We start from the raw sequence: 48,787 nt of genomic DNA, 5'->3' as shown, positions 1-48,787 counted from the left end.
AAGCTTGCTGACGCGGTCTTTATATTCTTTCTCTAAAGCTAGCCCCTAGTTACTTTTACTACCGTAGGAACTGGCTTTAGCCGTGATTATCTTAAAATCACTTTTACCACCGAGGGCACTGAGGCACTTCGCTGCACGGAGAAGATAAAAAGTGCTTCGAGCGACGGTCTGCGGAATACACCCTAGCACCTAGTTACTTTTACTACCGTAGGCGTTAAGCTTGCTGACGCGGTCTTTATTATTTATCACCAGCGCAGCGCCTCTTAACCTCTGTGGTGAATAAATCACTTAAAACCAATTTGCACAAAGAGAAGTGAATGAGGGTAAATGAGAAGATAACGGCTTCGAGTTACGAGCAGCGAGCTGTGAATACAGCTAGCACCTTTTACTTTCGTAGGAGAGCGCTTTAGCGCCGATTGGTTTTAACACATAACCTAAAACAGCATCACGGCTAAAGCCTGTTCCCACAAAAATATGTTTTTACACCGATAGTACCTAGCACCTTTAACCTATCACCTCTTTAGCGCAGCGTCTCTTAACCTCTGTGGTGAATACATCACTTAAAACCAATTTGCACAAAGAGCAGAGAATGAGGGGAAATGAGAAGATAACGGCTTCGAGTTACGAGCAGCGAGCTTGTGTAAACAGCCTAGCACCTTTTACTTTCGTAGGAGAGCGCTTTAGCGCCGATTGGTTTTAACACATAACCTAAAACAGCATCACGGCTAAAGCCTGTTTCCACAAAAATATGTTTTTACACCGATAGTACCTAGCACCTTTAACCTATCACCTCTTCAGCGCAGCGTCTCTTAACCTCTGTGGTGAATAAATCACTTAAAGGCATTTTGCACAAAAAGCAGTGAACGAGGGTAAATGAGAAGATAACGGCTTCGAGTTACGAGCAGCGAGCTTGTGCAAACAGCCTAGCACCTAGTTACTTCCCTAAAACCTAGCGCCTTTAGCCTCTTTGTGAATAAATTACTTAAAGATCGTTTGCACATGAACAGTGAATATTGGTCTACAAAATATTACCTTTAAGGTGCTTTTTTGTAGGCCTTAAAGTTAGCTCCCCATATCAAACTTATTATTTTTAATACCATTATTAAGGATTGAGAGTGACATAGTACTAATTTCTGATTGTACATATGGCCAATAATCAGGGTTATCGATTGTTCTTTCTTTGATTTGATTTGGAATGAAACGGCTCATTTCAATATTGAAGTCTTTACGAACTTCATCGTCATGCTGTAGCTTGTCTAATTGAATAGTCAGTGCCTCAATAAAGTCTTCGTTGGTTTTACCCCTGGCCGCAAGCTTTTTATTGATCAGTTGCTTAGATACTGCAACACCTCTTTGTTTTATCCATACTATATCCCATACATCGCGCGGTTTAATGCGCCTAGCACGGTAGGCTAATGCAATAAACTTGTCTGCAAGCGTTTCCGTTAATGATTGTACAGGGATCAGCAAACCTTCTGTTGGCGCGACAATATTATAGTGATTTATTAATGGCCTTTTTTCGATATCAAATGACGGGATAGCGCAAATATCTATATGCATTTTTTGGCGGGGAAGATCAGGACGATTACTTTCTTTTTCGATACTTATTTTCCAAGATGAAGTATTAGCTTGATTATCTTCAGCTGGTTTATTTACCCATACCTGCACCTCATATTTATTTTGTATGTATTTTTGGATTTCAACTTCTAAGCCACTGAAACTACTTGGCTTGAAGTCATACCCACCATTAAAATCTAAATCCTCAGATAATCTAGAACTGTTATGGCACAAACGAAGTGAGGTGCCACCAATAAAAGTAAGCGAAGGCATAACACCTTGTTTTACCATTGCAGCCATAATGTCGTGATGAAGAATTTCTTTTTCAATCACAGGCGTGACGCCAGCGTACTCTGGATTTGCAGCTATAATTTGGCGTATATATTCTGTTAGCATTTAGTTCTCCAGCATGTGTACGTTGCGATTGCAGGCTTTTAGATCTGCAATCGCTTGCAGCGGATTTGCTCGGTACATCTTGATGCTTTTATCGAAATATAGGTTGTTCGCAAATTTATCAATTGGTTTTTTTGTATGGGTCAGCTCAATAACCCCATACGGAGTTGAAAATGTGCCACTACGGCCTTTCGTTATTACCGTTAACCTATCCATTAATATTTGCGAAATATCGCCAGTGTAACTGAGCTGGCTTTCTAGGCTAATGTAATTTAAAACGTCGCCACGTAGTTTTTTAACTATTTTATAAATCGCGGTGGTGGGGTCAGGTGGCGTGAGCGTGCTTTCAAAAATACCATTGCAGACTCTTCTTAATAGCCCTTTATTAACATTGTCAGTCAGAAACTTAGTGAATGCAGGAGTGGGTTTTTCAGCCATCATAAAAGCCAATTCTGCACTGGTATGAATACCGCCACCTGCTTTAACAGAGCTAGCTAGTATTGCTAATAATCTTTCTGCTTTATTCATTTGGTCTACAATTACATACTTATAATGTTATTAATTGTAGACCTTAAGCTTAATTGAAGCAAACTAGAGTTTAGATTAACTCTAGTTTGACTTGTATTGTCATCTAGCCCTCGTACTTATATCACCCTATAAACCGGCTTCGGGCAATGAGCGGCGGGCTAATCCTAGCGCTTCCTTGTAGGTCGTCATTTATGGCGACAATGTCTAATGTTGAAAATTGACGCGCTAAAGCACGACCTACATTAGACTCTTTATGTTTTTCTCTAAAGCGCAGCGCCTCTTTATCTCTGTGGTGAATAAATCACTTAAAATTAATTTTACCACCGAGGGCACCGAGACGCTGCGCTACACAGAGAAGGTAACGAGTTGCGAGCAACGAGCTGCGCGCATACCTAGCTCCTAGTTAGTTTGCTAGAACCTAGCCATTTTTTTGCACAAAGAGAAGTGAATGAGAGTAAATGAGCAGACAAAAGACCGAGGGCAACGAGCTGCGAATATCGGGCTTCGAGCGACGAGTAACGAATACAGCCTAGAGTCTAGTCACTTTCCTAGAACCTAGTGCCTGTTACTCCCTAGAGCCTCGCAGCTTTTTCGATCTGTGATTGTTTTAAAAGCTATTTTACCACCGAGAACACCGAGGCGCTGCGCTACACAGAGAAGATAACGGGCGGCGGGTTAATCCTAGCACCTAGTCATTTCCTTAAAACCTAGCACCTTCGCTCAATAAATATGACCAAGACTAAATTCTTAATTTTTGCTAATTAGCAGCTATGTACTTGGTACTCATCGAATATTTCTATATTTTTAATACATTTTCATGTTAGGTTAGGGTTAAACTTAATGAAAACTTAACGCACTAGTAGTTAAGTATTATTAATTAACCATGGAGCGGTATATCAAGTGACCACTAAAACACTCAGTTACTACAACCAAAACGCACAAAGCTTTAGCGACTCAACGCTTCATGTTGATATGTCGGCGCTTTACGCTGAGTTTTTACCGCTTATCCCTAAACACGGCCATATTTTAGATGCAGGCTGTGGCAGTGCCCGCGATGCCATGTATTTTAAACAGCAAGGTTTTACTGTTAGTGCATTTGATGCAAGCGAAAATATTGCAAAGTTAGCCAGTAATTACTTACAACAAGCTGTAGAGGTTAAAACCTTTCAGCAGCTAAATTGTACCAATGTGTACGATGGCATTTGGTGTTGCGCGAGTTTATTGCACGTACCAAAAGTAGAGTTACCGCAGGTGTTTTTAAAGCTACAACATGCCCTAAAACCAAACGGGGTTTTGTATGTGTCGTTTAAATATGGCACGCAAGAACGCGTACATAACGGCCGCGAATTTACCGATTTAAATGAAGATGGCCTAACCGCGCTAATTACCCACCACACCGAGCTTAAAATACTAAAACAATGGCAAACGGTCGACCAACGACCAGAGCGCGAAAGCGAAGTGTGGCTTAATGCCCTAATTAAAGCAGTGCCTGTTTTATGATGAGCACAATGCAACAACAACTCGACTTTATTGCGTATATTCAACGCATGCTGGTTGAGGGCGATTTTAGTGCAACCTACAAATTTGCATTGCTGCATGCTTTGGCTGATGTTTGTGTTGAACAGCCACTTAAGTCAGAGCAAAGCGAACTAGTCATAGAACTGCCAACGCTTGCTGACAAACTCATTACCTTGTATTGGCATCATGCAATGCCGTTTCCCTCAGAACATACTGGTGAAAGTGCATTGCTTTTACAAAATACCGGTGCGCAATCAAAAGTAATTAGCGTATTGTTTGAATGCCAACAAAACAATATTCGTAACTTACGCCAGCTAAAGCAAAGTGGTTTTTACAAGTCGACTTTTAATGCTGCTATGGCCACATTAAAAAGTGGCCCACTTTGGCGCTTACAAATACTTGCCAAGCAAGAAGAGTGCTTTTTATATCCGCACACTAAAAGCTCTAAATACATTACTTTGAATGCAGGCATTGCTAGTTGTTTTAGGCGTTTTTACGATCTAGTAACGTATTTAGCTAAAAATGCGTGGCTACAAAAAATTCAAAGCATAAAGCACAACCAAACACTTATTGGCCCGCAAAGCCAACTGCATGATTTTTTATTTGGCTTTGACCGTAACGCACTCACCAAAGCAAAACCTGTTTTGGTAGAGCTGCAATCAAACACCTGTTTTTATTGCCAAAAGCCAATGAAAAACGATGTTGAAGTCGATCACTTTATACCGTTTGCTCGTTATGCTAACGACTTAGGCCATAACTTTGTGGCAGCACATCGCATATGTAATAACAATAAACGTGACTTTTTAGCTGCACAGCAGCACCGCGAGCGTTGGCAAAACCAAAATTTGGTTGTTAACAGCCAAGTTATTAGCAACGAGCTAAGTGCGTACTTTCACTGCGATGCAGATAAATCTCTCGCAGTAAGCAATTGGGCCTATCAGGTAGCACAAGCAAACAACGCAAAATTATGGCTTGGAAATAAAGACCATTTTGAACAAGCAAAACCAACTGCTGAGTTGTTTACGTTTCCAAATGCACCACAACCTGAATTAGATCAAGTCGCTGAGCCCGAAGTTAGCTTAAAATCAATTGATGATGTATTAAAGCTGCCGTACTTCCCCAATATAAAAATAGCCTGTGGGCATTTTAAAACAGGGGATGAAAGCGATATGGAATTGATGGACGCGCCACTTGGCGCAGGTAAGCTCGACCCGCAAGTGCATTTTTTAGCGCATGCATCGGGTAACTCAATGAATGGCGGTAAAAACCCAATACTTGATGGTGATTTACTGCTACTTGAGCTTATAACGTCCGATAAAGCAGGATCGTTACGCGGCCAAATAGTGGCGATAGAGCGAGATGATATAGGCGGGGAAGGGCAGTATTTACTGCGCAAAGTTAATAAATTACCTAATGGGCAATATGAGCTAATTGCTCAAAACCCAGATTACGAGGTAATGATTGCTGATGAAAGCATGCGAACCTTCGCACGGTTTAAACAAGTGGTTGTGTAATTTTAACTGTAGGCGGGAGTTTACCTCGCGCTTTTAAGTGTAGGAATTGGCTTTAGCCGTGAATTTTTAAGTGATTTAAAAAGGGAATTTATATGAGTTTAAGTGAGCAACTTAGAGCACTAGCAAATGGGTTCAACCCAGAAACAGGTGAAGTTTTAAATAAGAATTCAATTGTGAATACACCCGAGGTTATTAGAGCCTTATTTTCACTCGCAGATGAGTTGTCAGACAGTAAAAAGAATAAAAATAAAAAGAAAGTTAAACTAACCGCGGATGAAAAAATCGCGAAAAATTTACAAGAAGGTAAACCAGCAAGATCTCATTTCCCATGGGAAGAACGCGAAAAAGAGCTATTAACTTCATTTTTTAAAGCAAATAATAATATTAAAGAGGCAGCACAAAAAATGGAGCGCTCTGAACTTGCAGTAGCAGTTCAATTAGAAAAGTTAAGTTTAATAAAACCAGAGGATGTTGAGCGTTATCGTTAATGGTTTTGCTAGGTTGCAGGCATGCAAAGCGAAACTTTGAAAATGTAGATAAAATTATACAGCGCTTATAAATGATGCTTTTGTGTGTGAATTTAAGGGATTAAAACCTCTATTTGAGGTTTTATCGCGTTGGCGATGGCAACCAAAGAGAGGCTGCCGCCGACCTCTCTCTGGACTCTCTCGGCGCACCCGAGGATCACACTGTGTCCTCAAATTAAAAATTGATGTGAACGTAAGCGCCGTGTATTCGCGGTCCATGGCGAAGTCACGGCTTAACTTGCATCCATGCAAGTGATTACTCATCAATTTATAACTTTCGGGTGTGATCACGGGGAATTGGAGTGTGTTGGTAGATTGGTGATTATAAATGTAGACGGGAGTTTATATCCGGCTTTTGGCTTGCAGGCGCAGAGTTTGCTGAGATAAGAATACTTGTGCTTATAATTTGATAACAAGTAATTAGAAATAATAAAAAATTAAATGTAAATCAAAAGCTAATATTAAATAGATAATTTTCATGAACTTATTGTATGGATTAAAGTTATGACAACGCCTTTTTCGAATCAAGCAACACCTAAGTATTTAGGGTTCGTTTACCAAGTACTTATTGCTTTAGAACAATGCTTTATTGCAAAAAAAAATCAAACTATATGGCTCGAATGTTTTGGCGATATTTATGATGGAACCAAGTCGATAGAAGTAAAGCATCATTTGCCAGACGGTAACCTTACGAGTAACTCAGTTGATTTTTGGAAAACCCTAAAAAACATAGTTATTGAAGATACTAGTGACATGGGTGAGTTCATTCTTCATACAACACAAAAGATTCCAATAGATAGTATTTTTTATAATTGGAATTCATTAACTCCAACCAAAAAGTATACGTTACTGAAAAATCATAAGCCCTCAGATACCGCCTTAACTTATTACTCAGAAATCATGAAAGCAAAAAGGGGGGATTTACTTCCCATACTTAAGGTATTTGTAATCAATAGCTCTCAAACAAAAGTTGAAGACTTTTGGAGCGAGCTGTCTAGCCATCGCTACCTTCAGTCTATTCATCCAGACTATCGAGAGGATGCTGTTAAATGGCTACATGGATATATCAACTTAAAAGCTGTTGGGGACCCATATTGTTGGCATATAAATATAAACGACTTTGATGATGATTTTCGAATATATTGTCAAAAATTCAAGACAAATAAAATACCATTTCCAAATACGAACACAGAAAGTATCAATAAAGGTACGGCTGATTCATTTAGTTTTTTATCTGAGCTAAAAGATATCGGTGTGAAGAGTCGAGCAAGGACAGAAGCTGTTTCAGACTATCTAAGAGCAATATCCAGTGAACTTGAGTTATTACAGAAAAGACCGGCTCTGATGAAAGCTGCGATGACAAAGTTTGAAGAAGACGTAAAAAGACAGTGTTATCAACATAAAGATGCAGAAGTTGGGAGTTTAGAGGAGAACGACCTCGGCACTGAATCGGCGCATCTATCTTCACTTAATGCTTATAATTCATTTCAGAAGAGTAGTGTAATTAATATAGAGCATGTGGCTGATACTGAACATTATTTTATGACAGGAAAAGCAAGTCATAGTATCGAAATGGAACTTTTTACATGGAGATATACGAAGGAGGACGTTGAATGATAAATACCAGTAAACTAACAAACTTACTTTACTCCCCTGAATTTGTTGCTCGTTTACTTCACCGATTTATTTCAGGTTCTCAAGCGGTCAATAACAATGGGATAAAATACGAGTTAATGTACCTTTTGCTGCCAGTCATTATGAATGATACGTTGAGGAAGTCTCTAGAGAAAGCTAGTAAAGCAAGTACTTTTGATAATTTAATTCTGACTGAATCAAATAAATTTGAAATACATTACTTGGATGAGTTCGTTGAAAATATGCGAGATTTCACTAATGGTGGATTAATTTTTCTCTCCTCTTATACAAATATAAATATAGGATCTTACCTAAAGACGGATGAGTTAGTAGACTTTAAATCTGAAGATAAAATACTAAAAGAATTCTATCGGGCAGCTTACTATCTAGGGTTGTTATTATCAAAAGAAACGCACTTGAACGTGTTTTTGAAGACAAAGGTTAAGTACATATGAAAGCAATAATAAGTGACATTGTTCTATTCTCTGAATCAGGTGAAAAAAGGCATCTCACCTTTGATAATGGGCTTAATATCATAACAGGTGACTCAAAAACAGGTAAAAGTGCTTTAATAGAGATTGTTGATTTTTGTTTGTTCTCAAAGAGATCCACTATCCCTGTAGGAAAAGTAACTGACTGGACAAATATCTTTTCTGTTGTTTATAAAATAGGGCACAAACAGCTAATCATTGCTCGTCCAATTAAAGATTTAAATAAATGTTACTTTTCAGTCGAGACTAACTTCGATATAGAAAATAAACTTAATTTGGGTTACCTCAATTCGCTTACACTCAAAGATATTAAGCAAGCACAACTTAACTTTGAACAACACTTAGGTTTATCAGTTACAAGTACAAGAGAAACTGATGAACAACCTCGCCAAACAGGTTCAAAAGCCACCATTCGTGATGCGGCATCGATTATGTTTCAACATCAAAATTTAGTGGCAAACAAACACAGTATATTTTATCGGTTTGACGATTACTATAAACGAGCAAAGGCTGTATCAGATTTTCCAATACATTTAGGTTGGGCTGACGGTGAATATTTCGCATTAAAAAGAGAGCAAGAGCGACTTTTAAAAGACCTTAAAAAAAATAAAAAACAGAGCGTCAGCTTAAAAATCGATAGAGAGAATAAAATTCAGAAATTAGAAAAGCCAATTAAGCTTTATTTTAATTCTTTAGGTATGCAACTTCAAGAAACTGATATTAAGTTATCAAAGTTATCAAAGTTAACAAAGATAGCGAATAACTTACCCAAAGTCCCAGAAAATGCCCATGAAAATAGTGATTTAGGAAGGCAACTAGCCAAACTTAAAGTTGAACAAAAAAGTATAGAAAAAAAATTGTATGATACTAATAAATTAATTACCAAGGTTGGTGAAAATTCAGGAGATGCACAAGAATATAGTAATTCTATGCAGCAGCTTCTCGAACTCTCAAATATTGAAAACCAACCTGCAGAGGTAATTTCTTGCCCTTTGTGTAATACCGATTCCTTAGAGATAAACGCGATAGTTAAGGAAGTTCAATTATCTAGAAACACATTAATAGATGAACTTTCAAAAGTAGGGGTATTCAAACAAGATAATTCAGAGCTTTTATCAGACTTGATGAAACAACGTGATGAATTTAAAAAAGAAATAAGACTGTTAACTAGACAAATTAATGATATTAAAAAGTCAATTGGTATAAGTAATGATGACTCATTGAAGGCAAGATTATATACTTTAAAAGGACGAATTGAAGCAAGCTTAGAACAGATCTTAGAAGAAGAAACTCCAAAGAAGGAGAACAAACCAACAGACGACATTACAGCTAGGCTATCTGAAGTTGAAGATTTGATAGCTGGCTATGATTTAAAAAGTAAAATTGAAGAAGCAAATGTATTTATTAATAAGACAATGAATACGTTAAAAGGAAAACTCGACTTCGAAGAGGAGTTAAAGCAAGGTGAGATGAAGTTTGATCTTGCAACGTTCAACTTTTACTACCTTCATAAAAGCAAGAAAATACATTTATCAGAGATGGGCAGTGGGGCCAATTGGCTAGCTTGTCATTTATGTTTGTTTTTAGCGTTACTTAAACTCACTGTTCGAGAAAATGCCTCAATTCCGGCGGTTCTCTTTTTGGATCAACCTAGTCAAGTCTATTTCCCAAAAGTTCGAAGAGTCTTTTCGTCTTCAAATAAAGAAGAGCTACTTACTGATAATGATACAGATAAAGTTGATGAAAATATTATTCAAGTCATTAATATTTTTACTGTGATTAATGAATTCTTGAATGAGTTAACTGAGGATGAAAATATTAATTTTAAACCGCAAGTAATAGTTCTTGAGCATGCGGATGAGCCTGAACTGGATAAATTCATTCGTGAGCGCTGGGCTTCTAAAGGTAAAAAATTAATCTAATACCTCATTCTAAACAATAGATATTGGAATGTATGATCTGTAAATTAAAACCATTGAAATATTTTATATTCCAATGGTTTTAGATTAGTTAAATAATGAGGAATATGGCGTAAGGTATTATGATAATTTACTGATAGCCCTATTACGTTATATAGTTAACAACTATTTTTACTTATTAAGGCAGTATGCTTTTTCATTTGTTCATTTGTAAAACATGGTCTAATTAATTGTAAGTCGTCATTTGACATTGAGTAAATAGAATATTTATTGTCGTCAGAACGTAGGCTTATTTTGTAATTTTTGGGATCATAACTTATGTTTGATGAATCTAAAAATTTAAATAAGTTAAGTAACTCAATTGGCGTAAAAGCTGATTGTAGTTTGTAATTTCTAACGGCTCGTTCAATGAATAGTCGTTCGTCACTATTTCTGTCTCTTGCTTTCCAGAGCTTGCGTAACGGAGCTAGCATTTTATCTTCTAAGGCTTTTTTTAGCATACGATTTAGTTCTTTACTACGCGATGACTTATCAATAAGACGATTTCCATCTTCATCAAAAACACCAATTTCTTGAAAGCGTAATATGCAACTAGAGCCAACCCATAGAGAACTTTTTTTAATTTCATTCTGTATTTCAAAATGATAACGTAACTCTGGATGCTCACAGAGTTCACAATCTTCTGTTGCATCTCCGTAGTCTTGTACTTCACCTGTAAAAGTCCATTCTTTCAAAGCTTCTATAAATTCATCAGCTAAACTTAATGGAATAAGGTTTAGTTTTGACTTTTCTAGCCACGGGTTAGTTCTCATATTAAATTCCTTTTAACGCATTAAAAACAAATCATCACCCAACTGCCAATTTCCCCGCTTCATGCCACATTTTACTTGGCATGGGGCTGGTTAATTCCCACGTTATATTCATCGGCTGGCTGCCGTTGTGGCTTTGGTATTTAACCTCACCGTAATTTACAAATCCCATAGTTCGGCCGTTTTCGTCTTTGCCTTGTTCGCGCACAAATAACAGGATGGTTTTGCCTGTTTGCTGGTGCTCAATATAACTTAGGCCGCGGCCGTGTTCTGGGCGGGCGCTGTTTTGCGTTTGCCAATGAAACAGGGTAGGGCTGATTGCGTAGTCGTGATACAGCGTGGTGGGTGAATAAGTTTTTTCGCACTTATTGAGCGTGACGAAAAGCAGCTCTAGGTTTTGGTTTTTAAATTCTAAAACACCTTCGCGGGCGGTCGATTTTTTATCAAACGAGTGCGCCCCAAATGCTGCGAGTATTTGTTGGCGCGTGTAGCGGCTGTGTAATTTGATTGCGTGATTAGGTAAGCACGTTAAATCGCTTTCTTGCTGGTGAATGCGGTTTATTAATAGCGTGATCACTTGGGCAAGTTCCTGTTGTAACTCTTTGTGTTTAAGTGCCTGTAAGCTCTGTTTGAGGGTTTTAAACCCTAAACTTGTGCCTGTGTTATCCCAAAAGTTGTAGTGCGCCATAAGCGCGTACTGTTGATTTTGTGGCGTTGGGGTAAAGCTAAAATCTTTTTTACATAAATCACGTAAAAAGCATAAGTAACTGAGCGAGTCGCAGCCGAGTAATTGGGTGTTTATAGCGCGGTAATACGCGGCGTAAATATCGGCTTGGTCTGCGGGTATTTCATCACCTTTCAGCCAATGCCAGCCACCGAGCTTTTTATCTTTTGGTTTGTATATATCTTCCAGCGTGACTTGCGGGTTTATACGTAAAAAATTACTTAGCGTTAGCGTGTCATTGGTGTGTTGCGAATAGCTACTTATCAGCTGCTGTAAACGGCGTTTAGAATTTATGGCTTGCTGAATATTTTTTAATATTGTTTTTTGCGTGCGCGCTTGTAACTCAATGCGACAACCCAGCGGTAAATGTGGGAAGTTGTTTTCGATTTCAGTTTTTATCGGTTGGTTGCTTTTACCAATCAGCGCGCGGAATTTACTGGCAAAGTCGTATTCTGGGCGGGCATTTCCTACAAAGTCGAGTACGGTGCAGCACTGTTTTTGGCTGTTGTCGGGCAGGCGCAGGCCACGGCCGAGTTGCTGTAAAAACAGCGTTAGGCTTTCAGTTGGGCGTAAAAATAACAGGGTATCGACTTCTGGAATATCGACACCTTCGTTAAAAATATCTACCACACACAGTATTTGTATTTCACCTTGGCGAAGTGCTTGTTGTTTGGCCGCGCGCTCATTGGTGTTTTTGCTGATAAGCACATCGGCGCTTATGCCTGCTAAGTTAAACTTAGAGGCCATAAACTCTGCATGCTTTTGGCTTACGCAAAATGCCAACGCTTTAATAGCGTGAACATTGGTAACTATATCAGCCAAGCTCGATATAATTTTGTTTGCGCGGCTGTTCTCCTCTGTATAAAGGTTACTTAGCTCGCTTATATCGTAACGGCCGCCTCGCCATGTTATTTGGCTTAGGTCGGTATCGTCATCTAATCCAAAATATTGAAACGGGCATAAGTGGCGTTGATTTATTGCCTCTGGCAAGCGAATTTCAGCGGCTATTACGCCGCAAAAATCATCGAGTATATTGGCATCATCTTGTCGTTCTGGTGTGGCGGTTAAGCCAAGTAATATTGTGGGCGTAAAGTGATTTAATATAGCGCGATAACTTACAGCGCTTACGTGATGCACTTCATCTATAACTATGTAATCGTAATAGTCAGAAGTTAAATTAAGCGATTCAATTTGGCTGTTTAATGTTTGGATTGACGCAAATAATTGCTTGTATCGTTGTGGCTTGTAGTTACCCACCCACAGCTCACCAAAGTCGTTATTTTTAAGCACGCCACGGTAAGCGCTTTGCGCTTGTTTTAGTATTTCTTCTCGGTGGGCTACAAACAAAAAGTGTGCGTTTGGGTTTTTATCGTAAACGGTTTTAAAGTCGAACGCTGAGATTATTGTTTTACCAGTTCCCGTTGCTGCAACCACTAAGTTTTTAAAGCGATCATGAACGCTACGTTCAACGCTTAGTTTTTCTAAAATAGCGAGCTGGTGGGTTTTTGGTGTTATATCAAAATAAAACTGGCTGCTTGCTTGGCCAACACCACGTTGCTCGTTAAGTGAATTTATGAGCTTTTCTTTACATTCAACTTTGCCAGTAAATAGCTCGAAATCTGGCGATTGCCAGTAAGTTTCAAAGGTGCTTTTAGTTTTGGCTATAATGTGCGGGATCTCTTGGGCGGTAATTTTTAAGTTCCACTCAAGGCCGCTAGTAAGCGCCGAATGCGACAAATTAGACGAGCCAATATAACCGGTATGAAAACCCGTATTACGCATAAACAAGTATGACTTTGCGTGCAAGCGCTCTTGCTGATTGTTGTAGCTAAGCTTTACCTCAGTGTTTGGTAGGTTTGCTAAAAACTCAACCGCTTTAGCATCCGTTGCACCCATGTATGAGGTGGTAATAACTTTGAGCTTATTGCCGCTTTTGGTAAACGCTTCAAGCTCATTTTTAAATATGCGCAGCCCCGTCCATTTTATAAATGAAACAAGCCAGTAAATAGTGTCGGACGATTTTATCTCGCGTTTTAGCTCGGTTTCGAGCGATATACCCGCATTAGCACCGCTGAATAATTCGCTTTGGGTAAGCCCTGTTAGCGGAAAAATATTGTGAGAGTAATCTTTAAGATTGGCGGCAATGGGGTTTTGGGTATTAAACAGTGCGGTGAGAATACGCCCTTGGCTGTCGATAAGATTTTCATTGATCAGCTCGTCGTCGCGAATATGATCTTTAAGCCAAAGCACAAGGTTGTTTGCGAGGTTAATTTGTTCTTGCAAACGCTCGTTTGAATTAGGGATAGCATCGATTGCATGTTCAACAAGCTTACCTAAAAAGCGCGAAAGCCACGTAGCCGCCTCAGCCGATTCTAGTTGGCGTTCACCGACATAAAATTGATCGCGATTTAAATTTTGCTCAATTACTTGCGTAATTAACTGCTCGTAAATACCAATCTGTTGCATTAAATCGCTCCCTGTTTGCGAGCATTCAGTTTACTAAAAAATGCAATGTAAACAAGCATTAACTCACTATTGAATTAAAGGCTGTAGTTAAGAAAATTCCCCGTGGTCACACCCGAAATTAAATTAATGATGAGTAATAACAGCGCATGGATGCGCGTTAAGCTGTGACTTCGCCATGGACGGCAAATACACAGCATTTACGTTCATATCATTAATTTAAATTGAGGAAGCAGTGTGATCCTCGGGGCGCCGTGGGGTTCCAAGGGGCGTACGGCGTTATGCGCCCCTTGGTTGCCGTCGGCAACGCGACATTATCAATCAAATTTGAAAAGTGCTGTATTTTCACAATCACCACACACTAATGAGTAGAGCTCTTTGCGTTTGCTCACCTTGGTATTAGCGCTGTTACATTGCGGGCAAGACGTTTTCATTGGTGTATTGGTATCGCACTCAGCACATGTAACAAAATAGCCGTAGCGACCTGAGCGAGCTTTTAGCGTGGTTTGATTGTTGCACTGCCTACACTGTAAATTTACGTCATTGGCAACATTTGGTTGCTCTTGAGTTATTGGTGCAATTGAGGTTGGCGCAAGAGTAGGCGTTTCATTTTGATAAATTGGGCTTGGTTCGTTGAGACTTGATGCTATTGCATCAGTTTTTAGCTGTGTGGCAGGAGTAATATTTTGCTCTAAAAGAAACTCACAGATCCTTACTAAGCTTTCTTCACTAAACCATGGGCGAGTATTGGTTGAAAAAAAGTGCAGGGCATTTGGTATTGATGCCGGGAGCTTCATTATGTCTAAAAGTTTATCTGCTATAAACTCTGATTTTACAAGTCGCTCTTCAAGCGTTTTTGGCGTGTTATCTCGATTAATTATGGCATTACTCGATATTGCACAGATGCTATGCCATTCACGGCCACCAAAATTTTGTTGTATTTTACCAAACATCTTTGGCAGGAGTTGAGGAGCATTGTCTCTTACTAAACTTTTTAGTACTGCCAGTTGTAGCTCAACTTGTTTGATTGGTGACGGCATGCCTTGCCATTGCCCTCGGTAGCTGCGACTCCACTCTTGATGTTGGTTTATTGCAACTTCACCAGTAATACTTTTTGATTCAATAAGAATAAACCCGTAGGTGTAAACAATAAGGTGGTCTATCTGTGCGGTTTCACCGTTGTGTTTAAACTTTACATCATTAAACACAAATACTTGAGGGTGGTCTTTAAATGCGCGGCGTAAGTAAAATGCTACGTCGAGCTCTTGTTTTTGGCCTGCTTTTAATTTTGCTGAGTTGGTTGTGACGAGCGTTTTATCTTTTAAAATCATGAGGCATCCTTTCAGTCATGTATTTGTATAGAATAACATTGAAGTACCTAATAAAAATACTGCTCTGATTAATTTGATTTTAAATATTCAGCAAATTTAACACTGAAGATCACAGTATTCCTTTCACGTCAGTAAGCTGCATGCCTACGGCAAAATTACACACTGCTGTGAAGACAGTTCCCCCGTGATCACACCCGAAATTAAATTAATGATGAGTAATAACAGCGCATGGATGCGCGTTAAGCGATGCTTACACAAGGACGTGTTTCATCGCATTTACGTTCATATCATTAATTTAAATTGAGGAAATAGTGTGATCCTCTGGGCGCCGTGGGGTTCCAAGGGGCGTTCGGCGTTATGCGCTCCTTGGTTGCCGTCGCCAACGCGACATAACTAAAAATTTGCAATTAAAAACCAAAGCGCGAGGTAAACTCCCGCCTAAAATTTAAAAGCTGCGCTTTTCGCGTCAGCAAGCTTAACGCCTACGGTAGTAAAAGGAGCTAGGATTTGCTCGTAGCTCGTAGCTCGAAGCCCGTCGCTCGAAGCACTTTTTATCTTCTCTGTGTAGCGCCGCGCCTCGGTGAGCTCGGTGGTAAAATTGGTTTTAAAACAATCACAGGCAAGATAAAGGCGCTAGGTTTTAGGGAAGTGACTAGCCTCTAGGATTAATCCGTAGCCCGTTTTTCAACTTACCAGTTTTACGCTATAAACTAGTCAATTAAAATTTACTTATGGGTTTTAATTTAATTACAAGTATTCATAAGTTAAATGCATTTTACTTATGGTCTTGTTGATTAATTATTTAGTCTAAAAGTAAAGTATCGTTGACTTTTTCTTAAGGTATTCTAGAATTGGTTGTATAAGTAAACTATAGTTGACCATAAATGAGCGATTCCTCCGTCAAAAAAACACTCGGAAGAGTTGTTAAGCGTACTGAAATGCCTGAGCTTTCTAAGCCATTTTCACCCATGCAGCTGGCTAAAGCCATTACTGCAAAGCGAACTGGTATGAAGCTGACATTAGTGGATGTATCACAAGCGCTTGCTATTTCTAAGCCTACGCTAATAAAAATAGAAAAAGGTGATGTAACTGTGCAACTGCATAATGTACTAAAAGTTATGGAGTATTTAGGGTTGTCGTTCAGCCTTGTAAGTGATGATATAGCTCATAGCAATGATGAGGTGAGCGATGAACAGTGGTACTAACACCAATCGTTTAGATGTGTTTATCGGTCAATCGCAAAAGGTGGCTGAGATAACGCTGGCAATAGGCTCTGAAAATGAGATTTCATTTACTTATGAGGCTAAATGGATCAACGAGGGTTTTGCTGTTTCACCACATTTGCCACTCAATGGCGATTTTGACTCTCGTGCAGTACGTAATTATTTGCAAAACTTATTGCCTGAGGGGAAAGGCCTTGAGGAAATAATTAGCAGTACGACTATTTCAAAAAATAACACCTTCGGCTTAATTAAAGTGATTGGCGAGGAGACATCAGGTGCTTTATCGTTTAGAGCAAGTAATTGTGCAGTAAAGCAAACCTCCTTTCGTGAAGTAACTAAAGATGAGTTAAGTCAAAAGTTGAACCGTTTTAAGCAAGCTGGCGAGCCGATTACACTTTGGGATGGGCGAACCAGGCTCTCGGTTGCTGGGGTTCAAGATAAGCTTAACCTACTCGAAATAGATGGAAAACTAGGGTTTGGTGAAGGCCTGTTATGCTCTAATAAAATCTTTAAGTTTGAAACGGGGGCTGCGCCTTTTATTGCCGTAAATGAGTTATTTACTATGCTGCTGGCAAGAGGCGCAGGACTTGATGTGCCTGACGTTGAATTGCGTAGCTATGGTGAAATGCGGGCCTTTGTTATCGATCGTTTTGATAGGCGTGTTGTTAAAGAGCAAAACCGAGTGTTACGTCGTCATGTTATTGATGGGTGCCAAGCGACAAATTTGCCTCCTTCTTACAAATACGAGCGTCAGCACGGTGATCAGGGGGACGGTATTTATATTCGAGATGGTGTTTCTTTTCCTAAGCTCTTCAATATTGAAACAGTGAATCTGCAAGCGTATCAGGCGCAACTTATTCGCTGGATGACATTTAATATTCTAGTGCGTAATTATGATGCTCATGGTAAGAACATTAGTTTTTTTGTTGGCAAAAATGGTTTAGAGCTCACACCGTTTTACGATTTGGTAAACATAGAAGCGATTATTGAACAGGCGGGGATTGATTGTGTAAAAGGTGGTTCAAAGCTAGCTATTTCAAGGCATTATGCAATGTCGCTAGGTGACTATAATTCACAAGGCGCGGGTAATTTTAGTAATGAAATAACGGCTTATATGTTAGCTGATTTTGCTGATGAGTTTGATATTTCTCTTGCGCGTATGCAGCTACTGATGAGTCAAACAATTCAGTCAGTATTAGCTGCAATAACAATGGCTAAAGCGACTGCTATTGCAAATAATTTGTCTAATAGTGAACTAGAACACATCGGCTTATGTATTAACATTATCAATAAAGCAGCTGGCGAACTGAGTGAGCAGGTTGGGCTGTTACCAAGTATGAAAGCGTTTATTTAAGTTTCTTCGGTGTAGTGAAGTGAGGTAGTAAAAGGAGCTATGTTCTAGGATTTGCTCGTAGCTCGTAGCTCGTAGCTCGAAGCCCGTCGCTCGAAGCACTTTTTATCTTCTCTGTGTAGCGCAGCCTCGGTGGTAAAATTGGTTTTAAAACAATCACAGGCAAGATAAAGGCGCTAGGTTCTAGGGAAGTGACGAGGTTCTAGGGGATTGTATTCGTGCGTTGTATTCTTATTTACCCTCATTGTCTTCTCTTTGTGCAAATTGATTGTAAGTGATGTATTCACCACAGAGATTAAGAGGCGCTGCGCTTTAGAGAAAGAATATAAAGACCGCGTCAGCAAGCTTAACGCCTACGGTAGTAAAAGGAGCTAGGTGCTAGGATTTGCTCGTAGCTCGAAGCACTTTTTATCTTCTCTGTGTAGCGCAGCCTCGGTGAGCTCGGTGGTAAAATTGGTTTTAAAACAATCACAGCTAAAGCGGGTTCCTACAGGGAAGTGACTAGGCGCTAGGGTTTGCATCAGCTCGCTGAACGCAGCCCGTTGCGTTGTATTCTTATTTACCCTCATTGTCTTCTCTTTGTGCAAATTGATTGTAAGTGATGTATTCACCACAGAGATTAAGAGGCGCTGCGCTTTAGAGAACGAATATAAAGACCGCGTCAGCAAGCTAACGCCTACGGTAGTAACAGGAGCTAGGTTCTAGGGAAGTGACTAGGGGCTAGGGTTAATTCGTAGCTCGAAGCACTTTTTATCTTCTCTGTGTAGCGAAGCGCCTCAGTGCCCTCGGTGGTAAAAGTGGTTTTAAGATAATCACGGCTAAAGCCAGTTCCTACGACAGTAAAAGGAGCTAGCTAGGGTTAGCCCACAGCCCGTCGCTCGAAGCACTTTTTATCTTCTCTGTGCAGCGCCGCGCCTCGGTGAGCTCGGTGGTAAAATTGTTTTTAAGATAATCACGGCTAAAGCCAGTTCCTACGATTTCAATTCGCAAACTCACACAATGAGGCAATTAAGTTTGTTATTTGCCTCACTGTGTGAGGCGAATAAAGTGTGCACTTTTTTATATATCAAACGCAAAGGTTTGTTTTAATAAAGGTTGTATATTTGTTTTTATCGCAATGGGTTTGCCATCTGCAAAGCGCTTAGGGTTTACCGTAATAAATCCCCAAAACTCTAAAAACCGCTCTATAAAACGGGATCTGATTAAAACACCTAACAAATCTTGTGGATCTTTGTATTGCGTAGCTGGCACTTCATTTAGTAGGGCTGGGAATGCGGTGATGACTTCTTCAGTCAATTGCTCAACCGAACCGTGTATTTGGATTCGCCACACCATAAAGAGCCAAAAAGTGCGTAGATCGCAATTACTGACAAAGCTATCAAAATAGGCCCAATTATAGTGTGTGGTGGCAGCTTCAAGCATAGGTAAGAAGAATGCTTTAACTCCCTGTGATTGATACTGTTTTTGGGCGGTTTTTTTAACATGGAAACGGCCGCTCTTAAGGTAAATAATACCTGCAATATCTGCCAAAATTCGGGTGTAATGTAAGGCGTTAATTTTGTCTTCGTTACTACCTGCAAACTCACTGATACTGACTGGCTTTTCATACTCAGATACGGCAAACTCTGGGAGTAATTCACTTGCTTGCTTGGCTATTTTGGCTGGTAAATTACCTTTGGTTGTTGCTTTAAATGATCCTCCTTGTTGCATCGCTTCATCTAGTATTATCGCTAAGTAACGCATCACAGGACTTGTTGTTAGCTCATTAGGTATACTTATTGTTACCCTTGCCAACTCATTAAATGGTGCTCTTAGCCAATTATCCATTTGATTGGCTGACAGGCCGCAAAAATCATCTAATGAACTATTGTTGATGCCTGAAATTTTATGTTGAGCTATCAGATTCATTTCATCTAGGCTTAAATCAGGGTTAGCCGCAATAGTGTGTGCTATTTCGTCAAATACTTCGCTGTGCTGCTTTGATGCGCTATCCATACAACAACGCTTATATTTTTTACCGCTATTACACGAGCATGGATCGTTTCTGCCTAACTTCATATGAAATAACTCTTAGTTTCGAAACTTTGCGTAATTCTAATCAATTTACTGATGTTGGGTCAAAGTAAGGTTTGCAATGATTTGATATTAGCAAGCTTAAATAGCCGTTTCTACAATTGTAAAAGCGCTAGGATGTTTGCATAAACTCGCTAACTCACACAATGAGGCAATTAAGCAAGCTATTTGCCTCTGCTAAATATTAGAAGCATCCTGACACAGGGGGAGGAGAATAGTTGTCGGAAACTTCTAATTGAAAGTCTTGCTGCTAGCGTAAAAAATGCTACGCTATCCCTAATTTAACGACAGTGATGTATATATGATTAAAAGGATTTTATTGGCTATCTGCGTGATTTCAAGCAATAGCACATTGGCCGCAGAGCAGTATTCGCAATCACGGTGTGATGCTATTAAAGCCGAGCGAGAAAAAGTTCAGGATAGAATGAGGGCAGGGTATAAGGCAGCTGAAGGTGAGCGTTTACGCAGGCGCTCAACTGAGTTGTTTGAAATATTGGGTCGTCACTGCATAAGCCCAACTAATGGGAGGAGCTACAGTTCAGGTTCACGAACTTATACTCGCTCATCTGCGAATGATTTATTAACTAAAAAAGTTCATGATTCAACGGTCTATAGTAAAACATACGACAGTGATAGCAAGCGACTCGCGTGGAGTAGCTTTTACCAATACCCTGAGCGCTGCCGTGCTAAAGAAATGCAACAAACTGACTTTGTTTGGTGCAGTGAAAATCGAGCTGAGCAGCGTGCAAAATTTGAAGCCCAGTGGCAAGCACCAAGCAAAGCAAGCGCGAATGTTAAACAGCCAACGGTTGTTTTATCTCAACAAAATACTACTGCAATAGCCACAATTACACATTCGATGACGCTAACCCCAGTGTCAAAAGCTGATACCCGTTTGAATACAGTTGCTTTGGAAAATGAAGGCTATAACTACAAAGTTTGGCAATTAGTGGCTGTTGGTTGCCTTGCCTTTATGGGAGTTTTTGGCGTTTACCGCTGGTTTAAAGATTAAGTGCAAACAAGTCGCTCTAAGTAAACGCCGAGTTAGGTTAGGCTTATTGTCACGTAAAGCATGATCTAAGGGTTAACTCGTTACTGTAACTTGACTTGGGGAAGATAATCGCCTTGCTCTAACCCTTTAAAGTAAGCTTGGTAACGGCCGTTTTGCTTAAACTGTAATAAGTACTGATTAAAGGTGTTGAGTAGTTTTTCACTTTCGCTGCTATTTTTTGGAAATAGTAAGAAGCTTTTATTAATTAACAGGGGTTTGGGGTGATGGTTAATAACATTAACAAGCTCGGGTAGTTGATGTTTGAGGGTAAAGTAGCCAACACTTTGCTCTTCAGCAAAGGCGTCGATACGCCCTAGTGCTAAACGACGAAAATTTTGCTCGGTATTACCTACCCGGGACATTTCAAAAGAGCCTTCGGCAAGAGCTTTATCAAACTCTGGGCCATAACTATAGCCAAGTCCGCCCCCAAGTAATAGGCCTTTTAAATCTGCAATATTTTGCCAATCAAAATGCTGTTGCTTATGATAAAAAAACACAAAGCGTTCACTGAGCACTGGTTCGCTATATAAGTAAACAGTTGCTCTTTCGTCACTGAACATCCATACCGCAGTAGCGGCATATTTGTTATTTTCGGTATCGTGATATGCACGTGACCAAGGTAAAAATGTAAAGTTAACGGTAATGCCTGCTTCAGCAAATATATCGCGAATTAAATGCGCTACTACACCTTGGTATGGCAGCGATTCACTGAGAAAAGGCGGCCATTCACCTGCGCTAAGTTGAATTGTCGTTGAGTCAATACTTTGCGCTGTCGGTACTGCTTTACTGGCGTTACTTACACACAACAGTAGTAACAGACTAGCGTTGCATATATTACGTAATCGTTTAGCTGTTCGCATTGTGTAATTTAGCATTTATGATCATGGTAAAAAATCTGTATTGGTTATAAATTCTTCATTTATGATACTACAGTAGCGATCACGCAAAAGCGAATTAGTTAATAAACTTGTGTGCGGCTTATATGAGTTGTCTGATGAGTGAAACCTGGTTGTGGTGTGAAGCAAAGCAAACAACCTGACAGTGGCGATTTAATCGCAGAGTTTGGCTGCGCAAATTAATTACCGAGCGGTACAATTTCACCTTGTAAGCAGGGCTGCTCTGCGATTGCTTGCTGAATATTGGTGATCAGCTTATTGGCGGTGGCTGATGGCGTGCGAGTATGCGCCCACATGGCGTAAATAGGGCGAGCGGGTAGCGGTATGTTTTGCGCTACATAAGCAAACTGTTGCTTGGCGTTTAAGCTGGCAATTTCGCTCATCGGCAATAAGCCAGCTCCCACACCCGATTGCACTAGCTGGCGTGCAATGGTTATGTCGTAGCAATAGGTGATATGCTCAAAACAGCTCTTTAATTCGCTGAGCAGCGCTGCTGAAAGTTGTTTATCGGTGTAGGGCAAAATTAGGCGATTTTGCGGTGCCGTTTGTTTTTTAGTAATTACCGCAGTGGCAATTGAGCCGAGCCGCTTTTGATAAAAGCTTGAATCTTGTTGTTCGCCAATTCGTATCGCTAAATTAAAGCGCTGTTGGCTAAGCTGACTGTTTAAGTTATTTGGATAAATATGCAAATTGAGCTGAGCGTGTGATGTTTGAAACGCACTAATTGCGCTCATTAGTGGCCCGGCAATCAGGTTTTGTGGGCATAGTAGATAAAATTCTTCGTTGATACTTTGTTTACTTATTACCTGCTCAACCTGACTCGAAAGTGTTAAAACAGTGTTCGCGAGCGAGTCATAAATATGTTGCCCCGCGCTGGTGAGTAAAATTCCTCTTGCACTGCGCTGTAATAGTGGCGTGCCTAACTTTTGTTCAAATGCTTGGATGCGTCGCGATAAGGTCGATAAATTTAAATTAAGCGCTGTTGCTGTTTGGCTCATACTTTTGCGCCGCGCAACTTCGGTAAATAAATACAGGTCGTCTAGCATGTTATTTTCTCAATCTTAGTTTGCATTTTGGTCACTATTTTAACGACTGCTATCAAAATATAGTAGTAGGGCATAGACGCAACTATGAAAATTCATTTTACATTAATCAAGTTGATATGGCTTTTTATGTTGTTTTTGTTCGGAGTATGGGCAACTTATTTAAATTTAGCTTTAACCCTAACGTTTTATGATTGCCGGTTCAATGCATTGAATGCATTTCTTTGAAAGTAGTGAGATTTTATGATTAATATAGTAGCTAAAATTACCCCAAAGACAGCGTTGTTCGCTGAGTGTAAACGTAAATTACAAGCGATTGTGGCACCCACTTTAGCTGAAGTGGGCTGTATTCGCTTTGAGTTATACACGGGTGATAATCAAACATGCTTATTTTTGGTTGAGCGGTTTATATCGCAACAAGCACTTGATGAGCATTATCAACAAGCTTATACAAAACAGGTTTTTACATTTTATGAGAGTGCATTAGCGAAAGCCGTGGAAATAAATAACTTAGCTGAAATCTAAAAAATAGGCGCTTTATGTTGCTGGGAGTAACGACATAAAGCTCCCATCGCTTATAACATATTTAGTATCTGCTTGGCTTTTATACGAGTTAAGCATGCCGCCATTGGTTGCTTTTTAAATTGCTTAGCTGAAACGGTTTGCTCTTTCCCCATATATTGATTATGCAGGGTTTGCACACTGACTTTACAGGTCACTTGATGATCATTTTCAACATAACGTAATTCGACTCTTTGCGCTTTATTGATTAAGTTTTTGTATGGGTAGCCTTCATCGGTATCAAGTTTTATTGTGGTGTTAGCTTGCGCTTGGTTGCTAAAGCTAATTAATGTAATAACTAATATAATTAAATATTTCATTGTGTTAACTCTTCATTTTGCTTGGTTGGTAATATAAGTATTGCCTGATGTAGAAAAGCTGACAAACGATTAAAAATTGCTTATGCTTTAGTTTTTCTTAATTGTGAATGGCTATGACTCTACCCCCATTAAAAAGTCTCTGGTATTTCAAGCATGCGGCTGAATTGGGTAGCTTTAAGTTGGCTGCGGAACAATTATTTGTTAGCCAAGCAGCTGTGAGCCAACAGATCAGGTTGTTAGAAGCTCATTTAGGATGTCGGTTATTTAAGCGGCAAACTCGATTTGTAGAACTAACACGCCAAGGCAAACAGTTGCTCCCGGCTATCTTGCAAGGGTTTAGTCATTTTCAATCTGGGATTAATTCGTTAAGCCAAGATACAAATCCACATAGTTTAAATTTATCGGTTTTACCTTCGTTTGCCAGTGGTTGGTTATTGCAACATATTAATGATTTTCAACGTCACCATCCTGGCATTCATTTACGTATTGATCCTAGCGATCAACATGCAAATTTTGCCTCTGGTCAGGTTGATTTAGGCATTCGTTTTGGGTTAGGGCAATATCCCGAGTTACACAGTGAGTTGGTCGCTGATGACAGTTTGTTACTGGCTTATAAACCAGGGTTGCTTACCCCACAATTACCTTTAAGGGCGCAATTATTACAACAGCAGTTAATTATGGATGTTTGCCCTGATGCAGAGCGTGGTTGGCAAACATTAGCGGCTGAATTAAACATTAGTACTACAGCAATGCCGGTATTTTTAGAAATCGATAACGCAGCCTTGGTGATCCAAGCGACGTTGGCGGGTCAAGGAATTGCGTTAGTGAGGCGACGTTTAATTGAGTCCCATATCAAATTCGGGCAGTTAGAAGTTTACCCAAATTTTGAATATAACTGCCACTATAAATATTATTTAGTGGGCCCTAAGGAGCATTTTAATTGGCCAAAGGTAATCGCTTTTCAAGCTTGGTTATTATCTAGATTTCAGCAAGATGATGACGCACTTAAACAATGTTTAAAGTAACATAGCGTTGAGATTGACTAACTTTCTAACTTTCTAACTTTCTAACTTCATAACTTTCTTTAACTGGCTATCTAACACATTTAAATTAAAAGGTTTTACAATAAAGCCTGACACTTTCGCGGCAATAATTTCTTTGATTGCTGTGGAGCTGTCTTCGCAGGTGATCATTAACACCGGGATTTCGGCTAACTCTTGGTCATCACGAATACGATTGAGTAAAGTTTTGCCATCCATTTTTGGCATATGCAAGTCGGTGATAACTAAATCATAGCCTTGGTTTTGTAATAAACTTAATGCTTGTATTCCATCAGTCGCTTCAACAATATCGTGATAATTTAGTTTTCTTAACATATTTATTAATACATGGCGCATCAAAGGCATATCGTCAACGACGAGGATTTTCATAAAGTTTAATTGTCCATCATATGCAAATTACCTTAAGGTTAGTTAACAAAGTCTTACTCTGCCACAAAACACTGGGCAACTAGCTGACTAAGTCGCGCTATTTTTATATTGCTAAGTTGGCGGTAATCAAAGTATGGACACACAATCAACTTGTTTACTTTATCGATAGCAAATTCTTCATCTAACCACTGTAATTGGCACTGTAAGTGTCCTTGCTGCAGCAGCGCTTTAGCATAGGTGCGTCCGGCAATAATATGCAAGGTATTATTGTTATTTAAAACCGGAGGGCTAAAAAGTAAGGCAGTTTGACTATTAAGCTGCAGCAGTTGTTCATCACGATAGTGTTGCCAAGTCGGGGCGAGTTTGGCGAATTGGTAATACTCGCTAGGCAGTGCAAATAACACTTTAGCATATACATTAAATACTTTACGCCAGCCATTACCACAGGCTTGGTTGATGCTGGCAATTTGTCCATCCACACATGAAGTCACTGTACTTAGGTTGGTGTACTGTGGCATCGGTGGTACATTCGCTACATACACAGCGACTGTAAAAGCTGGGTCACCAAAGCCTATATTACTTGCAGCCTTACTCATTTATTTTTAGCTAGAATGCGGTCTAGATTATTAGCAAAGTTTTGACGATCACTTTGGCTAAGCGGTGGCGGTCCGCCGTTCATTTCAACGCCACTTGAACGCATAGTATCCATAAAATCGCGCACATTTAGTAACGAGCGAATATTTTCACTGGTATACAGTTCGCCGCGAGGATTTAGCGCTTGGCCGCCATTATCGATTACTTCGGATGCTAGCGGAATATCACCGGTGATCACTAAATCATTGGCTGCAATACGTTTGACTATTTCGTCATCAGCCACATCAAACCCTGATGAGACCTGCAACCGGCTAATGTATTTTGAAGGCGGAATACGCATTGCATGATTAGCGACTAAAATTGTTTCAGTTTGCGTACGCTCTGCGGCACGAAACAAAATTTCTTTGATCACCACTGGACAGGCGTCAGCATCAACCCATATCTTCATTGTTAACTTCTAATAGTTAGTAAAAAAATGATCCTAACCTAAGGCTTTTAGAACAACTAGTATTAAGTGAACTTTTTATGCTTTACTGCGTTGGTGGCCTAATTAACTATCAAGGAATCAACGATGAAAAATCAATTATTTATCACTCTTACTCTGTTCGTCAGTAGTTTACTGCTTGGCTGTACTGGCATGCCCGATAAGGTTGCACCAGTGAGTCCTTTTTCCATCGAACAGTACCAAGGTAAGTGGTATGAAATAGCCCGATTAGATCACTCTTTTGAGCGGGGTTTAGATAATATAACAGCGGATTATACAATTAACGATGATGGCTCTGTAACTGTGCTAAACCGTGGTTTTAATAGCGAGGAAAACAAATGGAGTGAGGCTCAAGGTACTGCGAAATTTGTTGATAGCAATGATGTTGGTCATTTAAAAGTATCGTTTTTTGGTCCTTTTTACAGCTCTTATATTGTATTTAAGTTAGACCAACAAAATTACCAATATGCGTACGTATCTGGCTACAATAACGATTATTTGTGGCTATTATCGCGTACCCCCACAGTGAGTGAGCAACGCTTAGCTGACTTTAAAGTGCTTGCGCAGCAAAAAGGTTTTGATACTGACAACCTGATTATGGTTAAACAGAACAGTACCCCATGACTGTAAATCCCCTTTACAGTGAATCGATGGCACTAAAGGGTGCCATTTTTAGCTTTCAACAATTCATACGCCTTTTTAGTAAATATAACTAAGAAGATGTAATTCATTAGTCAAAGTTACGTCCCTAAAACATCATTTATATGTAAGAGAACTGAAACAACTTCTGGTCACACTTATTCTTGAAATTTTTCTAACAATAATCAGGCTCGGTTGAAACTTTTAACAGGCCAATTTCAAGGAGTAAGTAATGAAGCGTGTAGCATTATCTTTAATTGCTGGAGCCGTCACTTTAGCATTAACAGCGTGTAACGGAGACGACGGAAAACAGGGCGAGACCGGTTCACAAGGTCCTGTCGGTGAAGCTGGTGTAGATGGCAGCAACGGTGTGAATGGTTCGGATGGAGCTAACGGCACGAATGGCAGCGATGGCACAAATGGTGTTGATGGTGCTAATGGTGTTGATGGAAAAAATGGTGGCAGTGGCTTAACACGGTTAGCGACTGTGCCAGCGGGGGCTGAAGTCACAGGCATTTTTTTAAGTGATGGCGGTGACTTGTTTTTCAACGTTCAGCATCCGTCAGACACGAATACGGCAAAAGATTCAGTTAATGGTAAAGTTATTGATCGAGGCACTGTTGGCGTATTACGTGGGGTAAACTTTAATAATTTACCGCGTAATATTATCAATTCGCCAGTACCAGAAAGTGAGTTTGAACGCCAAACTGTGATTGCAGCGCTTGGTGAATATCAAATTCTTGGTCAAACCGGTGATACTTATGCTGAGTTAGGTGACAGTGGTCTGGCTGGTGGTTTAGGTGTGCACTACGGTATTAATAATAATCAAAAAATCATCGAAAATAATAATCCAGATTTTAATGGTTTTATTGCTGCAGGCGAAAACGAAGGCTACCTCTTTACTAACTGGGAATCTTACCCTGGTGGCGTAAGCCGATTAAAAATGTCAAAAAGTGCAGAAGGTGCTTGGTCTGTAACCGATGCTATGATGATCAACTTTGACGCAGTGAAGGGGACGGCTGCTAACTGTTTTGGGTCAGTTTCTCCGTGGGGCACCCCGCTAACTTCAGAAGAGTGGATCGTTAATTCAACGGTTAACTCAACCACAGATGCATCATGGAATGATCCGAGTGATACAGGTACAGATGGTATCGAAGCACTTGTTGCTCCTGATTTCCCAAATCCTTACCGTTATGGTTATATCGCGGAAATTCAAAAACCAATGACCGATGCGCCAGAAGTGGTAAAGCATTACACCATTGGTCGTTATGAGCATGAAAACTCGGTAGTTATGCCAGATCGTCGTACCGTATATTCATCACAAGATGATACCGGTGGGGTATTATTTAAATTTATTGCCGACCAACCAGAAGATTTATCCGCAGGTACTTTATATGGTGCAAAACTAACCCAAGATGCCGGCTTAAACGAGCCAACTGTCACTGGTTTTGATGTGCAGTGGGTTGAGCTTGCCAGTGGCAGCAATGTTGATATTGAAACCTGGATTGCACAATACGATGGTATTAATACCAGCGATTATGTTGCCGGTAAAACAAGTTATATGTCACTGGCTGATGTACAAGCATGGGCAGATGGTAAAGCGACATACCCTAGCGAGGCCGAAGGTGGTAGCCCTGTTACAGCAGGCAAACCGATGGATAACCGTGCCGCATTTTTAGAGTCTCGCCAAGCGGCTAAAATGAAAGGTGCTACCGCCGAATGGCGTAAGCTTGAAGGTATTAGCATCAATCATGATCGTGTACTCGAAGCGATCACTGGGCAAGATGTTATTGCAAATGAAGTTGTTACAAAAGCGTACATGTATATCGGTATTTCAGATCTCGATAACACCATGGTTGATGACGAAGGCGATATTCAACTATCAAGACGAGTAAAAGACTGCGGTGGTGTATACCGTGCGCACATTGATACAAGTTACAGCTTAACTCGCATTGAACCGGTGATTATGGGCGGTACATATCGTTCAAGCCTGACTGGCGCTGAGCGTTGTGATGTTGAACAACTTTCACAACCAGACAATGTGATTGTTATGCGTGATGGTCGTATCATTATTGGTGAAGATGGCTTCCAAGAAAACAATACGTTGTGGATGTACGATCCACAGTCTAAGTAATTTAAGCGTTAGATAAAGCGTTTTTAGGTGGGTAAACCCTGTGTTTACCCATTTTTTAGAAAAAAATAGAGTCATAAAAATGAAGTATTTAACCCCCTTTATATTACTGAACGTTGTTTTACTCACTGGGTGTTTTGATAATGAGATGCCAATGAGCGACGTTACGTATGTTCAACAAACCTCATCATCTACCTCACTATATTCAGCGCCTTATAAAGAGGGCGATGATATTCCCGCGCTTGCGTATATGCAATATGATGAAGAATATAATCCGGAATCGGTTATTCCACCGCAGTGTTATACCAAAACCCAGGGCAAAAATAATCCTTGTTATGCCTGCCATCAAACAGACAAGCAAGATAAAAATCGCCCAAATACAATGAATGATGGGCATTTACAAGGTGTGTACGAGTTTTCAGATCTTGGACTTAAAAACCACTGGAAGAATCTTTTCATTGATAGAACCCATTTAATTGCGGGTATTTCAGACGATCAAATCAATAGTTGGGTAAACCAAGATAATTACGGCAGCTTTATTAAAAAACTCAAAGCTAATCCTGATTGGCAAGGAGAAATAGCTGAAGTTAAAAATTTAGCTTATCCAGCTCAGGCATTTGATGAAAAAGGTTTTGCTAAAGATGGCAGCCATTGGGTTGCCTTTAACTATAAACCTTTTCCAAGTACTTTTTGGCCAACCAACGGTTCAACCGGTGATGTAATGATCCGCCTTGGAAAAGAATTTCGTGAGCGTGACGGCATCTACAATCAGGATGTTTATATCGCTAACTTAAGTCTGGTTGAAATGGCGATAAAAGATTTAGCGCAGATAAGTACACCAGATATTTCAGAGCGGCGTATTGGTCAGGATCTAAATAACGATGGCAGGTTATCGGCATTGGTAAGTAATATAACTAAGCAGCCCAATTATGTAGGGGATGCAAAAGACATAGAGTTAAGTTATCAGTTATACCCACAAGATACTGAGTTTTTACATACGGTACGTTACATTGGTGTCGATGAGGATGGTCAAGTCTACAATGCACCACGCATGAAAGAAGTCCGCTACATGAAAAAGCATCGCTTTAAATCTAAGCAATTGCTGGCCTCCTCGTATTATAAAGAAGCGAAAGAAAAGCACTTTGAAAATCTGCCACAAACTCGTTATCTAGGCGATAAAGGCATAAACAATATGTTTGGTTGGACTATAAACGGTTATATCGAAGATGCTCAAGGTGATCTGAGGCCTCAACATAAACAAGAGCTGGCATTTTGTAATGGCTGTCATAAAACGGTGGGATCAACTTATGATCAAAGCTTTTCATTTCCGCGAAAAGTACAAGGGCGTGATGGCTGGGGTTATATTGATTTAAAAGCCATGACCGATGTACCAAATAAAGGTGAGCAGCAAGGGGAGTTTTTAACTTATTTTGAACGTGTTGGTGGCGGGGATGAATTTCGTCAAAATCAAGAAATGCTCATGCGTTGGTTTAATCAAGATGGCACTGTGAATAAGCAAAGAGTGAAGCAGGCAAAAAATTTATATGAGTTAATTACGCCCTCTAAAGAACGCGCAACTAAGCTTAATAAAGCCTACTTTACGATCATGAAAGAGCAGAGCTACTTATTTGGCCGCGATGCAACACTATTAAAAGCTAAAAATGTACTGCAAACAGTTGACGACTCACAAGCACCACTTGAAGAACAAAACCGTTATGTGTGGGACATGCAATTAGATTGGTCTACTGCTACACAGTAATAGGTTTGATATGTTTTATATTAAAAAGTAATTACTAGGTAATAAATATGACACATTAGAGGGATATCATATTCCACATAGATTGATTGGCAATAGCTTCAATCAAGCTATTTGTGACATGAGTATCCCCCTACTATTTATAACCAAATCATTTGGATATAGGCAAACTAAGTTAGTTTGCCTTTTTTTTTGCTCAGATCATATTTTTACTAACTAAGCTTAAAAAACAGTTAAAAACAGCCCACTGAGCATTACAACGGTGATATTTAAAGCAGTCATTATTTTTACCCAAGATGCTTTGAAGCTATAAAAAATCATTAATATTAAGACACTTAGCGCCATGTAACCACAAAATAGTAAAGCGCCGTAGCCGTTATGTTGTACAACACTCAGTACTAAGCTTAGTAAAATACTGATCCAAGCAGCGATCAAAAACTGTTTACTGAGTTTGTCGCTAGGGCGGGTTTTAAATACATCACGGTAATGATTAAATTTAGCCAAAGCAAAACAATTAAATGCCAGTAAACATAGGCTCAATTGCAGTAATTCATGCATTATGGTTGCTCCTGTAACTTAGTTTTTGCTGAACGGCGCGCCCGTTGTTGCGGTGTTTTAGCCGGAGTGTGAGTTGGTATTTTTTTGGCCTGAATTACAAATAAGGCTGCAAATATTAAGCACATTAAATCAAAACTAAACAACGCCCATTGGCCGTTTAGCAAGTAGCTTATTAGATTGCCATTGGTGGTAAGAGCATTAATAACAGGCACGCTGAGACAGGCGATACCGTTTATCCACGCGAGTAAAATCCACTGCGGCCTTGCGCGTTTAAATAGCGCAAACAAAGCAACGGCTAGCCAAGTCACAAAGAATGCAAGTATTTCTTTATCAGCGCGCTCAGGGGTTGTCATAGGCAGCAACCGGTTGGCAATAAAAAATGCGCAGGTTGCAAGTGGTAAGCCCATTAATGTGGCAAGGTTTAACCCTTCTACCAACTTTAAGCCAATTGTAGCAGGTTGGTCTTTTTTCATGCGTTCGCGAATACGCTTAGCCCACATAATACAGCCAGTTGCTATCATTACACAGCCAGCTACGCCGCATAAAAAGTATAACCAGCGTAATAATGGGTTAGCTAAACGGCCTGTGTGTAGGGCTGTTAGCGAGTCATAGAACACTTCTGTATTGGTTAATTGGGCAGCAGTTTTAGCTATTAAGCTGCCATCTACACCGTTAAATAATAAGGTGGGTGTTTGGTCGCGAACTAGGCTACCGGTGTCTGCTCGGACTGTAATTGTGGCTGAGGCTTTATTTGGATCACGAATTGATATTTGTGTTAAGTCAGCATCAGGCCAGTTAGTATAAACTTGATCTAAAATAGTATCGATGGCTATTAATGGGGCGCTATCTGGGCTAGTTTTGGTGCGCAGATTAGTGGGTGACACATCGTTAAATAAACCACGAATACCATCTTCGTATGCGGTCATTGCTGGATAGGGGAATAACATAAATATTAGCGTGATTAGGCCTGTATAGGTGATCATAATATGAAAAGGTAACGCCAATACTGACGATACATTATGACCATCTAACCAACTGCGGCTGCCTTTATTGGCACGAAAGCTAAACATATCTTTAAAAATACGTTTGTGGATCACCACCCCAGATATCAGCGCTACCAACATAAATAAGCTCGCAAAGCAGACAATCCAACGGGCTGTGCGTACATCAATGTAATGTAGGTCAAAATGCAGTCGATAAAAAAAGTTACCACCTCTGGTGTCTCTTGTTTGTGCTATTTCGTCGCCTGTTTGTGGGTTGATATTGTGCTCTTGCCAACCACCAAAACGCTTCCCTTCAGGACGAGGCTTTTCATAAGCATAGTTAAGCTGCGGTTTTCGCTCTGTGGGCAAGTAAATTCCCCAACGCGTAGACTCCGGGCCTGCATTTTGTAGGTAATTAATACCACTGATAATTTGGCTACGCTGTTGCGCTACACGCTGTTCAGGCGCTTGTACATTGTGCAGTGCTGGTTGATTCCATAGCGTTATTTCGTCCCGAAAAAAACTCACTGTACCAGCAAAAAATATTAAATAGAGTAGCCAGCATACTAATAATCCAACCCAGGTATGCATCCAGGTCATGGAGCGGAAAAAACTCTCTTTCATAGCCAACCCTTTAGTAATGATAAGATCAGAGCACACCCTGAAGTAGTTAGTAAAATAGTGATCCATATTTTAGATAGTGATTTAACAGCAAACACCCAAATAAACACACAGCTGTACACTAAAATAGTCAGGCTGATACTAAGCAGTACAGCATCTGACCTTTTCAGCGGTAGAATGATACTCAGTAACGCGGTAAACACGGCAGTAAAGGTATAACCACCAACAATGGCGGCAAAAAAGCGTGAGATAACAGCAAAACGGTAAGCATGGGCTTGATAAGCTTGGCTTAATTTAGATCTTATAGAGAGTGTTTGGCTGTTTTTGACAGATTGAGCATGCATGATGATCCCTCAAAGTCCCAAATGGGGGCGAATAAAGAGGGTATTATATATTCTAGATACAGAAAAGATAGTGATTCGTATTTTCTTTGTTGTTTGTCGCGACGACAGCGCAATAATACTCAGTATATTTACTTAGTAAAATGATGATCTGCTTTTATCATTTGCTGTTTTAATTGAAAAGTTCGCAAATTTTTCAACTGCTTGTATGCTTAGTGATTGGAAGGCTATAAGCCGTTACATTAATTTTTTAGGGAGTACTATGTCAGCACACAAAAAACTTAATTATGTTGAATTTGCCGCAGCAGATTTAATCGCCACTAAGGCATTTTTTAGTGCGGTTTTTGATTGGCAGTTTATTGATTATGGCCCTGAATATACGTCATTTAGTGCTGATACAGCTGGGCTTGATGGCGGTTTTTATCAAGCTCCACTTAGCTCATTAACGCAACATGGCGCAGCTTTGTTAGTATTTTATAGCGAGAATATTGCGCAAACACAGGCTAAAGTAGAGCAGTATGGCGGGAGTATTATAAAACCAATTTTTGATTTTCCAGGGGGCTGCCGATTCCATTTTACCGAGCCCAGTGGCAATGAATTTGCAGTGTGGTCAGAACATAATTGAACGCAAAAATAGATCATAATTTTACTAACTCAAGGAAATGAATTGAATGACAGATTTGAGTTGCGAAGAAATTAAAGCATTTGTACCAGCAAAAGATTTTGCGCTTAGTTGTGCGTTTTATCAGCATATGGGCTTTCAAGTCGCGTGGGAAACCCCAGATATGGCGTACTTTTACCACGGAGACTGTAGTTTTTTACTGCAAAATTTTTATAATCCAGAGCACGCTAAAAATTTTATGATGCACTTATTAGTTGCAGATGTGACAGCATGGCATGATAAATTAACAAGTGCGGGGTTGGCGCAAAAATATAACATAAAAATTACTGAGCCAAGCTTGCAAGCGTGGCAAATGATTGATTTTGTTATTTATGATCCAAGTGGTGTGCTGTGGCGAATAGGGCAAAGCAGTGATGATGGCTAGCACCTTGTTAAAGCAAGTTAGTCAATGCGTGATCTGTGAATCTGAGCTGGCGCTTGGGGCACGTCCGGTACTGCAATTTAATCCCAGTGCGCGTATTTTAATTGCAGGGCAAGCGCCGGGGCTTAAAGTACACCAAAGTGGCATTCCATTTGATGATGCCAGTGGTAAGCGGCTGCGCGATTGGTTAGGGCTTAAGCCATGCGATTTTTATGATGCAACTAAGGTTGCTATTTTGCCGATGGGCTTTTGTTATCCAGGTAAAGGTAAGTCAGGCGATTTAGCGCCGCGTAAAGAATGCGCACCTGCATGGCGTTCCCAGCTTTTAGCGGCACTGCCCAATATTAAGTTAACCATAGTGCTGGGTAAATATGCCCAAGCGTACCATTTACCACACACAAAACATTTACCCCTCACTGAGTTAGTAAAATCATGGCGTGAGTATTGGCCAGATGTTTTGCCATTGCCGCACCCGAGTCCGCGTAATAATATTTGGCTAACTAAAAACCCTTGGTTTGAGCGTGATGTGGTGCCACAGTTGGCGCAAACTATTCAAGCAATTTTGCAATGTGAGGATGATTAGTTTGATGATCAATACCCAATTTGAGCAGCATGGTTTTTTTCATGTAAAAGGTTTTTACACTGAACGTGAACTTGTGCATGAGCGCGAAGTGATCAATTGTTTTCATCAGCAATGGATCGCAGATAATCAACAGTTTTATCAAACCAAGGCGGTTAATAGTGCCTATTTAACTGCAAATACCTATTTAGATGAGGCCCAGCGCTTAGTATTATTTAAGTTTATTGCCAGCCATAAGTTAATGGCTCAAGTTGATTCGATACTTGAATCAGCGGCCTTTATGAATACCCAGTTGTTTTTTAATCCGGTTAATCCTGAGCAAGAAAATTATTGGCATCGTGATATGCAATACCATTTAAGCTTGGCGGAGCAGCAAGCTGCGCTATCGGGTCCTGAAGTGATACATTGTCGGGTTGCGCTTGAGGATGAGCCAGGTATTGAGTTAGTACCAGGTACCCATCGACGTTGGGATACCCCTGATGAGCTGGCAACTCGGTTGGCTATTGATCACAACAACACCAGCGATGATTTAGCCACCGGCCATGTGATAGAAATGCAAGCAGGGGATTTATTAATTTTCTCGGCAAATATGATCCACCGTGGTTTATACGGTAAAGACCGCTTAGCGCTGGATATTCTTTTTGGTGAGCCACAGCCCCACGTACTGCATTTTGTTCAGGATATCTGTTTGCCTACTCCAGCGATGCTTTCGACATTAGAAGATGCCAGTGCCTTTGCGGTTACTTTGGCACACCAAGAATAACCGCGCTACATAGACCTGCCTAAAAACCACATGGGCCTCTGTAATAATCTCGAAAGATAAACAGGTCTGAGCTACATTTCGCTGTTACTTAACAGCGCCAGTAGTTGATCTTTAGACATTTGCCCAGCATCACCACTGCCGGCGAGTACTTTATCTGCGAGTGCTTGTTTATGTTCGTGCAATTGCAGGATTTTTTCTTCAATGGTATTTTGTGCTATCAGTCGGTACACAGTAACGGGGCGTGTTTGCCCTAGGCGATGCGCACGATCTGATGCTTGTTGTTCAACCGCAGGATTCCACCACGGATCGAGATGCAGTACATAATCAGCAGCGGTTAAATTAAGCCCCGTGCCGCCTGCTTTTAAGCTGATCAAAAACAGTGGTGCATGACCTGCTTGAAATTTATCAACTTGTTGTTTGCGTTTGTTAGTACTCATGCTGCCGTCAAGATAACAATAATCGATGCCGCGTTTTTGTAAGCGCTTTTCAACCAGTTTTAACACATCGACAAATTGGCTGAAGATCAGCGCTTGGTGGTTGTTTTCTAGTAATTCTTCAATAATCGCTTCTGCAGTGTCGAGTTTACTCGATGGCAACTTACTATTTTCCAGTAACAACTGCGGGGCAATACAAGCGCGGCGTAATTTAGTTAATGACGCCAAGATAGTAATGTATTGGCTGTCTTCCTGATTTGCTTGTTCAAGTGCGTTTAAACGAGTTGCTTCGTACAGTGCTTGCTCTTTTTCACTTAATGCAAAGGTTAAGTTTATTTCGGTTTTTTCAGGTAACTCGGTCAATACCGTTTGTTTGGTCCGACGCAGGATAAATGGAGCAATGAGGGTTTTCAGGGTATCGGCTTGTTGTTGGTTTTTATCGGCGTTACCAAAGCGCTTTTTAAATACTGGCAGGGTATGTAAAAAGCCTGGCATTAAAAAGTTAAACAAGCTCCACAGTTCACCTAAATGGTTTTCGATTGGCGTGCCTGACAGGGCAATTTTAAATTGACCATTGAGTGCAAATGCGGCTTTAGCTCTTAAACTCAAGGGGTTTTTAATTGCTTGTGCTTCGTCAAAGACAATATTAGCAAAAGAAAATTGCGCCAGTTGTTCACCAATTAGTGGCAGTAAACCATAACTGACGATCACTAAATCGTGTTTACCAGCCGTTGCCAGAATATCAGCGCATGCAGTGGCGTTTTCAATGATTTTTACATGCAAAGCCGGCGCGAATCGCTCGGTTTCAACTTGCCAGTTATGACACACAGATTTTGGCGCAACCACTACACTGGCACCTAGACTACTGCGCATTTGTAACACGGTTAAGGTTTGTAAGGTTTTACCCAGCCCCATGTCATCGGCTAAACAAGCATTGAGTCCCCAGTTGGCCAGTTGCATTAGCCATTTAACCCCGACTACTTGATAGTCTCGTAAAATATGGACTAAATGTGCAGGTAAGGTAGGGTCGATAGTTTGCTCAAATTTAGCTAAACGCGTTTTCCAGCTGTCACCAAATGTGACATCACCTAAGTCGGCAATGCTTTGGTGTAAAGGCAATGCACGCGCGTTGGCAATCCGTAGTTCATCACTTGGGTTTTGCTTATCAATATTTTGCATCCCTTCTAAGCGATTTAATAAGTTAGTTAAACGCTGATCCAATAATAATGAATTGCCTTCCGAAAACTCTAAAATGCTGCCACGGCGCGGGGCTTTAAGCAGAGTTTGTAATTCGTATATTTGGCCGCTAGGGAGTGAGATTTTACCACTGACGCTTAACCAATCGTTATCATCATTTAAGTTAAGAGAAAGGTGCTGGCTTTTGGCAACTTTCATGCCTTGGCTCGTTTCGTCCCAACTTAATACCAGAGACTGTGCTTTTTGCGCAGCTTCAAGTAACTCAATTGCTTGGCTAATATCTTCAGGTAAATAAAACTGCTGTTGAATTTGATTATGTTGCGGTGATTGCCGATCAGCAAATAATCCGGCCATATTTTTCAGTAAATTTCTAAACGCTTTTTGCTCTGCTTTTAAATCACGTTTAATAACAATGCTGTCGGTTTGATCATCATCAGTATGTGCGAGTGTCAAAGCACCAATGCCGGGCTCAACCCAAGGGCCATCTACGCCATTTGGCATGGCATAAAAGTTAATGTTGATACCTAATTGGGTAAGAGCGATCACTGCGGCAAATTCACACAAGCCTTGGCGTACGTTGTTGATATGAGCAAACTCGGTACGCTGGCTGCTAATATGATGCTCGTTAGCCAGTACTTGTAATGCGGCATTTAGTTGTGGCAGTTTTTCTTCGGTTAAATTATTGGGTTGTTGCTCAAATAATTGCAGTAATTTGAGCTGTTTGTCATCAATGGCGAATACTTGGTAACAATTTGCGTGACTGTGGATAAGTAAAAAGTCACAGTCCGGATCGCTGATACTCGGTTGCATTACCAGGCGATAGCAATCATTGCTGTCTTGTGCAATTTCAATAACAAACTCGCCTTTGATCAGCGTAAGTGGCTGTCCATTGTGATCTTCAAGCCCTTTAAACCCTATTAATGCTTGTAATACCGCGGCCGTTGCGTGTATCTCGTGATAACCAAAACCGGCATGGTTGTTGAGCACTTGTACTAAGTTATGATCGGCGCTGGTTAATGCATCTTGATACTGGTTATAAGCAAGTTCTTGGGCGTTTACTTTACGACCTTTGGTCCATTCGCCTTTGGCATTGAGTTGCTGTACTTTGGCTTGTATGAGCGGTAAATCTAAATGGGTTAAATCCAGTTGCCATATAATTCGTTGCTGCGCAGTGGGCGTATCAATTTGGCTAATATCATTAAGCCAACGCTGCCATTGTGGGACGCGGGTAAAGTGCTGTAATAAACCAGTATTGGGTAATGGTGTGTCATCGCTAAGCCAATTAACTAAGTGCTGGCATTGCTCAGCTAACCAGTGTTGATGCGCATTAATTGCGCTATTGAGCTGTTCTAACAGTTCAGTATCACCCCTTAGATGATTTACCTGTTCGTCTGTGGCGTTTTTAATAATTGCCAGTAATAAGCAAAATAATGGCGCTAATGCATTCGGGTTACCAAGTAGATGACTTAAGCTGTTGCTTAAACGATGGTTTTGATAGTTAGCTAAATCCTCTTCCAGCAAATAATCAATCGCTTGGCTTGGGTGGCTTAATTCCCCAAGATTTTTTTGATACCATTTTCGACAGGTATTTAGTTGTTTAATATCTGCAGCGGTTGCACTGATAAATAGGCATATAGTGTAAAGTAATCCGGTGATCTCGGTCGGATAGATGCCTTTGCCAAAGTTTTTTCTAAACGCTGTTAAAGCGCTTTTATACTGTATCAAAGCAATATCAATAAACTCACCCTTGATGGCATTGGTATTTGCTTCATAAAAAGTGGCTAAAACACGGTCTCTTTTATCATCTAGCAATTCAGCAACATTATCTTCTTGTAATAATATGGCTAAATTCTCATTCAGATAAATACGTTTTCTCAGCTCTGTTGTTGGGAGCGCTTTGGCAATCAGAGTCGGCCATGCACGCTCACTGGTGAGATTGAAAAATTGACCGCGGATAAAGTTATCTAAGCAAAGCTGTTGCCATTGCTCAGGTAGGCATTGCCACAGTTGCTCGCTGTATGGTGATTGCGCGAGCAAATTAACAAAGCCGCTATCAAGCTCAAGTGATAAATCACCAGGGAGCGGTTTTTTTCCGTTTTTTGCGCGGTCAAGATCATTAAATAGCAGGTGCAGAAAGTGCACTGCTTTATCGTGGTAATAATAGCTTTTTGTAGCTTCGGTTAAAAAAGCATGCAATAAAACTGGCTGATGTTTTATCGCATTAATAGCTCCATAAGCAACTGCGCTAACTGATATACGAAAGTTTGGTCCGTAGGGGAGCTTCCAAATTAAATCTTTAGATTCGAGTTGTTTAGTGTATTTAGCGACTTCAGCTTGAGAAAACGAATAGCCATTTTTAATGTGACTATAAAGACGTTTAGTGAGCTGCTGAACAGAGTTCTCATAGCCATGCGATGAGCCACTTATTATCAGTGCAAGTAATACACACAGTTGTTTTTGGTCGTTATCAGTTGTGGCGGGCGGCAAAGTACTTAATGGCATAAAATCAATAATTAAAGTCGCTAATGATTGCAGCCAGTATAAGTTTCAGCTGGGGGAGTTACAACCAATAAAAAAGCGACCCAAAGGTCGCTTTTTTATAAAAACCTATTGCACTTTGGCAAACAGTTTTTGTAGTTGCGGCATATATTCTTTAATTAGTTTTAAATTACTTTCGCTAACAACCGGCGCACCTGTATTAGCAGCATTAGCTGAGTTACCAAGTGTGCCCATCATTGAACTAGCGCTGTTATTTTTCGAGCCGCCCATACTTTGCAAACCGCCCATTAACTGATTTACTTTATCTTTGTTTTCTGGCGATAAATTACCTTTGATGTTTTCAAGGTAAGCCATTGAGACTTCAGAACCCACAGTAATTAGTTGTTCAGGGGTGAAACCATATTTATTGGTAAGGGCTGCAAACTCTTTGTATAAATCATTATCTTTGATTGTACCAAGGGCGCCTAATGCCATTGCAGTCGAGCCCCCTTCAGAGCCACCTAACATACTACCCAAATCCATGCTTTTTAATGAATCTTGATTTTGTGACCAATCAACAACCGCGGGTAATGCTTTCATATAACCTTGTAAATCTTTTTCTGTGATATCTGCCGCAAGGCTTGAAAAACTCATTGCTAACAAACTAAGAGATAAAATTATTTTTTTCATGTTGAGCACCTTTATTCAATTGTTAGTTGCATTAAAGACTATTAATTAGATAACCGCTATAAATTAAAGAGGGTTTTAGTCTGTTAACATCAGATGATATACTACATTTTTGCCTGATGTAGCTGAACCTCATGTTAATTATTTCAAATACCGTAACAATCGATGAATGGGAAGTCGAGCTGTCAGCTATTCGTTCACAAGGAGCGGGTGGTCAAAATGTTAATAAAGTGGCCAGTGCGATCCACCTTCGCTTTGATATTAATCGCTCAAAGTTACCAGAGTTTTATAAAGAGCGGTTGTTGGCGTTCAATGATAGTCGAATCACTAAAGAAGGTGTGATTGTTCTCAAAGCACAAAGTCATCGAACTCAAGAGCTAAACAGGGAAGATGCGTTAAAGCGACTAAAACAGCTTATTTTATCAGCCACTAAGGTTGAACGTGCTCGTCGTGCTACTAAGCCAACACGTAATTCACAGCGCAGACGCATGGATAAGAAAACCAAACATGGTAATACCAAAGCGCTGCGCGGCAGTGTTAAAGTTTAATTTATAAGTTTGGTTTAAGCACCTCAAATAACGCGTTAATATGATCGTCTCTATCATTAAGCGCAGCTATATAACGGTATTTTTCACCGCCAGCTTGTTCAAAAATCTCTCGGTTTTCACCTTCTAATTCTTCAAGTGTCTCAAGGCAATCAGCGCTAAATGCAGGGCTGATAATAGCCACGTCTTTAATCCCTTCGCTTGGTAAGCTCTCAAGGGTTGCATCTGTGTAAGGTTTTAACCACTCAGCTTTACCAAAACGGCTTTGGAAAGTGGTGATCACTTTGTCTTTGTCTAGGCCTAGCTTTTCTACCACTAAACGGGTGGTTTGTTGGCACAGGCAGTGATAGGGATCGCCATTATCTAAAAACTGTTTAGGCATACCGTGGTACGAAAACACCATTTTTTGTGGCATACCGTGTTTTTCTAAATCTTCGCTAATGCTGTTAGCGAGTGACTCTAGGTAGGTTGGGTTTTTGTGATACCCATTTATAAAGTGAAGCTCTGGCACCCAGCGCCATTTTTTTAATACATTCGCCACGGCATCAAATGTTGAGCCTGTCGTTGGGCTTGAATATTGTGGGTAAAGTGGCAACACAATAATGCGGGTTAAGCCTTTATCTCTGAGCTCTTCAAGGCCCGCTTCGATTGATGGATTACCGTAGCGCATCGCCATAACCACTTCGGTATTGGTATAGCCATGCTGTTTTAATAAGGCATTTAATTTAAGGCTTTGCTGGCGTGTAATATGGGTCAGTGGCGAGCCATTTTCAGTCCAGATACTTTTATATAGTTTAGCTGAGCGTTTTGGGCGAATACGCAAAATGATGCCATGCAGGATGATCATCCACACAATACGCGGTATTTCTACGATACGAGGGTCTGACAAAAACTCACGTAAGTAAATACGCAATGCACTTGCTGTTGGGGCATCGGGGCTGCCTAAGTTGGTCAGTAAAATCCCTGTTTTTTGATTAAAACGCTGATCATGAGGGTTATCGGTAACGGCTGAAAATCGCGACACGCAATGCTCCTAAAGCAAAATAGACGGTTATGGAATATATGCTATTAATATTAATAGCTTATTGTAACGAATGAAAGGGTAAATAGGATCACTGATTTACAATGATTTGATCATGATCCTAAATGGAGTCGGTTTTTTAGCTTCTAGTTGCTGTAACTTTTCAATGGATTTAGCACTAAATATATGCCCCTTTGGTAGCAACATAATACCCGTGTGACTATGCAGTGCATGGCTAAGTACCATATTGATGGCTAGCTCTTTGGCCGTTATTATTTTCATCGAGCCTACTTTTGCTTGCTGCTTAATGCATTTAACTCGGCAAGCCTCCAAAGCTTGCACTAATTTAGGATGGTAAAAGTTACCGCTGTACATTTTTACTGTTTCGAGTGCATGTTGGTGCTTTTCTTCATCTTTTAAATTACTTTGTTCAAATGCATCCCAATAGTCACGTGCAAGCGCGAGTATCATTGCACTAAGAGGAATATCATTACCTTTTAATCCTTTAGGTAGGCCATTACCGTTATAGCGTTCGTACTGGTGATAAATGGCGTCAGACACTTCATGCAGATGAGTCGCAGGCATTAACATCAATTGTGCTGTACTTGGATGCGTATAATAACTTTTGCGTTGCTGTTCATTAAGCGCATGCACGGGTTTTTCATAAAGTGCGGGATCCATTGCTAACAGCCCTATTTGAGCTAAGTAACCAGCCATTGCCGCCATTTCTATATTTTTTGGCGGTAGCTGCAACTGTTTTGCTATTTGCGTACAGGTATTGGCAATGTTCTGCGCTTTAGTGCCATCTAAATATGGATTGGCATTAATGAAATTATAGAGCAGCTCGAAGGTTGCGCGGTGTTCATTTTTTTCATTTGTATTGGCAACTTTTAGCTGTTGTAAGACCTGTTTAATCTGTTTAGTTCGTTTCTCAACTAACTCTTCAAGTGAGTCATTTAAATCTTTTAATTGCGAGTTTTGTTTTTCTACATGGGCTTGAAGAATTATATTTTGTTTCTTTAAACGGTATTTCTCTACTGCTGACTTTATTATGCTTATTAGTTGATCATTCTGCCATGGTTTGTTGATATATGCATGAATACCGCCTTCATTTACTGCTTTCACAGTAGATTCCAAGTCAGAAAAACCAGTAAGTAGTATGCGTTGCGTGTCTGGGGCTGTCTCTCTTGCTTTAGCTAAAAACTGAGCACCATTCATTTTTGGCATGCGCATGTCGCTTATGATGACATCAAACTCTGTCTCTGCCATTTTCTTTAATGCTTCTTCACCCTCGCTACAAACTGTTGAGGTGAAATTATATTGCCTTAACAGTCTAGTAAGTGATTTTAGTACTCCTGGTTCGTCGTCTAAGCATAAGATATTTGCAGGCTTATTTGTCAACTCCGCGATTTCTTGTATTTCATGCATATTTATTGTCTATTCAAATACTTTGTCATTTTTAATCTAGTATATGTTTAAAGTATAAACAATTTTTAATTATTAAATGTTTTCAGCGTTGTGAGTCATTTTATAGAAAGTAAACATATCTTTTCAAATTTTAGTAACGTAAAACTTTCGCGAGCGCAGACAAAAGTGAGTTGTTTTTTTGCAGAAAGTATAAAACCCATCTAGTATGAGACAGATAAGACATTAATGTTAATACAAGAGAGATTGTAATGGCGATACCGATAACAATTGCAGATGATTCAGCGCTGTCACGCAAAACTATTCGAAGGGTCTTGCCAGAAGATTGGGATGTAGAGATACATGAAGCTAAAAATGGAATCGAGGCTTTAGAGGCTGTGAATAATGGTCTGGCTGAGGTGTTATTTCTAGATTTACAAATGCCGCAAATGAATGGGTATGAGGTTTTAAAGGAACTGCATGATGAGCATAAAAAAACAATCGTAATTGTAATTAGTGCTGATATTCAACCAGAGGCGCAGGCATTAGTTAATTCTTTGGGAGCGTTTAGGTTTTTGAAAAAGCCAATATCTGCCGAGGAGCTTAGTAATACATTACAAGAGGTTGGGTTGTTATGATTACTATTAGCGAAGAGGAGCGAGATGCCTTACAAGAAATAATGAATATATCTATGGGGCAAGCTGCAGATGCACTTGCTCGGCTGATCCAAACAAAGGTTGCGTTGTCGGTGCCAGCCATTGAGGCGTTGTCGCCTGCGGCATTTCAAGAAGTTCTCGATAATTTTAAAAGTAGCTGGTTTGCAAGGCAATCTTTTGTCGGAACAATTCGAGGTGAAGTGATTACTGGCATACAAAAAGATGGATGTTCAGCACTGGCTGATATAATGGATTTTGACTTACCATTAGATCAAGCGGCTACTGAGGAACTTGTATTGGAGGTTACAAATATAATCTCGGCTGCCTGTTTGCAGGGTTTTACTAGTCAACTTGAGTTATCTACTCAGTTAAATATGCCTGCCTTTTATTATCCAGATAAAGCAACACAAAATATTGAATGGTCCTCTGTGTTAATTATTGAAGTGGATTTTAAGATTGAGCATATGAAATTTGATGCTCGCGTGTTAATTGGACTCAGTGAAGGGTCTATAGAACAAGCACTCATTCCTATCCGTGCTCTCTTGGAGGAGTAATGGAAAAAGCGGAGTTTGAGCGAGTAATAAGGCAAATCCCCATAGGAGCTTGCATTATTGATGTAAACTGTGTGATTACCTTTGCTAATCCTGCATTTTCTGGCGGTTTAACTGCAAGAAATGACCACCTTATAGGTGAGAACCTGCTCACTGTGTTCTCTGAGCAAGCGCGTTTTTTAAGGCGAAAAATAGACAGTGTATTTGTACTCAAAAACTCTAGCTTCAGTTACTGGCAACAACGGCCACATGTATTTCCGATGAGAAGCACTCGACCTATTACCGGTGATGAGTCTCAAATGTATCAAAATGTTCAATTTATGCCGATTACTGCTTGTGATGGAGAAGTGAGCCATGTGTGTATTGTTGTAACAGATGTAACAGCAGAGGCTAGTTATTTTATGCAGCAAACTGATTTGAAAAATGAGTTGGAGTCTGAGCATCAGCAGCTAAAAAAACTACATCAAGAGCTTAAAATTGCACAAAGGCAAATGTTGCAATCCGAAAAAATGGCTTCTATTGGTCAGCTTGCTGCGGGGGTTGCACATGAAATTAATAATCCTATTGGTTTTGTGCGCTCAAATTTAGAAACGCTAAAAGATTACTCGCAAAAATTAATGAAGACCAATGAAACGCAAAAGAAAATTATTTTAAAGCAAGCTGAGCCTAGGTTTATTGCGTTACTTGAAGATGTTTATGAAAAAAACGGTATTGCGTTCATTAATGAAGATCTCCCAGAACTGCTTAACGAGTCTTTAGATGGCACAGAGCGAGTTCGAAAAATAGTAAGTGGATTACGTGACTTTGCAATACAAGATGATGAAAATTGGGCTGAGGTTAATTTATGTGCAGAGATTGATTCTGCCTTGGTGGTACTTGAAAACGAAATAAAATATAAAGCCAAAACATCCGTCTCACTACCTGATGAAGCTATAACTTTTTGGGCAAAACCCAGTGCAATTAGACAGTTGTTGTTTAATATTATTGTAAATGCGTTGTATGCAATGCAGCCAATGGGTTTATTGAGTATTAGTTGTGCCTATAATGAAAGTAAAGATGTGCTACTTACAATAACCGATACAGGATCTGGTATTAGCCCTGAAGATTTAGTGCGTATTTTTGATCCCTTTTTTACTACGAAAGATATAGGCCAAGGTACTGGGCTTGGACTCTCTGAAGTATACGCAACGGTTCAGGAACATCACGGTCAGGTTAATGTGAGTAGTGAATTAGGCAAAGGCAGTTGCTTTGAATTTACGTTTAAAAAGCAAAAATAAACTTTAGAGTGAAACACAAGTACTTCCTTTCAAAGGTAATACTGAGCTGGCTAAAGCTAATGTTTTTAAATGATGGAGGCGGGTAATGAAAGGCATAATTTTTAATGTGTTAGAAGACATGGTTGTAGAGCAACTAGGTATGGAGGTATGGAATGAGCTATTACAATCACATACACCTGAGGGGCGCGTTTACGTGTCGGTAAAAAATTATGACGCTGGTGAGTTATTTGCAATGGCTAATGGTGTTGCGCTGAGACTCAATATGCCATTGCAAGATGTAGTGAAGGCATTTGGTCAATTTTTATTTAAAGGACTCGCTGATAGACACCTTGATGTAGTCGAGCGCTTTACTGATTTTACGTCATTGGTTATGGGGATCCATGATGTTATTCATCTTGAAGTAAATAAGTTATATCAAGACCCATCACTGCCGACTATATCATGTCGTATTAGCCGCCCTGGTCACATCGAAATGAATTACAATTCGCCGCGTAAACTTTGCTTATGTGCAGAAGGTTTATTATTCGGTGCTGCTGAATACTTCGATCAAGCTATTAATATTACGCACGCTGTGTGTATGCACAAAGGCGCCCAGCAGTGTATTTTGCATATTGAGGTTGCTGATGAGTGAATCTAGCGATGCTTATTATGTTGCTTATCTACGCGAAAAAAAAGCAAGAAGGGAGGTCGAGCAGTTGCTTGAAGATAGCTCGCGGCAGCTATACGAAAAGAATAAGTTACTTGAGCAGCAAATAACGCAAATAAAATCACAACAGCAGTCAATGTTACAACAAGAAAAGTTGGCCACATTAGGATCGTTAGCGGCAGGCGTCGCTCATGAAGTTAATAATCCACTGGCATTTGTAATGAGTAATGTTGATACACTTTATTTGTATAGTAGAAATATGATTGATGCATTAAATCGCTCCAGTATTTCGTTATCCGAAGATAAGGAGCAACTACTTGTCATTCAAGATGATTTACCTGAATTAGTTTCAGATATTAATGAGGGGTTAATTAGAATTAGAGATATAACAAAAAACCTGTTATTTTTTGCCCGTAATGATAGCCAGCATCAGGTTGAGGTTAAATTGCAAGATGCTATAGAATTAAACTTAAAATTGCTAAAGCCATTACTTAAAGATATTAATGTAGAACTTGATTTTACGTATAACTCGTCCGTTTTATTTACACCGAACGAATTAAATCAGTTATTAGTCAATATTCTTCTTAATGCTATTCAATCGTTTATTCCCGATAGTGAACGAACAGCTCAGATCAATGTGTCAGTGAGTGAGTTAAACAATAAGACTGTTTTAAAAGTAACTGATACTGGCTGCGGAATGAGTGATGATATAAAAAACAAAGTTTATGACCCATTTTATACAACTAAGCCTGTCGGTACTGGAACCGGAATGGGTATGTCAATGGTTTTACAAGTTGTACAAAAGCATAATTGTAAAATATATATTGAGTCAGCTATTGATGTGGGGTCTACTATATTAATTGAATTCCCACCATTAGATTAACTATCTATTATCTGGCAAAGGTTGAGTCATTATTTATGTCGATTATTATACAGTTGAAAAATCCGCTAAAGAATAAAGTTTAGTCATCATTTTTTTCCTTTAATGCTATTATGGTTAATTCTTCATCATTTAAATCTGAGTTTTTAGGAAGTGTAATACTAAAAACAGTGCCTTCTCCTGGTTTGCTTTGTACCGAAATTTTTCCATTATGCTGTTCTATAATAGCTCTTGAAATAGCCAGACCTAATCCAGTCCCCAGGGCAAGAGCATGAAAAAAGTCTATGATTTCAATACCTTTTCAAGGTAATCTGTACTGCGCATAGCTTTTTTCTGTTTTGCGGGCATGCCTTTATTAAAGCTTGTTTCTGCTTTTAGCTGATTAAATGCGATGTGTCTCAGCCCCGCAAATACAGGTGCTGCACCTTCACGCCTAATTCGGCAATCATCTTCTTTAAATCCGACATCTAAACGCCAATGTAATCCATTCTCTATTTGCCAATGTTGCCGTGCGGATCTTGCGAGTTCTTCCGCCGATAAATATGCTGAACTGATGTAGTATCTATAGCATAACTCATTGCTTACTTTGTTTTTTTCTTTCCTATAAGAAACAATAACTCCCACTGTTTTGGCATCTTTCCAATTGCTCGTTTCTGATAAATCACTTACGTTATGACTAACAGCACAACACCTGAATTCTTCTCTGTTTTTATGATAATCGGCTTCATTAAACAAAACTCCTTCGGACGCTTGTCGTGTGACCTCAGGTAATAAAGCATTCTCTATTTGTGACAGTAGTCCTTTATGGTTCGCTTTTACTGCAAGTAGGTAATCGGCTTGTTTATCCACTATTGTCTCTGCAATTGATTTTTGACACCCCATCGCGTCAATCGTGACTAAGCAGCCTTTTATCTCCAGTAATTCAAGAAGCTCTGGTAACGCTGTTATTTCATTCGACTTTTTATCAACAGGGCATTGCGCCAAAACAACACCATTTTCGCACGCAAATGCACTGACCATATAAAGTGCATCGCGCCTATCTGACTGATTAAATGAACCTTTCAATCGCTTACCATCAATCGCAACTACATCGCCCTGAGTTAATTTAGAACAGTCTTTCATCCAAGAAGAAAAAGAATCTTGAAACTGCGTCATATCAAT

Annotated in this window: 45 protein-coding genes; 24 read left to right on the top strand and 21 right to left on the bottom strand. The window is 39.9% G+C overall.

Translation table 11 applies throughout. From position 1 onward, the window contains the following. Positions 1 to 1,062 precede the first annotated feature (1,062 nt). Positions 1,063 to 1,953 carry a nucleotidyl transferase AbiEii/AbiGii toxin family protein gene (locus H5183_RS15785; protein ID WP_182732150.1) on the bottom strand — a complete coding sequence of 297 codons (891 nt, stop codon included), beginning with the start codon at positions 1,951 to 1,953 and terminating at the stop codon, positions 1,063 to 1,065. Further along, on the bottom strand, positions 1,954 to 2,478 hold the full coding sequence (gene abiEi / locus H5183_RS15780; RefSeq protein WP_182732149.1) for a type IV toxin-antitoxin system AbiEi family antitoxin: 525 nt from the start codon (positions 2,476 to 2,478) through the stop codon (positions 1,954 to 1,956). Positions 2,479 to 3,378: 900 nt separating this feature from the next. Between abiEi and H5183_RS15775 the strand changes: the two genes are divergently transcribed. The 6 genes from H5183_RS15775 (at position 3,379) to H5183_RS15750 (ending at position 10,085) form a co-directional block, all read left to right on the top strand. Then, positions 3,379 to 3,978 carry a bifunctional 2-polyprenyl-6-hydroxyphenol methylase/3-demethylubiquinol 3-O-methyltransferase UbiG gene (locus H5183_RS15775; RefSeq protein WP_182732148.1) on the top strand — a complete coding sequence of 200 codons (600 nt, stop codon included), beginning with the start codon at positions 3,379 to 3,381 and terminating at the stop codon, positions 3,976 to 3,978. After that, positions 3,975 to 5,510, top strand: a complete 1,536-nt coding sequence (locus H5183_RS15770; RefSeq protein ID WP_182732147.1) for an HNH endonuclease — start codon at positions 3,975 to 3,977, stop codon at positions 5,508 to 5,510. The genes H5183_RS15775 and H5183_RS15770 overlap by 4 nt, the downstream gene beginning before the upstream one ends. Before the next feature lie 92 nt (positions 5,511 to 5,602). Then, complete coding sequence (locus H5183_RS15765; protein ID WP_033103049.1) at positions 5,603 to 5,998, top strand: hypothetical protein; 396 nt, start codon at positions 5,603 to 5,605, stop codon at positions 5,996 to 5,998. 543 nt (positions 5,999 to 6,541) lie between these two features. After that, positions 6,542 to 7,654 (top strand): hypothetical protein, encoded by a 1,113-nt coding sequence (locus H5183_RS15760; RefSeq protein ID WP_182732146.1) that lies wholly within the window; start codon positions 6,542 to 6,544, stop codon positions 7,652 to 7,654. Continuing rightward, a complete protein-coding gene (locus H5183_RS15755; protein WP_182732145.1) occupies positions 7,651 to 8,127 on the top strand; it encodes a three component ABC system middle component in 477 nt (158 codons plus the stop codon). Before H5183_RS15760 ends, H5183_RS15755 begins: the two co-directional genes overlap by 4 nt. Continuing rightward, positions 8,124 to 10,085: a DUF3732 domain-containing protein gene (locus tag H5183_RS15750; protein ID WP_182732144.1), complete on the top strand. Its 1,962-nt coding sequence runs from the start codon at positions 8,124 to 8,126 to the stop codon at positions 10,083 to 10,085. Before H5183_RS15755 ends, H5183_RS15750 begins: the two co-directional genes overlap by 4 nt. Positions 10,086 to 10,240: 155 nt before the next feature. Here H5183_RS15750 and H5183_RS15745 read toward each other — a convergent pair whose 3' ends face one another. From H5183_RS15745 to H5183_RS15735, 3 genes are all read right to left on the bottom strand, one after another. After that, positions 10,241 to 10,894, bottom strand: coding sequence for a hypothetical protein (locus H5183_RS15745; protein WP_182732143.1), 654 nt, complete (start codon positions 10,892 to 10,894; stop codon positions 10,241 to 10,243). A 34-nt stretch (positions 10,895 to 10,928) separates the two neighbouring features. Further along, positions 10,929 to 14,081, bottom strand: coding sequence for a DUF3427 domain-containing protein (locus H5183_RS15740; protein WP_182732142.1), 3,153 nt, complete (start codon positions 14,079 to 14,081; stop codon positions 10,929 to 10,931). Positions 14,082 to 14,395: 314 nt separating this feature from the next. Further along, complete coding sequence (locus H5183_RS15735) at positions 14,396 to 15,409, bottom strand: nuclease-related domain-containing protein (protein WP_182732141.1); 1,014 nt, start codon at positions 15,407 to 15,409, stop codon at positions 14,396 to 14,398. A gap of 884 nt (positions 15,410 to 16,293) precedes the next feature. On the opposite strand from H5183_RS15735, the gene H5183_RS15730 reads away from it, so the two are divergent. Then, positions 16,294 to 16,614 (top strand): helix-turn-helix domain-containing protein, encoded by a 321-nt coding sequence (locus H5183_RS15730; RefSeq protein ID WP_145242858.1) that lies wholly within the window; start codon positions 16,294 to 16,296, stop codon positions 16,612 to 16,614. After that, a complete protein-coding gene (locus H5183_RS15725) occupies positions 16,598 to 17,986 on the top strand; it encodes a HipA domain-containing protein (protein WP_182732140.1) in 1,389 nt (462 codons plus the stop codon). Before H5183_RS15730 ends, H5183_RS15725 begins: the two co-directional genes overlap by 17 nt. Positions 17,987 to 19,042: 1,056 nt before the next feature. Here H5183_RS15725 and H5183_RS15720 read toward each other — a convergent pair. Beyond that, positions 19,043 to 20,041 carry a YecA family protein gene (locus H5183_RS15720; RefSeq protein WP_182732139.1) on the bottom strand — a complete coding sequence of 333 codons (999 nt, stop codon included), beginning with the start codon at positions 20,039 to 20,041 and terminating at the stop codon, positions 19,043 to 19,045. A gap of 316 nt (positions 20,042 to 20,357) precedes the next feature. Between H5183_RS15720 and H5183_RS15715 the strand changes: the two genes are divergently transcribed. Next, the gene (locus tag H5183_RS15715) at positions 20,358 to 21,068 is read left to right on the top strand and encodes a hypothetical protein (protein WP_182732138.1); all 711 of its coding nucleotides are present in this window, start codon (positions 20,358 to 20,360) and stop codon (positions 21,066 to 21,068) included. 80 nt (positions 21,069 to 21,148) lie between these two features. Here H5183_RS15715 and H5183_RS15710 read toward each other — a convergent pair whose 3' ends face one another. Together H5183_RS15710 and H5183_RS15705 are read right to left on the bottom strand one after the other, a co-directional pair. After that, positions 21,149 to 21,982 (bottom strand): ABC transporter substrate-binding protein, encoded by an 834-nt coding sequence (locus H5183_RS15710; protein WP_259397351.1) that lies wholly within the window; start codon positions 21,980 to 21,982, stop codon positions 21,149 to 21,151. 200 nt (positions 21,983 to 22,182) lie between these two features. Continuing rightward, a complete protein-coding gene (locus H5183_RS15705) occupies positions 22,183 to 23,049 on the bottom strand; it encodes a LysR family transcriptional regulator (protein ID WP_182732137.1) in 867 nt (288 codons plus the stop codon). Positions 23,050 to 23,289: 240 nt separating this feature from the next. Here H5183_RS15705 and H5183_RS15700 point away from each other — a divergent pair, with 240 nt between their 5' ends. Beyond that, positions 23,290 to 23,571, top strand: coding sequence for a putative quinol monooxygenase (locus H5183_RS15700; RefSeq protein ID WP_149981974.1), 282 nt, complete (start codon positions 23,290 to 23,292; stop codon positions 23,569 to 23,571). 50 nt (positions 23,572 to 23,621) lie between these two features. Here H5183_RS15700 and H5183_RS15695 read toward each other — a convergent pair whose 3' ends face one another. Beyond that, the gene (locus tag H5183_RS15695; RefSeq protein ID WP_145239882.1) at positions 23,622 to 23,927 is read right to left on the bottom strand and encodes a hypothetical protein; all 306 of its coding nucleotides are present in this window, start codon (positions 23,925 to 23,927) and stop codon (positions 23,622 to 23,624) included. 113 nt (positions 23,928 to 24,040) lie between these two features. Here H5183_RS15695 and H5183_RS15690 point away from each other — a divergent pair, with 113 nt between their 5' ends. Next, positions 24,041 to 24,952: a LysR substrate-binding domain-containing protein gene (locus H5183_RS15690; protein ID WP_182732136.1), complete on the top strand. Its 912-nt coding sequence runs from the start codon at positions 24,041 to 24,043 to the stop codon at positions 24,950 to 24,952. Positions 24,953 to 24,985: 33 nt separating this feature from the next. On the opposite strand, the gene H5183_RS15685 is transcribed toward H5183_RS15690, so the two are convergent. From H5183_RS15685 to H5183_RS15675, 3 genes are read right to left on the bottom strand one after another with little or no spacing between them, the layout of a single operon-like run. Further along, positions 24,986 to 25,357 (bottom strand): response regulator, encoded by a 372-nt coding sequence (locus tag H5183_RS15685; protein ID WP_145239878.1) that lies wholly within the window; start codon positions 25,355 to 25,357, stop codon positions 24,986 to 24,988. 53 nt (positions 25,358 to 25,410) lie between these two features. Beyond that, entirely contained in the window at positions 25,411 to 25,953 is a 543-nt protein-coding gene (locus H5183_RS15680) for a DUF6942 family protein (protein WP_182732135.1), read from the bottom strand. Then, positions 25,950 to 26,399 carry a YaiI/YqxD family protein gene (locus H5183_RS15675; RefSeq protein WP_145239874.1) on the bottom strand — a complete coding sequence of 150 codons (450 nt, stop codon included), beginning with the start codon at positions 26,397 to 26,399 and terminating at the stop codon, positions 25,950 to 25,952. The genes H5183_RS15680 and H5183_RS15675 overlap by 4 nt, the downstream gene beginning before the upstream one ends. Positions 26,400 to 26,522: 123 nt before the next feature. On the opposite strand from H5183_RS15675, the gene H5183_RS15670 reads away from it, so the two are divergent. From H5183_RS15670 to H5183_RS15660, 3 genes are all read left to right on the top strand, one after another. After that, positions 26,523 to 27,059 carry a lipocalin family protein gene (locus tag H5183_RS15670; RefSeq protein WP_149981969.1) on the top strand — a complete coding sequence of 179 codons (537 nt, stop codon included), beginning with the start codon at positions 26,523 to 26,525 and terminating at the stop codon, positions 27,057 to 27,059. A gap of 247 nt (positions 27,060 to 27,306) precedes the next feature. Next, entirely contained in the window at positions 27,307 to 29,208 is a 1,902-nt protein-coding gene (locus tag H5183_RS15665) for an alkaline phosphatase PhoX (protein WP_145239870.1), read from the top strand. Positions 29,209 to 29,287: 79 nt separating this feature from the next. Beyond that, the gene (locus H5183_RS15660) at positions 29,288 to 30,964 is read left to right on the top strand and encodes a hypothetical protein (RefSeq protein WP_182732134.1); all 1,677 of its coding nucleotides are present in this window, start codon (positions 29,288 to 29,290) and stop codon (positions 30,962 to 30,964) included. Positions 30,965 to 31,183: 219 nt separating this feature from the next. Here the strand turns inward: H5183_RS15660 and H5183_RS15655 are convergent, their stop codons facing one another. The 3 genes from H5183_RS15655 to H5183_RS15645 are packed head-to-tail and all read right to left on the bottom strand — an operon-like array spanning position 31,184 to position 33,467. After that, positions 31,184 to 31,519 (bottom strand): DUF3325 domain-containing protein, encoded by a 336-nt coding sequence (locus tag H5183_RS15655; RefSeq protein WP_145239865.1) that lies wholly within the window; start codon positions 31,517 to 31,519, stop codon positions 31,184 to 31,186. Beyond that, positions 31,519 to 33,126, bottom strand: coding sequence for a PepSY domain-containing protein (locus H5183_RS15650; RefSeq protein ID WP_182732133.1), 1,608 nt, complete (start codon positions 33,124 to 33,126; stop codon positions 31,519 to 31,521). Before H5183_RS15650 ends, H5183_RS15655 begins: the two co-directional genes overlap by 1 nt. Further along, positions 33,123 to 33,467, bottom strand: a complete 345-nt coding sequence (locus H5183_RS15645; protein WP_182732132.1) for a hypothetical protein — start codon at positions 33,465 to 33,467, stop codon at positions 33,123 to 33,125. Before H5183_RS15645 ends, H5183_RS15650 begins: the two co-directional genes overlap by 4 nt. A 259-nt stretch (positions 33,468 to 33,726) precedes the next feature. Here H5183_RS15645 and H5183_RS15640 point away from each other — a divergent pair, with 259 nt between their 5' ends. From H5183_RS15640 to H5183_RS15625, 4 genes are read left to right on the top strand one after another with little or no spacing between them, the layout of a single operon-like run. Continuing rightward, positions 33,727 to 34,089 (top strand): VOC family protein, encoded by a 363-nt coding sequence (locus H5183_RS15640; RefSeq protein WP_145239859.1) that lies wholly within the window; start codon positions 33,727 to 33,729, stop codon positions 34,087 to 34,089. 46 nt (positions 34,090 to 34,135) lie between these two features. After that, entirely contained in the window at positions 34,136 to 34,510 is a 375-nt protein-coding gene (locus tag H5183_RS15635) for a VOC family protein (RefSeq protein ID WP_145239857.1), read from the top strand. Next, complete coding sequence (locus H5183_RS15630) at positions 34,500 to 35,090, top strand: uracil-DNA glycosylase family protein (RefSeq protein ID WP_182732131.1); 591 nt, start codon at positions 34,500 to 34,502, stop codon at positions 35,088 to 35,090. The genes H5183_RS15635 and H5183_RS15630 overlap by 11 nt, the downstream gene beginning before the upstream one ends. Positions 35,091 to 35,094: 4 nt before the next feature. After that, positions 35,095 to 35,850, top strand: a complete 756-nt coding sequence (locus tag H5183_RS15625; RefSeq protein ID WP_145239853.1) for a phytanoyl-CoA dioxygenase family protein — start codon at positions 35,095 to 35,097, stop codon at positions 35,848 to 35,850. Positions 35,851 to 35,921: 71 nt separating this feature from the next. On the opposite strand, the gene H5183_RS15620 is transcribed toward H5183_RS15625, so the two are convergent. Beyond that, positions 35,922 to 39,983 (bottom strand): DEAD/DEAH box helicase, encoded by a 4,062-nt coding sequence (locus H5183_RS15620; protein ID WP_182732130.1) that lies wholly within the window; start codon positions 39,981 to 39,983, stop codon positions 35,922 to 35,924. A gap of 105 nt (positions 39,984 to 40,088) precedes the next feature. After that, the gene (locus tag H5183_RS15615; protein ID WP_182732129.1) at positions 40,089 to 40,649 is read right to left on the bottom strand and encodes a short-chain dehydrogenase; all 561 of its coding nucleotides are present in this window, start codon (positions 40,647 to 40,649) and stop codon (positions 40,089 to 40,091) included. A 131-nt stretch (positions 40,650 to 40,780) separates the two neighbouring features. Here H5183_RS15615 and arfB point away from each other — a divergent pair, with 131 nt between their 5' ends. Beyond that, positions 40,781 to 41,194, top strand: coding sequence for an alternative ribosome rescue aminoacyl-tRNA hydrolase ArfB (gene arfB, locus H5183_RS15610; protein WP_145239847.1), 414 nt, complete (start codon positions 40,781 to 40,783; stop codon positions 41,192 to 41,194). 1 nt (position 41,195) lies between these two features. Here the strand turns inward: arfB and hemH are convergent, their stop codons facing one another. Both hemH and H5183_RS15600 read right to left on the bottom strand, forming a co-directional pair. Then, positions 41,196 to 42,215 (bottom strand): ferrochelatase, encoded by a 1,020-nt coding sequence (gene hemH / locus H5183_RS15605; RefSeq protein WP_145239845.1) that lies wholly within the window; start codon positions 42,213 to 42,215, stop codon positions 41,196 to 41,198. 96 nt (positions 42,216 to 42,311) lie between these two features. Continuing rightward, positions 42,312 to 43,640 (bottom strand): HD domain-containing phosphohydrolase, encoded by a 1,329-nt coding sequence (locus H5183_RS15600; protein WP_145239843.1) that lies wholly within the window; start codon positions 43,638 to 43,640, stop codon positions 42,312 to 42,314. Between the two features lie 248 nt (positions 43,641 to 43,888). On the opposite strand from H5183_RS15600, the gene H5183_RS15595 reads away from it, so the two are divergent. From H5183_RS15595 to H5183_RS15575, 5 genes are all read left to right on the top strand, one after another. Continuing rightward, positions 43,889 to 44,254, top strand: a complete 366-nt coding sequence (locus tag H5183_RS15595; RefSeq protein WP_145239841.1) for a response regulator — start codon at positions 43,889 to 43,891, stop codon at positions 44,252 to 44,254. Then, positions 44,251 to 44,826 carry a chemotaxis protein CheC gene (locus H5183_RS15590; protein ID WP_145239839.1) on the top strand — a complete coding sequence of 192 codons (576 nt, stop codon included), beginning with the start codon at positions 44,251 to 44,253 and terminating at the stop codon, positions 44,824 to 44,826. The genes H5183_RS15595 and H5183_RS15590 overlap by 4 nt, the downstream gene beginning before the upstream one ends. Continuing rightward, a complete protein-coding gene (locus H5183_RS15585; protein ID WP_145239837.1) occupies positions 44,826 to 46,100 on the top strand; it encodes a sensor histidine kinase in 1,275 nt (424 codons plus the stop codon). Before H5183_RS15590 ends, H5183_RS15585 begins: the two co-directional genes overlap by 1 nt. An 85-nt stretch (positions 46,101 to 46,185) precedes the next feature. Then, a complete protein-coding gene (locus tag H5183_RS15580; RefSeq protein ID WP_182732128.1) occupies positions 46,186 to 46,731 on the top strand; it encodes a heme NO-binding domain-containing protein in 546 nt (181 codons plus the stop codon). After that, positions 46,724 to 47,629, top strand: a complete 906-nt coding sequence (locus tag H5183_RS15575) for a sensor histidine kinase (RefSeq protein ID WP_182732127.1) — start codon at positions 46,724 to 46,726, stop codon at positions 47,627 to 47,629. The genes H5183_RS15580 and H5183_RS15575 overlap by 8 nt, the downstream gene beginning before the upstream one ends. 79 nt (positions 47,630 to 47,708) lie before the next feature. On the opposite strand, the gene H5183_RS15570 is transcribed toward H5183_RS15575, so the two are convergent. Both H5183_RS15570 and H5183_RS15565 read right to left on the bottom strand, forming a co-directional pair. Next, positions 47,709 to 47,888 carry an ATP-binding protein gene (locus H5183_RS15570; RefSeq protein ID WP_220496340.1) on the bottom strand — a complete coding sequence of 60 codons (180 nt, stop codon included), beginning with the start codon at positions 47,886 to 47,888 and terminating at the stop codon, positions 47,709 to 47,711. A 20-nt stretch (positions 47,889 to 47,908) separates the two neighbouring features. Beyond that, on the bottom strand, positions 47,909 to 48,787 hold an 879-nt coding region (locus H5183_RS15565; RefSeq protein ID WP_182732126.1), incomplete at its 5' end, for an ISAs1 family transposase.

Origin of the sequence: Pseudoalteromonas sp. SR44-8, assembly GCF_014163635.1 — a bacterium.
GTDB classification, from domain to species: domain Bacteria; phylum Pseudomonadota; class Gammaproteobacteria; order Enterobacterales; family Alteromonadaceae; genus Pseudoalteromonas; species Pseudoalteromonas rhizosphaerae.
The sequence above is the reverse complement of the archived record's forward strand: the minus strand, read 5'-3'. Positions and strand labels throughout refer to the sequence as shown.

Coding starts and splice junctions, on each gene's coding strand:
- H5183_RS15645 (WP_182732132.1), bottom strand. CDS start 33,467: ATGCATGCTCAATCTGTCAAAAACAGCCAAACACTCTCTATAAGATCT.
- H5183_RS15630 (WP_182732131.1), top strand. CDS start 34,500: ATGATGGCTAGCACCTTGTTAAAGCAAGTTAGTCAATGCGTGATCTGT.
- H5183_RS15720 (WP_182732139.1), bottom strand. CDS start 20,041: ATGAAGTTAGGCAGAAACGATCCATGCTCGTGTAATAGCGGTAAAAAA.
- H5183_RS15615 (WP_182732129.1), bottom strand. CDS start 40,649: ATGAAAAAAATAATTTTATCTCTTAGTTTGTTAGCAATGAGTTTTTCA.
- H5183_RS15590 (WP_145239839.1), top strand. CDS start 44,251: ATGATTACTATTAGCGAAGAGGAGCGAGATGCCTTACAAGAAATAATG.
- H5183_RS15635 (WP_145239857.1), top strand. CDS start 34,136: ATGACAGATTTGAGTTGCGAAGAAATTAAAGCATTTGTACCAGCAAAA.
- H5183_RS15585 (WP_145239837.1), top strand. CDS start 44,826: ATGGAAAAAGCGGAGTTTGAGCGAGTAATAAGGCAAATCCCCATAGGA.
- H5183_RS15710 (WP_259397351.1), bottom strand. CDS start 21,982: ATGCTAAATTACACAATGCGAACAGCTAAACGATTACGTAATATATGC.
- H5183_RS15620 (WP_182732130.1), bottom strand. CDS start 39,983: ATGCCATTAAGTACTTTGCCGCCCGCCACAACTGATAACGACCAAAAA.
- H5183_RS15745 (WP_182732143.1), bottom strand. CDS start 10,894: ATGAGAACTAACCCGTGGCTAGAAAAGTCAAAACTAAACCTTATTCCA.
- arfB (WP_145239847.1), top strand. CDS start 40,781: ATGTTAATTATTTCAAATACCGTAACAATCGATGAATGGGAAGTCGAG.
- H5183_RS15740 (WP_182732142.1), bottom strand. CDS start 14,081: ATGCAACAGATTGGTATTTACGAGCAGTTAATTACGCAAGTAATTGAG.
- H5183_RS15575 (WP_182732127.1), top strand. CDS start 46,724: ATGAGTGAATCTAGCGATGCTTATTATGTTGCTTATCTACGCGAAAAA.
- H5183_RS15785 (WP_182732150.1), bottom strand. CDS start 1,953: ATGCTAACAGAATATATACGCCAAATTATAGCTGCAAATCCAGAGTAC.
- H5183_RS15650 (WP_182732133.1), bottom strand. CDS start 33,126: ATGAAAGAGAGTTTTTTCCGCTCCATGACCTGGATGCATACCTGGGTT.
- H5183_RS15690 (WP_182732136.1), top strand. CDS start 24,041: ATGACTCTACCCCCATTAAAAAGTCTCTGGTATTTCAAGCATGCGGCT.
- H5183_RS15580 (WP_182732128.1), top strand. CDS start 46,186: ATGAAAGGCATAATTTTTAATGTGTTAGAAGACATGGTTGTAGAGCAA.
- H5183_RS15640 (WP_145239859.1), top strand. CDS start 33,727: ATGTCAGCACACAAAAAACTTAATTATGTTGAATTTGCCGCAGCAGAT.
- H5183_RS15595 (WP_145239841.1), top strand. CDS start 43,889: ATGGCGATACCGATAACAATTGCAGATGATTCAGCGCTGTCACGCAAA.
- H5183_RS15655 (WP_145239865.1), bottom strand. CDS start 31,519: ATGCATGAATTACTGCAATTGAGCCTATGTTTACTGGCATTTAATTGT.
- H5183_RS15675 (WP_145239874.1), bottom strand. CDS start 26,399: ATGAAGATATGGGTTGATGCTGACGCCTGTCCAGTGGTGATCAAAGAA.
- H5183_RS15685 (WP_145239878.1), bottom strand. CDS start 25,357: ATGAAAATCCTCGTCGTTGACGATATGCCTTTGATGCGCCATGTATTA.
- H5183_RS15660 (WP_182732134.1), top strand. CDS start 29,288: ATGAAGTATTTAACCCCCTTTATATTACTGAACGTTGTTTTACTCACT.
- H5183_RS15680 (WP_182732135.1), bottom strand. CDS start 25,953: ATGAGTAAGGCTGCAAGTAATATAGGCTTTGGTGACCCAGCTTTTACA.
- H5183_RS15665 (WP_145239870.1), top strand. CDS start 27,307: ATGAAGCGTGTAGCATTATCTTTAATTGCTGGAGCCGTCACTTTAGCA.
- H5183_RS15715 (WP_182732138.1), top strand. CDS start 20,358: ATGATTAAAAGGATTTTATTGGCTATCTGCGTGATTTCAAGCAATAGC.
- H5183_RS15700 (WP_149981974.1), top strand. CDS start 23,290: ATGATTAATATAGTAGCTAAAATTACCCCAAAGACAGCGTTGTTCGCT.
- H5183_RS15725 (WP_182732140.1), top strand. CDS start 16,598: ATGAACAGTGGTACTAACACCAATCGTTTAGATGTGTTTATCGGTCAA.
- H5183_RS15695 (WP_145239882.1), bottom strand. CDS start 23,927: ATGAAATATTTAATTATATTAGTTATTACATTAATTAGCTTTAGCAAC.
- H5183_RS15770 (WP_182732147.1), top strand. CDS start 3,975: ATGATGAGCACAATGCAACAACAACTCGACTTTATTGCGTATATTCAA.
- H5183_RS15750 (WP_182732144.1), top strand. CDS start 8,124: ATGAAAGCAATAATAAGTGACATTGTTCTATTCTCTGAATCAGGTGAA.
- H5183_RS15705 (WP_182732137.1), bottom strand. CDS start 23,049: ATGCTAGACGACCTGTATTTATTTACCGAAGTTGCGCGGCGCAAAAGT.
- H5183_RS15730 (WP_145242858.1), top strand. CDS start 16,294: ATGAGCGATTCCTCCGTCAAAAAAACACTCGGAAGAGTTGTTAAGCGT.
- H5183_RS15600 (WP_145239843.1), bottom strand. CDS start 43,640: ATGCATGAAATACAAGAAATCGCGGAGTTGACAAATAAGCCTGCAAAT.
- H5183_RS15755 (WP_182732145.1), top strand. CDS start 7,651: ATGATAAATACCAGTAAACTAACAAACTTACTTTACTCCCCTGAATTT.
- abiEi (WP_182732149.1), bottom strand. CDS start 2,478: ATGAATAAAGCAGAAAGATTATTAGCAATACTAGCTAGCTCTGTTAAA.
- H5183_RS15760 (WP_182732146.1), top strand. CDS start 6,542: ATGACAACGCCTTTTTCGAATCAAGCAACACCTAAGTATTTAGGGTTC.
- H5183_RS15735 (WP_182732141.1), bottom strand. CDS start 15,409: ATGATTTTAAAAGATAAAACGCTCGTCACAACCAACTCAGCAAAATTA.
- H5183_RS15765 (WP_033103049.1), top strand. CDS start 5,603: ATGAGTTTAAGTGAGCAACTTAGAGCACTAGCAAATGGGTTCAACCCA.
- H5183_RS15625 (WP_145239853.1), top strand. CDS start 35,095: ATGATCAATACCCAATTTGAGCAGCATGGTTTTTTTCATGTAAAAGGT.
- H5183_RS15670 (WP_149981969.1), top strand. CDS start 26,523: ATGAAAAATCAATTATTTATCACTCTTACTCTGTTCGTCAGTAGTTTA.